Origin of the sequence: Hyphomicrobium sp. (genome assembly GCF_009026145.1) — a bacterium.
Classification (GTDB): Bacteria; Pseudomonadota; Alphaproteobacteria; order Rhizobiales; family Hyphomicrobiaceae; genus Hyphomicrobium_A.
In genome coordinates this window covers 1-55,162 of record NZ_WBUE01000019.1, presented here as the reverse complement: position 1 = coordinate 55,162, position 55,162 = coordinate 1, and the positions used below count along the sequence as shown (strand labels likewise).

The window sequence follows — 55,162 nt, the reverse complement described above, 5'->3', positions numbered from 1 at the left end:
TAATTCGATCACGCTGGCGCGGCGCAAAGCGCAGCACAACAGCATCGATGAGGGAGCAAATTAAGCCCGAAAGCCCTTTGCTTTGAGGTATCTGACGCACCCGGCAAGCGTCTCGAGCTTTGGATAGTCGCGCTCGGGGATTTCGATGCCGGTTACCCTATGCAGTTCGATCACGAAATTCAGCAGATCCATCGAATCCACCTCGAACTGGTCACGCAAGCGCTTCTCGGCGGCAATCTCCTCTCCTTCGAGGTCAGGCGCGACCTTCAAGAGAGCAGACTTCACGAGTTGTGCGAGTTCGGCGTCGGTCACAGCTTTTCCGGGCTATGCAGGAGTTGCTGAAAGTGAGTGAGGAATTGTGCTGCCCGCCGCCCGTCGCTCACCCGATGGTCTCCCGCGACCGAAACGGACAGAGTCCGGCGCACGCTGAGGGTTCCCTTGTCGACCCACGGACGTTCGGCGATCTGGCCACAGCCGATAATCGCTACCTGCGGCGGATAGATCAGCGGCAGGACCGTGTCGGCGGTTTCCTCGCCAAGATTGGAGAAGGTCACCGTGCCTTGCGACAGCTCTGAGCTTCTGAGGCGCCCGCTACGAACCCGCGTTATCAGGTCCCTGAGCTTCTCCATCAAGTCATCCATCGCGAGGGTCTCCACTTCCAGGATCGCTGGCGCGATAAGGCCTCCCCCGCGCATCGCCACGGCAACTCCCATATTGATATGCTCGGCGGGCTGAAATTTTCCTTCTTCATAGTGGCCGTTGAGCTCAGAGTTTCTTTTAAGAGCGAGGGCGGCAGCCCGCATAAGCGGGACGGCGTAAATCAGTCGCGCCGGGATGGAGCGAATTGCATTCTCCTCCTCCAGCCAAGCCATGAGGCGCGAAACGTCGATCATCGACGTGACATAGTAGTGCGGAATTTCCCGGTGCGACCTCGCCATTGCAGCCGCGATGGCACTGCGCATCTCGTCGAACGCGATGCCCGGACGTCCCTTCGTGACGTGCCGTGAAGCCTCGATCTGGTCGATACCGACGACGCCGCCAGGCCCTGGCTTGACCGCCGCGAGGTCAATGCCGAGCTGCTGAGCGCGGCGGCGTGCAGCGGGCGTGATCTGCACCTTTGCAGCACGAGCTTCAGCGGGCTCAGGTTGCCGACCCGCCACGAGAGCAGCTTTTTTCGGTGCTGCCATCTCTCGAGCTGTGTCACGCACCGCCGCACGCGGTGCGAGGCCCGGTGCCTCGTCCTTTGCCCTGATCGTAGCAATCACCCGCCCGACTGGCACCTTCTCGCCGATGTCAGTGAGAGTCTGATCCAGCACACCATCGTTGAAAACCTCGATTTCGATTGCCCCCTTTTGAGTCTCGACAACGGCAATGATGTCGCCGCGATTCAGGACATCGCCAGGCTTCTTCAGCCATTCGACGAGCGTTCCCGCTTCCATATCGGCCCCCAAGGAGGGCATGCGGAACTCGATCATCTCCGCAACACTCCTCTGACCGCCGCGGTGATTGTTTCCACCTGTGGAGTTGCTGCAATTTCGAGATGGCGTGGGTAGGGGATTGGCACCTCGACACTGCATACGCGCGCAACGGGGGCATCGAGGTCGTAGAGCGCCTGCTCCATGATGCGCGCGCTGATCTCTGCCGAGAGACTGCCCGAGCGCCATCCCTCGTCCACGATGACAGCGCGGTGTGTCTTGGCGACCGACGCGATGATCGTCTTGTCGTCAAGCGGCCTCAGGGTTCTCAGGTCTATGACCTCGCAGTCGATACCATCGGCCGCGAGCTGATCGGCGGCACCAAGCGATTTTGTCAGGCTCCCCCCATAGGTGATTACGGTGGCATCGCGGCCCGCCCGCCTTACTACGGCGTGGTCGATGTCGACGGCGAGGTCGCCCTCCGCCCTGACTTCCCCCTCCTCGTTATAGAGCGTCGCGTGCTCGAAGATGATGACCGGGTCTGGATCCATGATTGCGGTCCAGAGCATGCCGCGCGCATCTGCGACGGTCGCCGGCGCCACGACCTTGATCCCGGGGATATGGGCTAACCAGCCTTCAAAGCTGTGTGAATGCTGGGCGGCAAGCTGGCGGCCAGCGCCCGTTGCCATGCGGATCACGATTGGTACGGATAGTTGGCCTCCCGACATGTGTCGAAGCGTGGCGGCATTGTTGACGATCTGATCGAGGGCCAACAGGCTGAAGTTGACCGTCATGATCTCAACGATGGGGAGCATGCCGCCAAGCGCCGCGCCGATACCAGCTCCGACGAAGCCTGACTCGGAGAGCGGTGTGTCACGAATGCGCTGCTCGCCGAACTCCTGCAGAAGCCCCTTTGAGCACGCATATGCACCACCATAGCGGCCCACATCCTCGCCCATCAGGAACACGCGCTCATCGCGCTCAAGTGCCTCCTTGAGCGCCTCACGCACCGCCTCGCGGTAGGTGATCTTGCGCATGCGCGTCATAGATGGGGAACCGTGTTCGTCCGCGGCGCATATACGTCGCGCAGCAGATCCTCGACGGGCTCCCAAGGCGCCGCCTCTGCAAAGGCTACGGCCTCCTCAACCACCCGCGCAACGTCGTTCTCGATCATTTGCACGTCTGCCTCGTGCAAAAGGCAGGCGTCGTGTAGCCAGCGCGAGAACAGCACAATGGGGTCGCGCTTCTTCCACTCTTCCACCTCAGCCTTGCTGCGATAGAGTTCGGGGTCGAACATCGAGTGGGCGCGGAAGCGATAGGTCTTGCTCTCGATGAACCTCGGACCGCCGCCCACACGAACCTCTTGCGCCATCCGTCGCGCAGCCGCCTCCACCGCCACCACATCCATGCCATCAACTGCCCCGGCGGCAATGCCGTAGCTCTGCGCGTGCACGCACATATCGGTTACTGACTCGGAACGCTCAATCGCCGTGCCCATCGCGTAGCGGTTGTTTTCGCATACGAAGAGCACGGGCAGTTTCCACAATGCCGCCAAGTTCAGCGACTCGTGAAACTCTCCCTCGGCTGCTGCCCCTTCTCCGAAGATACAGCAGGTGATCCGCTCGCGCCCTTGCATCTTATCGGCAAGGGCGAGGCCGACCGCTATAGGCAGCTCGCCGCCGACGATGGCAATGCCGCCATAGAACCGGCGGCCCGCGTCAAATATGTGCATGGAGCCGCCGCGCCCGCGACTTGAGCCAGAGGCCTTGCCGTACATCTCGGCCATCACCTCCTTCGCTGGGAGACCACGAGCCAGGGCGTGCCCATGCTCGCGATAGGTCGCGACGACCGCATCATCGGCGGTCAAGGCTTGCATCACGCCGACGGCGTTGGCTTCCTCGCCGATATAGAGATGGAGGAAGCCGCGAATTTTCTCAGCACCGTAGAGCTCGGCGCACTTTTCTTCGAAGCGCCGGATGAGGATCATCTGGCCGAGCAGCGCGAGCCCATGCTCGTGGTCCAAGTGCACTTTGGGCATGTGGGGTTTCGTCATTCGGCGCCCTCCAGGGTGGACGTGTCACCTTCGGGAAGCCCCAGTTCCCGGGCCCTCAGCAGCCGGCGCATGATCTTGCCCGATCGTGTTCTTGGGAGACTGGAGCGAAAATCGATCAGTCGCGGAGCGACGGCTGGGCCCAATCGCTTGCGCGCGTGTGCCAGGAGCTCCTTTCTCAACTCCTCGCTCTCGCCGTAGCTGGCGTTGAGGGCGACGAAGGCCTTGACGACCTCGCCCGCAACAGGATCGGGAACGCCGATGACGCCAGCCTCGGCCACGGCCGGGTGCTCCATCAGCGTACTCTCGACCTCGAAGGGGCCGATGAGGTGTCCGGCCGACTTAATGACATCGTCTGCGCGCCCGACGAACCAGAAATAGCCGTCGGCATCGCGCTTGGCGAGGTCACCAGAAAGGTACCAGCCATCAGCAAAGCATTTGCGGTAGCGTTCTTCCTCCTTGAGGTAGCCGCGGAACATTGATGGCCAGTCCGCTCTTAATGCCAGCTCCCCCTGGTGATCTGGCTCGCTCAATATGCGCAGCCCCGCGTCGGTGCGCTCGACAATGGCAGCCTCGATGCCCGGCACCGGGCGCCCCATCGACCCGGGCTTTATATCCATCGATGCAAAGTTGGAGATCATGATGCCGCCGGTTTCGGTTTGCCACCAGTTGTCATGGATGGGCAGACCGAGCGCCTGCTCTCCCCACACCACGGCTTCAGGGTTCAACGGCTCGCCGACGCTGGCAATGAAGCGGAGCGCAGAGAGGTCAAATCTCTTCGGCAGATCTGCGCCGGCCTTCATCAACATGCGGATAGCCGTCGGGGCCGTGTACCAGACGCTGACCTTCTCCTCTTCCAGCGTGCGGTACCACCGCTCGGCGTCGAACTCTTCCTCATCGGCGATCACCGTGCAGCCAAGGGAAAGCGGGCCGATGATGCCATAGGAGGTTCCCGTGACCCACCCCGGATCGGCTGTGCACCAAAAGATGTCATCTCCTCTGAGATCGAGCGCGAAGCGTGCCGTGGCACGGTGTGCGATGATTGCTCCATGCACGTGCATGGCGCCTTTTGGGCGCCCTGTCGTCCCGCTCGTGAAGTGCAAAATTGCGAGAGCTTCCGGATCGGTTGCTGCGATCGTAAAGCGCGGCGATGCAGCCGCAATCAGGGCATCAAAATCATGGCCGCCTTCGCCGCCGCCCACGAGGATAACATGCTTCAGAAACGGTAGCTCGCCGCGGATAGGCGCGATCTTGCGCTCATAGAGCCGCCTGGTCGTGACCAGCACCTTGGGTTCTGCGATGAGCATGCGCGCCTTCACAGGTGCAGGTCCGAAGGCTGAGAACAGCGGGCAGAAAACGGCGCCGCGCTTCCAGGTGCCAAGCGCCGTGACGTAGAGCTCTGGCACACGGCCGAGGAGGGTAAAGAGGCGCTGTCCAGGGCCTATTCCAAGCGTCTCCAGCGCGCTGGCGAAACGGTTGCTGAGTTCCGCAAGTTCGCTGTAGCGGTAATTCCTAGTGGACCGCTCCTTTGCGATCCACCGCAAGGCGACGCGATCGCCGTGGCCGTCGAGCACGTGGCGGTCCACTGCCTCGTGGGCGATATTGAGCCCGCTTCCGTGCGGTAGACCGGCGAGCTGCCGTCGCGCAGCTTCCCAGGTAAAGCTGCCATAGGCTTCGCCGTAGTCGACAAGGTTTGCAGGGCACCTCGCGGCTGAAGCAGACTTGCTTATGAGCGGCCAATCCATGGGTCTAGGCCTTGAGGCTCTTCAGGGCCGCCGCATGGTTCTTTGCGATGTAGGCGAGCTTGCGATCGGTCATTGCTACCTCGAGCTCTTGAACGGTTCGGCGCCCAGCCGCGTCTCCGCACTTCACGAACGCCGAGCGCCGAGTTGAGTGCTGGCAATGCGGGATGTTTCGATCAACTGCCCTCATACGTTCCGTTTAACGCGCTCCAGAGAGCAGTGACTTCGTTTTGAGCACCCGGCAACTCTACCCACCCAAGTTGGGTGTCACGTGGCGAATGCAATATTGCAGGCTGACCCACTCGCAACTACATGCCTTGACCTGCGTCAACGCTTTCCAGTGCCATCCATCGAGAATGTACTGGCGCATCCAATCGGCGCTGGAGGCTCAAAACAAATACAAAGAATAGCGCTTCGTCGCATGCTGCCACGCACTGGTTCAATGCGCTTGCGATCGGTCTGATGGAAACGGGCTTCGTGCCAGCCTGTGATGAAGGCTTCGATCGGAAATGCAGGGAGACGAAAATGGCTATCTGGCATTTGACCCCGGTCGACTTAGTGGATCCGAGTTGGGAGGCAAGCTCGCACCGCGGTGCAGCCATTATCCGCGCCGACAGCGAAGATGCCGCCCGAGATATTGCGCAGCAGGCCTTTGGCGTTAAGACCAGGTTCCAGCCCCAGCATCGGATCATTGAAGCGCCATGGAAGCGTGCCAAGCTCGTCCGCGCCGAACGCGTGAGCGATCGTCGCTTCGAGGAGGAAGGACCGGCAGAAGTTCTGTCGCCCAGATTCGAGGCGCATCTTAAGGCCTCGCGCCGCGCGCGCTGAACCAGGCGAGGAGCAGCTCGTGGCGTGCATGGAACCAAGCTGAACGTGAGGGTGTATTGCTCCGCGGCCAGGCTCATGGGAGTGCCTCGCACGCGTGGGCGAAGGCCCCGTTCCTGGTGCGGCTGCGGGGTGGCGTCCCAGCAGATCGGCTTTCCAAAGCCTCTTATTGTGTGGAGCGCCGCTCTCCCCAACAGGAGGCAGTCAATGACGGATGCTGATTGCGTAGCCTTCCTACAGTGGGCATTGCCGCGCCTCGACATGCGATGGACCGGCTTTCGAAAGGTGCGTGGCCAAGTCTGCAAGCGCATCAGGCGCCGCATGGCGGAGCTCGGCCTCGAAGGATACGCAGCCTATCGCCAGCTTCTGGAAACGGACCCTGATGAGTGGCGCGTGCTCGATGAATGTTGCCACATCACGATATCCCGCTTCTTTCGCGACCGGGACGTGTTCGAGCGATTGCGGAGAAGCGTTCTGCCTGACATCGCGCGTCGAGCAATCCGCGAAAATCGACCTGCCCGTATCTGGTCGGCAGGATGCGCCTCCGGAGAGGAACCCTATACGTTGAAGATCCTTTGGGATCTCGAGGCCGTGCCGTCTTTACCCGGTGCCGCCATTATGATCGTTGCAACAGACATCGACCGGACCATGCTCGAGCGTGCCCAAATAGGCTGCTATCACGAGCATATCCTGCACGATCTACCACCGCACATCGCTGCTCAGTGCTTCGATAGGTCCGGGGATCATTTCTGCGTGCGACCACAGCATCGCAAGGACATCACGTTTCTCTTGCAGGACTTGCGCGTTGAGATGCCCTCCGGCCTCTTCGACCTCGTGCTCAACCGCTATGTTGCATTCACATACTTCGCGCCGTCGCTCCAGCGATTGGTCTTGGAGAAGACGCTGGAGCACCTGCACCCGCAGGGTTATCTCGTGATCGGTAAGCACGAACGGCTCCCGGAGGAGCGCCCTCAACTGGCGTCGATTGGGAGTACCGGGCAGATCTTTCAATTGAGCCCCGCCACGCAATCTCACTAGCCTGCGCTGGCGGAATGAGGAGTCGAGATGGATATTGCAACCGAGCCCTGCTCACTGAGCACTATCAGCCCAAGGTGATGCAAGCGCATGTGGATCGCGCCGCGGCATGTCTTCGGGGACACGGACATTCTACCGCTCGCTGATTGCGACGCTCAGGGGTCAAGTATGTCGCGCAGCGCGCGAGCAAAATCGGCTTGTTTGTAGGGTTTGCGCAGCACCTTCAAAGCGTCTGCCATCGCGTCCTGTTCGACGGCAAGTTCGGGATCATATCCTGAGGTAAGGAGGATCTTGATTGCTGGATTGCGCTCCCGAACGGCGGCGGCCAGCTCGTAGCCCGTGATCCCGCCCGGCATGATGACATCGGTGAAGATCAGATCAATCGGCTCTCCCGCCTCGACTATCTCCAATGCCGCAGGACCGCCGTCGGCCTCGATGGCGCGATAGCCGAGGGCTTTCAAGCGTTCGAGGGTCAAGGCGCGCAGCTCGGGATTGTCCTCGACAACCAGCACGAGCTCGTTGGCGGCGCGTGGCGTCCCCTCAAAAATATTCGCACGCAGAAGACCTTGCGGCCCGTGTCTCGGCAGATAGAGGTTCACGGTGGTGCCGCGGCCGGCCTCGCTGTGGATCGTGGCGTTGCCGCCTGACTGCTTCACGAACCCGTAGGTGCTGGCAAGTCCGAGCCCAGTGCCGCGGCCGGCCGGCTTTGTCGTGAAGAAAGGCTCGAAGGCGCGCGCTGCGATCTCAGGGGCCATGCCAAAGCCGGTGTCGGAGACCGTCAGCGCCACGTATTCGCCAGTCGCAAGACCGTATCGCTCCGCATCATCGCTGACGACTTTCAGATTGCGCGTTTCGATGCTCAGGTTGCCACCTTGCGGCATGGCATCGCGGCTGTTGAGCGAAAGGTTGAGTACGGCATTCTCGATCTCGCTCGGATCGACGCGCACGCTCCACAAATCGCCGACCAATGACGTCGTAAGGCTGATGGTCTCCCCGAGGGACCGGTGCAGCAGCTCCAGCATGTTAAGGACGTGCTCGTTGAGGTTGATGACGGCCGGCTCCAGCTTACGCTGGCGCGAGAAGCTGAGGAGACGGTTAGTCAGCCTCGCGCCCATGTGGGCCGCTTCATTGGCGCGGCGCATAAGCTCGCGCACCTTATCTGGGTCCGGCGTTTCCTCGGCCAGCTCGTGGCTGCCGATGATAATGGTCAACAGGTTGTTGAAGTCGTGGGCAATCCCTCCGGTGAGCTGGCCGAGCGCATCCATGCGTTGTGACCGGCGCAGCGCCTCTTCTTGCCGTGCCTGGTGCGTTAGATCCCGCACGACGCCAGCAAAATGACGCTTGCCGCCAATCTCATACTCGCTGACCGAGAGGTGCATGGGAAAGGTTGACCCGTCCTTGCGCTGCCCGGTCACCTCCCGGCCGATGCCGATGATCCTGCGCTGCCCGGTGTGGCGGTACTGGCGGATAAAGCTGTCGTGGTCGCTCCGATACGGCTCCGGCATCAGGATCTTGACGTTCTGCCCGATGAGCTCGGCACCCGTGTATCCGAAGATCCTCTCGGTCGCTGGATTAATGCTCTCGATGGTGCCAAGCGCATCAATCGAGATGATGGCGTCAATAGCGGACTTCAGGATCGCTGCAAGCTGATGCAGGGACGCCTCAGGGACAGGTTGGCCAAACCCGTTTTTGGTCATGACGTCACCCGGTCAATGGGATGCCGTTCAACCCCCGTTCTGACCTCTCTTTTGTTCCACAGTCTCGAAACGCTGTCACCTATCGTTTAACGTTCTCTAACGCCTTTGCAGCCGAGACCGCTCCAAAGCGGCGACCACGAAGAGACGCGTCCAACAAGATGGATCAGGAGTGAGCGTCCGGAAGCAAACCTCCTCTCTTGCGCGGCACGTTGCGGGCCTGCGTCCACTGATCTGCATCAAGGGCTGAAGGCAGTTGACGGGCTTGTATTGGCCGCAGCCAATTTGATGGGCGCAAGGCATGCCGATCCAAAACGCCGAGATCGCCGCCATCTTCGATCAGACGGCCGAGCTGCTCGAGATCCAGGGCGGCAACCCGTTTCGCGCCCGTGCCTATCGCCGCGCCGCGCGAACCATCGAGAATTTGCCGCGCAGCGTTGTGAGCCTGCTCGCGGCCGGCGAGGAGCTCTCCGAGCTGCCGGGCATCGGCAAGGACCTTGCGGGAAAAATTGCCAAGATCGTCTCCTCGGGCCGCTTCGATGTTCTGCAAGCGCTGAAGCGCAAGCTGCCCGGCGAGCTCGTCGCCATGGCCGAGTTGCCAGGGCTCGGCCCGAAGCGCGTCAAGCTCCTCTACGACCGCATGCACATCCGCAAGCTGGAGGATCTGCGCCGCGCCGCAGAGGCCGGAAAGTTGAGCGAGTTGCGCGGATTCGGCGAGAAGATGGAGCAGAAGATCCTGGCCGCGCTCAGTAAGGCAACCAGGACGCAGAAGCGTTTCAAGCTATCCGAGGCTGAGGCGGAGGCGACCTCCCTGCTCGATTATCTGCATCTAGCCGCGGGCGACATCGCCGTCGCGGGAAGCTTCCGTCGGCGCCGCGAGACAGTCGGCGATCTCGACATCGTGGCGACTGGCCGCCAGCTAGATGCGCTCGGCGACCGCCTCGTCAAATACGAGAGCGTTGCCGAGGTTGCGGCACACGGGCCAACCCGCACGACCGTCATCCTGCGCTCAGGCCTGCAAGTCGATCTGCGCGTGGTGCCCGCAGAGAGCTTCGGAGCGGCGTTGCTCTACTTTACCGGCTCCAAAGCTCACAACATCGCCTTGCGCGGCCTGGCGAACGACCGAGGTTGGAAACTCAACGAGTATGGGTTGTATGACGGCATGAGACGCCTCGCCGGCAAGACTGAAGCGGAGGTCTATGCCAGGCTCGGCCTCGACTATGTACCTCCCGAGCTGCGCGAGGATCGCGGCGAGGTCGATCTTGCCCGCGAGCATAGGCTTCCCAAGCTCGTAGATACCTCGGACATCCGCGGCGACCTGCACGCCCATACCAATTGGAGCGACGGGGTCGCATCCATTGCCGAGATGGCCGCAGCGGCCAAAGAGCGTGGCTATGAGTATCTTGCGATCACCGATCACAGCCGGCACGTGACCATCGCTCACGGCCTTGATGCCTCACGCCTTGCCCAGCAGATCGACGAGATCGACCGTGTGAATGAGACCCTGGCCGGGATTGCGCTGTTGAAAGGAACAGAGGTCGATATCCTTGCCGATGGCCGGCTCGATCTCTCAAACTCGATCCTGTCGCGCCTCGACATTGTCGTGGCGGCGGTGCACTACAAGTTCGACCTGTCGCGGAAGGCGCAGACGGAGCGCATCATCCGGGCGATGGACAATCCTCACGTCAACATCATTGCGCACCCGACTGGGCGGTTGCTCGGCAAGCGCGAACCCCACAAGGTTGACATGGAACGTCTGATCGCCGCCGCCAAAGAGCGCAATTGCTGCCTGGAAATCAACGCCGAGCCCAGCCGACTCGACCTCAACGACGTGCATGCCCACGCGGCAAAGGCAGCCGGCCTCAAGCTTGCTGTCTCGACCGACGCACACACGACGCACGAGCTTGGCTACATGCGCTATGGCATCGATCAGGCGCGACGTGCCTGGCTCGAAGCAGGCGACGTCGTCAACACGCGCCCGCTCGCCAAGCTCAAGAAGCTCTTGAAGCGATGACTTCCTGAGGTGCGTTCCTTTGATCGAGATGCATACAAATCCGATCAAAGTCTATTCTAAGGCGCTGTCACGCATTCTTACAATTTGGCACGCGGCTGGCAAAGTGCGCGTTATGGCCCTCGCTAACATCTGCGAAGACGTGAATGAGGGAGGAGCCAATGCCTGCTGCGCAGATCAACTACATGCGGAGCGCCGGGCGCGAACCTTCTAGCTTCGTTGCTGGATCATTCGACGAGCGGTTGGCGCAAACCAGCATCCGTCGCCTCGATGCCAAGGAACACGTGTTCTGCGATGGCGACGAGCGGACCGTACCGCCCGCGCCGGTCACAGCGGCTTATGGGCACAATGAATGCGACATGAGGCGCAACAGCAGATGATTCGTTTCTTGCTTATCGGCAGCCTCGCGGTTCCCCTCGTCACCACGAATGCGCTCGACAGCGATAATTCGTTCCCGGTGCTCGCCGGTCAGACCGTGCTGCTGGGCGACGAGGGCGATACATTCACCGTGGAGCACATTACGCAGAACGAAGAACAGATCATCGTGTTGCTCCAACCCAAGGGCGAGGATTGCACCTTCCGATTCCCGTTGAGTGTGGGACGCAGCATCCGGCTACGCACTTCTAATGCCTCAGGACAGCCGCTCTCGTGCGCGGTCACGCTGCAGCCGCTGACTGATGACGCAAGCGCCCGATTCGGTGTCACGTGCGACGAACAGCCGATCGAGAACAAGCGAAAGTGCCCGCCGCAAGCCGGACTTCCAAACGCCGTATCTTCTGCTGAGTAACGGCTGCCTCTTAGCGGCTGGCATTGGTCCTGACCCTGCGCGAGAACGCAACTCCCCGCTGATCTCCTAACCTTGACCTATGTCAGTGCGGGGGTTCCAAGGCATGCTAGCAAAAGGCCGAGCAACGGAGGACAATCATGACCAATGTGAGCAACTTTCTTGATGGCGCCTGATGAGGATGAGCTGCAGATTCATCTTGGCTCAAAGGAAGCGTGAGATGAATAGGCGTCGCTAGAGCACGCTGGCATACGTTCAAGCGCAATGCCGAGGTGAAGAGACTCGGACAGTGTTTTCGAGCGTATCGGCCAGTTCCTAGATTAGGTGACGTTGGCGCTGTTGCCGCGTCAGATTCCGCCAGAGCCGGCCGCGCGCCGCCTTCGCACTCCTTGCACATCACTGTCGCCCCGGTGAGATCAGCGACGTCATTGGGCAAATGCAGCTAAAAGAGTTGTGGCCGGATCATGTCGTGAAGACCAGCACAGCCACTTCGGATTTACGCATGGCAGGTCATCAATAGTTTGGAAACGAGCCCCCACATTCTCTGGTTTGAGGACTTGAAGCGTGGCGATGTGGCGCGCGTCGGTGGCAAGAATGCTTCTCTTGGGGAGATGGTGCGCAATCTCGGCTCGAAGGGGGTACGGGTCCCGGCGGGCTTTGCGACCACGGCTAGGGCCTATTGGGAATTCATCGACGCGAACAACTTGCGGGAGATGATTGCACGCAGGCTGTCCGAACTCGCGGCGGGCAGGACAACTCTCCCGGAGGTGGGTGGGGCGATCCGCAAGGCCATTCTCGGCGCCGCGTGGCCGCCCGACCTGGAGCGGGCGCTCAAGTCGGCCTATGCGACCCTCTGCCGGCGCGCGGAGAGAGACAATGCCGATGTCGCCGTGCGCTCGAGCGCCACGGCAGAAGATCTGCCAGAGGCAAGCTTCGCAGGGCAGCAGGAGAGCTTCCTCAACGTTCGCGGCGAAGCAATGCTGCTCGACGCCTGCCGGCGTTGCTACGCCTCGCTCTTCACCGACCGCGCAATCATCTATCGTCAGACGAAGGGCTTTGACCACATGAAGGTCGCTCTGTCGATCGGGGTGCAACTCATGGTCCGCTCCGATCTCGGCGGCGCCGGAGTAATGTTCTCGATCGACACCGAAACAGGGTTCGACCGCATCGTGCTCATCAATGCCGCTTGGGGATTGGGTGAGAACGTCGTGCAAGGCGCCGTCGACCCCGACGAGTATCAGGTATTCAAACCTCTGCTCTCCACTCCTGGTCTCGTCCCCATCGTCGAGAAGAAGCTCGGAACCAAGAAGCAGAAGATGGTCTATGCCAGCGAAAGTGGCCGGACCACGCAGAACGTTCCGACCTCGGATACCGAGCGCGCCTCATTCGTCCTCACTGATGCCGACATTCTGACCCTCGCACGCTGGGCATGCGCAATTGAAGATCACTATGGCCTGCCCATGGACATCGAATGGGCGAAGGATGGCGAGAGCGGCGACATATTCATCGTCCAGGCGCGACCCGAGACCGTGCAATCGCGTAAAGGGACCGCCGCCTTTCTTTCCTACAAGATCAAGTCGAAAGGGCGCAGTCTCGTCAAAGGCCTCAGCATCGGCAGTGCCATCGTCGCCGGGCGCGTGCAGCGCATTGAAAGCCCGCGCGACATCGCACGTTTTACAGATGGCTCCATCCTGGTGACGGCGACCACCGATCCCGATTGGGTGCCGATCATGAAGCGGGCGGCCGCCATCGTTACCGATCACGGTGGCCGTACATCGCATGCCGCCATCATCAGCCGCGAGCTCGGACTGCCAGCCGTGGTTGGCACGGGCAATGCAACGCAGATCCTCAAGGACGAGCAGGAGATCACCGTTTCCTGTGCCGGCGGAGACGAAGGCTTCGTCTACGAGGGGAAGGCGGATTTCGAAACGGTGACGATAGACCCGAAGCAGATCCCGGCGACGCGTACGCAGATCATGTTCAACCTCGCCAATCCTGCCGCCGCCTTCCGCTGGTGGCGTCTGCCGGCGGACGGAGTCGGGCTCCTGCGCATGGAATTCATCGTCAGCAACCACGTCAGAGTGCATCCCATGGCGCTCGCCCAGTACGACGCACTAAAGGATGCGAAGGCGAAGCAAGCGATCAGCGCTCTCACGAGCGGCTATGCCGACAAGCGCGACTATTTCGTCGACTGCCTGTCGCGCGGGCTGGGACGTATCGCGGCCGCGTTCTTCCCGAAGCCGGTGATCGTCCGCATGAGCGACTTCAAGACTAACGAGTACGCGAATTTGATCGGCGGTGCGCAGTTTGAGCCCAAGGAAGAAAACCCGATGCTCGGGTTCCGCGGCGCCTCACGCTACTACTCCCCGAAGTATCAGCAAGGGTTCGCGCTCGAATGCAGGGCCATCCGCCGCCTGCGGGAGGAGATGGGCTTCTCGAACGTCGTTGTCATGATTCCCTTTTGCCGCTCGACGAAGGAGGCGGACCGCGTCCTCGAGGTCATGGCAGAGCACGGTCTCAAGCGGGGCGAGAACGGCCTTCAGGTCTATGTGATGTGCGAAATCCCCTCCAACGTCATCCTGGCGAAGGCTTTCGCCGAGCGCTTCGACGGCTTCTCAATCGGCAGCAACGACCTCACCCAGCTTACGCTCGGCGTGGATCGCGATTCAGCCGACCTTGCACCCCTGTTCGACGAGCAAGACGAGGCCGTGACGTGGTTGATCCGCACCGTCATTGAGAGGGCGCACGAAAGCGGTGCCAAGGTCGGCCTGTGCGGGCAGGCGCCCAGCAATCATCCGCAGTTTGCCGAGTTCCTCGTCCGTTGCGGCATCGACTCCATCTCTGTCACTCCCGATAGTTTCATTGCGGTGAAGGAGCACGTCGCCGCAGCCGAGGCCAGGCAGTGATCGATTGAAGAACTGAGAAAAAGGGTTGGCTGCGCGAACTGCGCACCGCAGCCCACGCGGCCGCGGTTCCTTACCTGCGAGAGAATGAACACAGGTCGGCTCCGGCACCGCCATCGCCGATGCCCCTGTTGGCCTCATCGGGCCTGGCACCGGACCCGGCGTCAGTGCGCTGGTTCCAACCGCCGCCGGAACCGATCCTGTTGGCAGCGAAGGCGGTCTGGAGCGGATGCGCCGACGCTGCCCACGTTTCCGCCGAGCGGGACATATCCGGTCCAGGCCTGGTCAATCTCTTGGGTTGGTTTGCTCGGTGCCTCCAAGGCCCTCGACCGCGCTTGAATGGTCATCAAGCTTGCTCGACCTCCACCTCCTGGAGAAGCCGCTTAACGTCATGTGCACTGCAAAGGCTCGTTCCCGGCGCAAGCACAGCCGCGGAGCCCGCCGCGATGCCATAGCGCAGAGCATCCGGAAGGCTGTGGCCGGCGCTCAGTGCCCAAACCATCGCACCAAGAAAGCTGTCGCCGGCGCCGACGGAGCTAATGGCTTTGACCGGCAGTCCTTCGGCGAACCATGCTTCCTCGCGGGTGATAAGCAAGGCGCCACGATCGCCCAATGTAAGCGCGACGCGCTCGACGCCGCGCGCGATCAGTCGCCGCGCAGCATCGATCCACTCCCGCCGGCTCATCAAAGGCTCATCCATCAGCTCACGAAATTCGCGCAGGTTGGGCTTGATAAGGTGGATGCCTTCTTCGAGCGCAGCCATCAGAGCGGGCTTTGTACTGTCCAGGACGAGCTTCGTTCCCCTTCCCTTGGCTGTCTTGGCCAGAACGCGGAAGAACTCGGCGGGCACCCCGCGCGGCAGGCTCCCGCTGGCAACGATGAAGTCGGGCCGCTCCCCGGCTCCAACGACGGCTTCAAGGCAAGCGCGCCACTCTCCCTCGCTCAATTGCGGCCCCGGGAGCACGAAGCGATACTCCTGACTGCCCACCCCCTCTACCACGGTGAAGTTCTCGCGCGTCTCCTCTGCGATCGGCACCGTGTGGCTGCGAACGCCCTCCGCATCGGCGAGCTTGTGCAATAGCGCACCGATAAGGCCGCCCGCCGGATAGACGGCAGCGACATCGCCGCCGAGCCGGTGAATGACACGCGCAACGTTGATGCCACCGCCGCCGGGATCGCGTCGCACCGGCCCGCAGCGCAGCTTGTGAACGGGCATCAGACGTTCGACCGAAGTCGAAACGTCGATCGCCGGGCTCAGGGTGAGCGTTAAGATGCGCGCCATAATCTCTGCATTGTGCCGATTGCCGAGACGCACTGAAGCAGGAGGCCGTCCACTACTCCAGAATTTCAGATTCGGCGTCGGGGAGATGCGCCCTCAGGCGCATGAGAAACTCTTCCCAGGTCAGTTGAAAGAGGCTGAGCAACAGGATCAGTCCACCCGCACTCAGAGTTTCCTCGCCGTTCTCGATGCGCGTGACGCCAAGATCGGTCAATTCGAGGACCGACGCGACCTGCTCCCGCATCGCATGACGCTCTTCGCACAATTCACGAAGCAGAAGTCCAATCGCCAGGTCAAGTGTTGCTCGGTTGTGCATACCGACCTCCCATTCTTGGCTGCGCCATCATCTGTTGCCTCTCGCCAGGGCCGGCAAGCGGACACGACCCGGTGGCTCCGCCTTTCGTAGTGAGCCATGATCCTGGGGCACCGATTTGAGGCTACCCTGCCGTGAACGAGCTGACGAGGTACAGAAAATGCCTGCGGCGTTGACAAAAGACAAAGACAATCCGAGCGGCGCGCTCGCACAGTTCCGGTCGCTGCTGCCCTCGCTCGTCGACTCGGCGGAGCGGCGCATGGTTATCTTGCTGTCAATCGGCATCGTCATCGTCATTTGTGCGACTGCCGTCGGGCAGGTCAGGCTCAACGTCTGGCAGGGCAGCTTCTACGACGCGCTGGAGCAAAAGGATCTGCCCGCTTTCGGTTGGCAGCTCCTGGTATTCTTAATCATCGTCAGCGTCCTCCTCGTATTGGTTGTCAGCCAGACCCTGCTGCACGAGTTGCTGAAAGTGAAACTGCGCGAGTGGCTGACCCGCGATCTGCTCGACGAATGGCTGGTGCCGGGTCGCGCGCATCGGCTCCAATTCGCAGGAGAGATCGGCGTCAACCCCGACCAGCGCATGCAGGAGGATGCCCGGCATCTGACCGAGCTCACGGCGGGTCTCAGCGTCGGGTTTCTACAGGCGACGCTGCTGCTGCTGAGCTTTCTGGGCGTACTCTGGGTGCTGTCCGCGCAAGTCGTGTTCGTGGTGGGGGAGCGCGCCTTTTCAATCCCGGGATACATGGTCTGGTGCGCGCTCGCCTTCGCGCTTGCGGGTTCCTGGCTGACCTGGCTCGTCGGCCGCCCGCTCATCCAATTGCACAGCGTGCGCTACGGCCAGGAAGCCGAGCTACGCTTCGCGCTTGTCAGAGATAGCGAGCACGCCGAGGGCATCGCCCTTTACGGTGGCGAGGCCGACGAGCGCCGGCTCATCGAGGGAATATTCCGTCGCTTGATCGACACCATGCGGGGGCTTGCCTACCGCCTGACGAAGCTCACCTGGATCACATCCGGGCACGGCTGGCTTGCGCTCGTGGTGCCGATCGTCGTTGCGGCACCCGGCTACTTCGGCGGCAGTTTGTCGTTCGGCGGGCTGATGATGGTGGTGGGCGCGTTCTACCAGGTGCAGCAGTCACTCCGATGGTTTGTCGACAATTTTGCCGGGATCGCAGACTGGCGCGCCACGCTTTCCCGAGTCGTGACCTTCCGCGACGCTCTCCTCACGCTCGAGCAACTCCACCGCGACGTGCCAAACATTGAGATCGTCAATCATCCTGCGGGCAATCTCGCCTTGGAAAACGTCACGCTGTCGCTTCCCGAGGGGGCTGCCGCGCTCGATGACACACACATCGAAGTGCTGCCGGGTGAGCGCATTCTGATCGTCGGCGAGCCGCACTCGGGCAAGACCGCGTTGGTGCTCGCCTTGGCTGGCCTCTGGCCGTGGGGCACGGGAAAAATCCTCGTTCCGCCGCGGGACAGCATGCATTTCATTTACGAGCGGCCCTATCTGCCGCTCGGGACGCTGCGCACCGCCGTCGCCTACCCCCTTCAACCCGGCGGCTTCGACGACGCCGCTATCCGCTCGGCTCTGCAGCAGGTGGACCTCGACTATCTTGCATCGTCGCTTGATCGCGACGAGCGGTGGGACCGGATGCTCTCGCTTGACGAGCAGCAGCGCCTCGCCTTCGCGCGCCTGCTGCTGCAGAGGCCGAAATGGGCCTTTCTCGACGACGCCTTGAGCGCCCTGGAACCGCGGCACCGTCAGCAATTGATGGATTTCTTCAATGGGCCGCTGGCGGGAACCTCCGTCATCTGCACGTGCCGTACGCCCGCGCACGACGGCTTCTACAATCGGACTTTCAATCTGCACCGCGTTCCAAAAGGACCGCGTCTGTCCCTTCGCCCACGAGAGAGCTCAAAGCATGGCCGTTAGGCACAGCTCACGTCAACGACATGGTCGCGGCCCCTCGCGCAGACCAACGGAGGGATGCGGCGGCCGATGAAATACAAAGACGATCTGGACGATGCCGCGCTGCTCGAGCTGATCCAGCGGCAAACCTTTCGCTACTTCTGGGACTTTGCTCACCCGATCAGCAAGCTCGCGCGCGACCGCAGCGACCCAAGACCGAGCTTTGATCCCGAGGTCGTCGCAACCGGGGCGTCCGGGTTTGGCATCATGGCGATCATCGTCGCCGTCGAAAGGGGTTGGATCAGCAGAACAGCTGCCACCGATCGACTGCTGGGAATCGTCCACTTTCTGGAAAAGGCCCAGCGCCACCACGGTGTCTTTCCGCATTTCATGCACGGTACGACTGGCGCAACGATCCCCTTCAGCGGCAAGGACGACGGCGGCGACATTGTCGAGACCTCGTATCTCTGCATGGGCCTGCTGAGCGCAAGGCAATACTTCGCTCGCGACACGGCGAAGGAAAACAAGCTGCGCGCCAAGATCAATGCGCTGTGGCAGGACGTCGAATGGAGCTGGCATACGCGCGGCGGTGCCAAAGCTCTCTACTGGCACTGGAGCCCGCGCTACGCGTGGGACATCGGCCTCGAGATCCGCGGATGGAACGAATGCTTGATCACCTACGTGCTGGCGGCGTCCTCACCTTCTCACGCCATTGCGGCCGATGCGTACCATCGCGGATGGGCGGAGGGCGCTCAGTTCAGGAACGGCAAGGAGTTCTACGGCGTTTGCCTGCCGCTCGGACCCGACTATGGCGGCCCGTTGTGCTTTGCCCACTACTCGTTCCTGGGTCTTGATCCACGCGGGCTGAAGGATCGCTATGCTGACTATTGGGAGCAGAACGTCAATCACACGCTCATCAATCGCGAGCACTGCATTCGCAATCCCGGCCAATTCAAAGGCTACGGGCGCGACTGCTGGGGCCTCACTGCCAGCGACGACCATTTGGGCTACCACGCGCACGATCCAGCCCACGACCTGGGCGTAATCTCGCCTACCGCGGCACTGTCGTCCTTCCCGTATACTCCCGAGCATTCCATGCGCGCCTTGCGGCACTTCTATTATGGCCTCGGCAGCAAGATCTGGAGTGAATATGGATTTGTCGATGCCTTCAGCGAGACCTTGGATTGGTGCGCACCATCGCATATCGGGATCGACCAGGGCCCCATCATCGTAATGATCGAGAACTATCGCTCCGGCCTGCTCTGGAAACTCTTCATGAGTTGCCCCGAGGTGCAGCGCAGCTTGCGATCGCTGGACTTCGAATCGCCAGCGATCGGCTGAGTAGCAGGCGTTGGCGGAAACCGGTGCGGGCGCGCATCAATGGGAGGCAAACCGGTGAGCGAGCGACCCTGGTGGCAGCACGCGGTCATCTACGAAATCTATCCGCGCTCGTTCCAGGACACCGATGGCGATGGCGTCGGCGATCTCAGCGGCATTCTCGAGCGTGTCGACTACCTCGCATGGCTCGGCGTCGACGCAGTCTGGATCTGTCCCTTCTATCCCTCGCCGATGGCCGACTTCGGCTATGATGTCGCCGACTATGTCGGCATAGATCCGCTGTTCGGCACGCTTAGCGACTTCGATCGGCTCGTAGAGGCGCTTCACCGCCGCGGCATCCGCATCATCCTCGATTTCGTCCCCAATCACACTTCCGACAAGCACCCATGGTTCGAGGAATCGCGCTCCTCGCGCGATAGCCCAAAGCGCGACTGGTACATCTGGCGCGATGCGCACCCTGACGGCGGCCCGCCCAACAACTGGCAGAGCCTTCCTGCCGGGAGCGCTTGGGAGTTCGATGAGCCTACCGGGCAGTACTATTGCCACTCGTTTCTCGCCAGCCAGCCAGATCTCAACTGGCGAAATGCGAGTGTGCGCGCGGCAATGTATGACGTGTTGCGCTTCTGGCTTTACCGCGGCGTCGACGGCTTTCGGGTCGATGTGCTCTGGCACCTCATCGAAGACGCACAGTTCCGCGACGATCCGCTCAACCCCCGCTTTCGCGATGGAGACCCACCGCATCAACGCCTGTTGCCCATCCGCAGCGCGGACCAGCCGGAAGTTCTGCCGATCATCGCGGAGATGCGGCAAGCGCTCAACGAGTGCCCCGGCGAGCGCCTGTTGATCGGCGAGATCTATCTGCCGCTGCAACGTCTCGTCGCGTACTACGGCCCGAACCTTACGGGAGTGCACCTGCCCTTCAACTTCAGCTTGATGTGGGTGGACTGGAGGCCGGCGCAAGTTCTCCGGCTGATCCGCGACTATGAGGCGGCGTTGCCGCCGGGCGCATGGCCGAGTTGGGTGCTGGGCAATCATGATCAGAAGCGCGTCGCTAGCCGCCTGGGCGCGGACCAGGCACGTGTCGCGATGATGCTGCTGATGACGCTGCGCGGCACCCCGACGCTCTACTATGGGGACGAGCTCGGACTGGAGGATGTGACGATCCCGCACGAAGAGGTGCGCGACCCCTTCGGCCTTGTCGTCCCCGGCCAGGGAAGGGATCCGGAACGCACGCCGATGCCGTGGGACGCGTCTCACAACGGCGGGTTCACGACCGGCCGTCCCTGGCTGCCGCTAGGCAAGGCTCACCCTGCGATGAGCGTCGATGTGCAGAAGCGCAACCCGGAGTCCATGCTCAACCTGACACGCGCGCTGCTCGCGTTGCGGCGTCGGGAGCCTGCGCTCTCGCTGGGGGGCTGGGAACCGCTGGCGGTCGAAGGTGATGTTCTTGCCTATTCGCGCACCTCGGGCGGCAGGCGCTTCATTGTCGTGCTCAACCTGGGCTCCGCACCCAAAGCTGTCGGTTTTGACCGGGACTTGGCGGGAGCGATTGAGCTCTCGACGCATCCAGGCCGCGCCGGCGAGCGCATTTCCACGCGCATTAACCTGCGTGGCGACGAAGGGATCATCATCAAACCCACCTGAGCACGCCTTTGGCCTCAACTTGTCTGCGCCACGTTGGCAGAGACCGATGGCTGGGCGAGACAGCCACCTTTGCTGGCGATCACCCGCAAGTAGAAGTCTGCGCTGGCCTTCACGGCGGCCGTTCGGCCGCGTCATGACGTGAGGTGCATCCGATGTCACTTCATATGCGCGGCTCGGGTCGCGGCATCCCTCGCGCTCACGCTGCATGCGCCACCCTGCAGGCGCGCGGCGGCATCGTCGAGGGCGAGCGAAGCCCTTGCCTCGACCATCATCGGTCCGGCGGCGGGTTCCATCTGCTCCTCCTCGATCAGCTCGTGCAGGTACACGCCCTCGATGGGGTCGAATGTGCCCGTCCACGGCGCCCCCTCGATCACCCGCATCGTCTTCTCGTAGCCCGCAGCCCAGCGCTTGCGGATGCCCGACGGGCTGAAGTCGACGTCCTTGGTGTGGTCCTCGGTATCGTGACCGGGCCAGAGCAGTCTGACGATATGCATGCGGGTGAGGCAGCCGTAAGTCGTCAGCTCCTTGACCGCCGTGCTGCGACGCGCTTCGTCCGGCAGCAGCGCCGCCAGCTCGCGGATGATGTGGCGTAGGCGATGGATCTGCGCCTGGCGCGCGATATGCGTGGCGACGCGGCTCGAGTACTGGATGTCCTTCTGCCGGTGCAGCACCTCCCAAATCGTCTCCGGCTCCGGACCCTGCGGGTTCCACATGTGCACGGCGAAGACGAGCGAGTTGACGCGCGGGTTGTCGTCGAAGATCGCCTCCGCCGGCGTATTGGAGAGTATGCCGCCGTCCCAGTACAGCTCGCCGTCGATGCGCACCGCAGGGAACGCCGGCGGCAGGGCACCCGACGCCAGGATGTGTTTGACGGAAAGCTCCTCGTTGCGGCTGTCGAAGTAGCGCATGCGGCTGGTGCGCACGTGCGCGGCGCCGACGGTCAGCCGCGGCTTATTGCGGGAGATGAGCGAGAAGTCGAGCAGCTCGCTTAGCGTCTTTTCCAACGGCGCTGTCGAATAGAACCCGGCGTTGTCAGAGCCGAGGCGCACGTGCGGCCCGAGAAAGGCGAGCGGGTTGGGCACGAAGAAGCCCGGCAACCCTGCTGTGAGGGTCGTCAGGTAGGATGCCGACTGCACGAAGCGCGGCCACGCCGCCCACTCGTGCCATATCGACTTGTGCGCCATGCGGCGCCAGAACTCGCGCAGCGCCGGCACGCGGTTGTCGCGCTCGTTGCCGGCGATGAGCGCGGCGTTGATGGCGCCGATCGATGTGCCGATCATCCAATCGGGCTCGATGCCCGCCTCGTGCAGCGCCTCATAGACTCCAGCCTGGTAGGCGCCGAGCGCGCCCCCACCCTGCAACACCACAACGATGCGCCCGTGCTCGTCGGTAGCGTGCGTCTGTTTCGTGCCGTTGCCGGCTTTCGGGCGGTTGAGGCTTGCTTCGTGACGCATGACATCCTCCCGTTGGCTTTGACGCCGCGCCTCAGTGCTTCGGCGCGACGCTGGAGGTGATCGAGGCGATGACCTCGGACGCCATTTTGAATTGCGCCTCGCGGTCGGTGATGCCGTGACGGCGGGCGATCCAGCCGAAGTCCGAGTATACGGCCCACACTCGCCCGGCGTCATCTTGCGTGACGAGCAGGCGCACGGGCCAATCGAGCCCCGCGTTCGGATTGGCGGTCAGGAACTGGATGCCGAGCGGCGGATTGCCGAAGATGAGCAGCTTCGACGGATTGAGCTTTATACCAGCATCGGCACCGAGCTGCGTCTGATCGACGATCATGAAGAACTTTATGCCCTTTTGCGCAATGTCCGCCTGCAGGCGCCGCACCGTCTCGTCGACGTCGTAGGCGCTCGCGACGCGCACGATGCCGTCGTCGGCCGTGGCGGCGGTTGCCATCTCGCCCGGAAGCGCGCGCACGACGAACGCAGCGGCAAGGGCGATGAACCAGGTGAAGATTTGGTTGCGGGCGCGCATGGCGATCTCCTCGGGGCATGCAGGTGGATTTGCGAAATCCTGCACCCAGCATGCGGAAGCGGTCGCCATTGCTGAAATAGCGATTGGCTCAGATGTCGATAGACACCGACTATCGATGCCTCCCCGCTTCGTTTCATGCCCTGCAGCTATGGAAACCAAACCCAATCGATATTTCAGCGCTCGCCCGCTCGTCCGTAGCCTCCCCGTCAGCCGCCCACCCCTGGAGCGGTTGCAAAAATCAAAGGAGATCTACGATGACCAAGTTGTTTGCTGCGCTCGCCGCTGCATTGCTGGCGACGGCTGCCCCCGCGCTCGCCAAGACCGACTGCGACGGCGGCTTCAAGAACCACATGGGCAAGATGTCGATCTACGTCGACAAGATGAGCGGCTACGAGCTCGCCGACGCCGTCCGCAAGTCGCTCGACGCCTACAATTCGTGCAAGGCCGGCGACAGCTTCTCGCCGCACGGCGTGTGGGATCAGATCATCGCCGACATGGAGGCGAAGTCCAGCAAGTAACTCGCCACCTTCCCAAGCTGGGGGTCTCGGTCAGCCGGGGCCCCTTTTTCTATCTCATGATCGCGAGGACACCATGCCAGCTGTCTCCAACAAACGCGCGCTGCGCGCCGCCCTGTTTGCGGCGGCCCTGATCGGCGTGCCGCTCGCCTTCGCCGTCGACGGCATGCGCTCGCATGAGATGCACGGCTACATCCTTTCGCATCTGCCCGCGCCGGGAAGCGCCGCCTACGAAGCTGTCAAGCGCGCGGCGGGCGCGCCTTCCGGCGAGCCTCTCGAGATGACCGACGCCGAGATGTGGTTGGTTCCGTCTGAGCGCGTCGATGCGCTCAAGGCAGCCGCGGCGTCGCACGGCATCGAGGTCATGGCCCTCGACGATGCCTCCAGCCGCGCTCTGATGCCTATGGATCCCACCTCCCCCATGACCGAAAAGCAAAGCGCCATGATGCATGATGCCATGAGCTCGCCAGCCGCCATGGGCATTTCGATGATGCAGCTCCCCGACCCCAAGGTCATGGAGTACGAGCTGACCAAGGGCATGCGCGCGCCCTCCGCTGCGCAGCCCGCGCCCGAATTGACGATCGCGCTCGACGCCACGACGATGATCAAGGCGCGGCGCACGCACATTGAGAAGACCCCCGAGGGCTACGTCTGGCATGGCACCGTCGTCGGCACCGACGATCCGGTGACGCTGCTGTGGTGGCCCAGCGGCCGCCTGTCCGGCCAGATCACGCACCGCGGGCACCACTACGTGGTGAAGAACCTGGGCGACAACCTGCACGGCGTCGTTGAGATGTCGCCGCGCAAGCTGCCACCCGAGCACGCCCCGATGGGCAAGCCGCTGATGGACAAGATGCACATGCGCGAAGACCCGCTCGTCACCAAGGGCGATGCCGGCATGCTGCGCAAGCCGCCGGCCGGCAAAACCGAGCGCCCGCAGGAGCCGATCCGCAATCTGCAGGACGCGGCGCCGAAAGCGCGGGCCAAGGATACGGAGGTCGCTCTCATGGTTCCTCCCGCGCCCTCAACTCAGCAGGGGCGCCAGCCGGTCACCATCGATCTCATCGTCGCCTACACGCCGCAGGCAGCAAAGCACTACACCGACATCAAGCGCGATCTGATCGAGGTCGCCGTCGAGGAGGCCAACCAGTCGTTCCGCAACAGCGGCATCGACAACGTGCGCCTGCGCCTCGCCCATGCCTATGAGACCGACTACGCCGAGACCGGCTCCCACTTCGAGCACGTGTTCCGCTTCGCCGACAAGGGCGACGGCTACATGGAGGAGGTGCACGCCTTGCGCGATCAGCACAAGGCCGACATCGCCGCGCTCATCGTGCACGACCCCAACGGCTGTGGTCTTTCGGCCGCGGTGGCACCGCCCGCCGATCGCGCCTTCACCGTCGTGCATCACGAATGCGCCGCGCTCAGCTACTCGCTGGCGCACGAGATCGGCCACATCATCGGGGCGCGGCACGACCTGGCGCTCGACGACGGCAAGCAGCCGTTCCCGTTCGGGCATGGTTTCGTGTCGGGCAAGGACTGGCGCACCATGATGAGCTATGAGGAGAGCTGCGACGGTTGCCCGCGCCTCGCCGTGTGGTCCAATCCGCGTATCAAAGTGCGTGGCGTAGCCGCCGGCGATGCGATGGCCGACAATGCGCGGGCGATCCTAGAGGGTGCCGCGCGCGTCGCCGCCTTCCGCTAGCGCCCGGCCGCGCCGGCACCACCGGCGCGCCAGCTCAGAACGGCGGCGACCGCCAGCGCCAGGCCGATGCCCGTCACGGTCGCCGGCCACCCCAGACGATCGAAGATCTGGCCGAGCACGGCGGTGCCGATGAGGCCGCCGACGAAGTAGCTGGCGAGATACATGCCGCTGGCGGCGCTGCGGTCATGGCTTGCGGTGCGGCTGACGAAGCCCGTGGCCAACGCCTGGGCAAAGAACGTTCCCGCCGCCACCAGCACCATACCCGAGAGCACCATCGACAGCCGCGTCGAAAGCAGCAGCGGCAGACCCAGGGCCGCCGCCGCCAGCGAAGCGAGCAGCGCATTGCGCGTACCGATCTTGCCCGCGACCGTGCCAGCGAGCGGCGTCGTCAGGATCGAAGGCAGGAAGACGAAATAGATGACGCCGAGCTCCATCATGCCGACCGACAATGGCGGCGCCACGAGAACGAAATTGACGAACGTGAAGGTGCCGATGAAGGCGAAGAGAATGCAGAAGCCGATGCCGAACCCAGCGCGTAGGGATGGGTGGCGCCAATGGGTCAGCCAGCCTTGCATCTCCTCCATCATCGGCATGCCGGCGCTCACCGTGCATCGCCGTACGGGAATCGCGACGTAAGCGAGCGCGGCTCCGAGCAGGTTGAGCCCGGCGAAGGCATAGAACGCGCTCGCCAAGCCGAAGTGGTCGGCGACGCCGGCAGCGACGAGACGTCCGATGAGGTTGCTCGCCACGTTGCCGGTGATGTAGGCGGCGAATGCCCCCGCCGCCTCTCCCGCCGTGTAGCGCTCGCCGAGGTGGGCGAGGGTGAGGCTGAAGGCCGTCGCCATGCACAGGCCCTGCACGACGCGCAAGGCAGCGAACACGGCAAGATTGGGCGCTTGCGCCAGCAGCGCGGTGGGCACCGCCAGCAAGACTAGGCTGAGAATGATCCCACGGCGCCGGTCGATGTGGCGGCTGAACAGCGCCACCGCCAGACCCGCCGCCGCCATGCCGAAGGTACAGGCATTGACCGCAAGGCCCATGGCCGCCGGCGAGACCCCGTAGCGTTCAACCAGCGACGGCAGCAGCGCCTGCGCCGCGAACAGATCGACGACGGTCAAGAAGGCCATGGTGGCGATCACCACGAAGCGCAGCGTGCCGTCGATGACGCCGTTATGGTTCGCCGCCTGCGGCAGAGCGGTCGGGCTGGCGATCTCGGTCATGCGGGCTCCGGCTTTAGGCGTTCGGATCTTGTACGGAGGTGGGACGCCGTTCCTGCCGAAGAGAGACGGCAAGGAAGCGGCGCCCCGCTGCCCGGTGCGGCGGCTTACATGCCGCTCTGCTCGGGATCCTGCGCGATGTCGGCCGAGATCAGCACCACCGGCTTCTTGCTCGTGTTCTTCCACCAATGCGACAAGCCGCCCTGCTCGATCGACAGCTCGCCGGTCTTGTGCACGATCGGCACCTCGCAGTGGCTCGAGTATTCAGTGATGGTGCCGGACACGACGTAGACGAGCGCCGGGCGGTCGCCGTGGCTGTGCCAGGCAACCTCGCCGCCCGGCTTGATGTCGAGGCGGCGCATGCGCAGGTGATGGCCGGCGGCGGCGATCTTCTCCTTGGCGAGATCGATCTGGCCGAGCAGCTTTTCGGCCACGCCCTGATGCGCGGTGGCACCGGCCTTCTGGCCGTCGGTCGTTGTCTTGCCGGCCGGGCAGGTGCCGGCGAAGGCCGGTGCGGAGAGCGCGAGCGTGCCGACCGCGAGCGCGGCGAGGGCGAGGTTGAGCTTGGTCGAGGTCATGGGGAGCATCCTTAGCAAAGGGGTTGAGAGAGCGCGCAACGCGGTGCGCCCATGGCCCAAGGATGCCCGTGCTCAGCCGTTGATTTGAAATGCCGATTGGCGACCGTATCGATAGCCCGCGGCTATCGCTCTCGCCCCGGTGCGCAGGCGAGCGCGCCCTCCGGGCAAGCAGCCGGGAAGGCGCACATCGCGATGGGCGGGTCCCGCCTATTGGGCGGTCCAACCGCCTTCGATGGGAATAGCGGCGCCGGTAATCGAGCGCGCCGCGCGCGAGCACAGGAACACCGCCAGCGCGCCGATCTCCTCGGTGGTGACGAACTGGCGCGTCGGCTGCGCGTGCAGGAGCACGTCGCGAATCACCTGCTCCTCGGTCAGCCCGCGCGCCTTAGCCGTCTCGGGGATCTGCTTCTCAACCAGCGGCGTCAGAACATATCCGGGGCAGATGGCGTTGGCGGTGATGCCGTGCTCGGCGGTCTCCAACGCCACCGTCTTGGTCAGGCCGACGATGCCGTGCTTGGCCGACACGTAGGCCGACTTGAAGGGCGAGGCGACAAGCGCGTGCGCGGAGGCGACGTTGATGATGCGCCCGTAGCCGCGCGCCTTCATGCCGGGGATGACGGCGCGCGTGGCGTGGAAAGCTGCCGACAGATTGATGCTAAGGATCGCATTCCATTTTTCGATGGGGAAAGTCTCCACCGCTTCAACGTGCTGGATACCGGCGTTGTTAACCAGTACATCGACGGCGCCGAACTTTTCCTGCGCCAATTGCACCATGCCGGCGATGTCGTCCGGCTTCGACATGTCGGCGCCGGAGTAGCCGACGGCGACGCCGTATATTTCCGCCAGCTCGGCGACGGTGCGGTCGATCTCGCTGCGCTCACCGAAGCCGTTGAGCAGGACCTTCATGCCGCTCGCGGCAAGGGCGTGCGCGATGCCGAGACCGATACCGCTGGTCGAGCCGGTGATGACCGCCGCTTTGCCGACCAGATCGGCACCCAGTGCGGAAGCGTGGTCCGACCTGTCGTTCGCGAGCTTGTCCAGCATCTTGCTCTCCATCGATCCACCGTAAAGGAAGACCCGGGGCAGGCTCGGGAGGGAAACGAGGGCCCCGGGTCCAGGGCTGACGGCGGGGGAGACCGTCAGGGGGAGGTGGTTCGACAGCGACGCTAGCCGTAAGAAGTTGTAAGTTGAAATGCCGTATGGGTCCGAAATCGATAGCAAGCAGCTATGGCTTGACGACCAGCCCCGCCCGCAGGAATTTCGCCACCGCTCTCGATGGCGTTTGGTGTCCCGCATGGAAATGCACCAGGTCCGATACTTCCTGGCCGTTGCGCGATTGTTGAACTTCACCCGCGCCGCCGAGGAGTGTCACGTCGCGCAGCCGTCGCTGACGCGCGCCATCAAGCAGCTGGAGGAGGAGCTGGGCGGCGAGCTGTTTCGTCGCGAGCGCAACCTCACGCACCTGTCCGAGCTCGGACACCGCATGCTGCCGCTGATGCAGCAGTGCTACGAAAGCGCCCAGGCCGCAAAGCAGGTCGCCACCTCGATCAAGAAGGGCGCCCTGGCGCCGCTGTCGATCGCGCTGCCCATCACGGTGAACATCGAGATCGTGCTCCCCTTCCTGAAGGAATTGGTGCGCGCCATGCCGGGTCTCAATCTGAAGTTCGTGCGCGGCACCAGCGCCGAGGTTAGCGAGCACCTCAAGAAGGGCAGCGTGGATCTCGCCGTCGCCGGGAAGCTGCCGGAGGCCTGGGACAGGCTGGAGTCGTGGCCGTTGTTTACCGAATCCTACCGACTGGTGGCGGCCAAGACGCATCGCTTTGCCGGGCAGGCGTCGGTGCCGGCCGACGAATTGCGCAAGGAAAAGCTGATCTTTCGCCCCTATTGCGAGGACTTCGGGCAAGGTGCCACGTTCCTCACGGTGTCGGGCGTCGAGGTGCCGACGGCCCACAACGCCGGCTCGGACGCCGACTTCGTGGCGCTGCTTACGGCAGACCTCGGCGTCGGTTTCGCGCCTGAAAGCAGCGTCGCCTCCCCTGACCTCGCGCTGCTCGGGGTCGAGGGGTTCGACATGGAGAGGACGGTGTACGCCTACGCCGTTGCCGGGCGTCAGCGGTCCATGGCCGCCAGCACGCTGATCAAGATGCTGCGCGCCGCCGACTGGTCGCGGCTCGAAGGTAACGCCCAAGCTGCGTGAGCTCAGTCGCGCGCGGCCGCGACCGCCTCGAGGATCGCCTCGACGTCCATTCGCTTGCGGTAGTCCGGATCGATATGGCGCGCCTTGACGAGCCCATCGCTGCCGACGACGAACGTCGCCGGAATGGGTAGCGTCCAGTTGTCGTTGGCGTTGTAGGGGGGGATGTTCCAGCCGGCGAACTTCATCAGCTTCTTCTTCTCGTCGCCGACGTAGAACGCCAGGTTGAGCATCAGCGCGTAGCCGTTGTCCATGTCCGACAGCACTGGGTAGCGTGCGCCCACCGCCGACCGCAGCTCCTCGTTGAAGCGCTCGATCTCGGGCGTGATGACGACGAGTTCGGCCCCGCGCTCCTGCACGGCACCATGAATGCGCGTCAGCGCGTCGGCGGTGATGCGGCAGTATGGGCACCAGTGGCCGCGATGGAAGGCGACGACCACGGGGCCGTTGGCGATGAGCTCGGCAAGGCTGACCAGCCGGCCGGATTGATCGGGCAGCATGAATTCCGGCATCGGCTCGCCGGGGGCGGGAGCCTTCTCGCCGGCCCCGGACGCCTTGAGGCGGTCGATCATGCGCTCGACCGTATCGGCGAACTCGGCATTGAGGGCGCGCACCTCGTCGGCAAAGGCCTGCAGCCGCCCGGCGAGCGGCGCATCGAGGTTGCGGCACCTCTCGGTCGTCTCCTCGAGTATTTCGGCTATCGATGGTTCTGCCATCTTCATCTCCGAAATCGCGACGCCCGCTCATTTTTGTCCAGGCGGGTTGAAACCGCCAGAGGAATTGCGCCTGCCTCGACAGAACGCACTTCTCAGCGTTGCGGTTCGCCTTCTGCCACTTCGAGCGTGTCTAGAATCTCTTCGATGTCCATGCGGCTGCGAAAGTCCGGGTCGACCTTGCGGGCGAGAATGCGCCCCTGGCGATCCAGGACGAAGGTCGCCGGTATGGGCACGAACCACGCCCCGTTGCCCTGGTAGCGCTCGATGTCGATGCCGAACTTACGATACAGCGCCTGCACATTCTCGCCGAGCCACATCACGATCCCCACCGCCAGTGCGTATCCATTGTCGATGTCGGACAGCACCGTCACGGTGTCGTGCGTCAGCGCGCGCACTTTGCGCGTGTATTCCCCCCGCTCCGGCATGATCGAGACGACCTGCACGCCGCGAGCAGCCAGATCGGCGTGGGCTTGCGCAAAGGCGCGCAGCTCGAGCTCGCAATACTCGCACCAGTGGCCGCGGTTGAAGCTGACCACCAGCGGCCCCTTGGCGAGCAGCTCGTCGAGGCCGACGAGATGCCCGGTGTGGTCGGGGAGCAGGAAGGGCGGCAGCTGCTCCCCTACGGCCGGGGCTGTTCCCCCCGCGGCCGCACCCTTGAGCTGGTCGATGAGGGTCTGGTAGGCAACAGCAAACGGCTGCCCATGCCTCTCGACCGCCGCGGTGAGCAGTGCCAGCCGCTCGCTCAAGGGCGCCTCGGTGGCGCAGATCTTCCTGAAAGCCTCCTCGAGCGGGCTTGGATCGGTCATCGTGCAAGCGTCTTCGACAAAGTCACCCATGCCTTTGCGTACTATGGGCCCCAGCGCGGTGCAACGCGTCGATAATCTCGTCGATTTCCATTCGTAAACGGAAGTCGGGATCGACGTGGCGCGCGACGACGGTGCCGTCGGCGGCGACGACGAAGGTTGCCGGTAGCGGCACGAACCAGCCGTCGTTGCCATGGATCTGGTCGAGATGCACGCCGCGGCCCCGCATCAGCTCCTTGAGGCGGTCCCCCAGCCACAAGACGAGGCCAAGCGACAGCGCATAGCCGTTGTCGACGTCGGTGAGAATCATCAGCTTACCTTGCGTGTCGGCGTCGAGCCGCCCGAGGAAGCCCTGGCGATCGGGCAGGATCGACACCACCCGGCCGCCGCGCTCGGCGATCGCCGCGTGGTAGGCGGCAACGGTGCGCAGCTCGATCTTGCAGAACGGGCACCAGTGGCCGCGGTTGAAGCTGATCACCACCGGCCCGTCAGCCAGCAACTCATCGAGCCGCACTAGCTCGCCCGTGCGGGAGGGCAGTACAAACAGCGGCATTGCCTCGCCCACCCTGGGCGCACCGGTGCCGATGCCGCCGTCGATAAGGCGCGCGACCAGCGTGTCGTAGGCTTCGGCGAAGGGAAAGTTGAGCTCTTGTAGCTTTTGCGAATAGGCGGCCAGCTTGCGGCTCAGCGGACCGTCCATCACGCAGATGTCTGCAAAGGCTTGCTCGAGCGTGTTGGGAGTGGTCACCGGGCCTTGCCTTGTTCTCTTGCTTGCTAGCTCTAACCGAGCGCGACGAGGATCTTAGCTCGTGGCGCCCGTTGCTGCGATCCGACCTATCTCCACATCGTGAACGCGAGGCGATCTGGAAGCCGGGCGCGAGGCTCCGGCTTCCAGTCCTTCCGCGGCTTCAGACGTCGCCGTGATGAACAATCGCGGCATCTTCGCCTGGCGAGGTTGAAGTTCCGTTGGCGTGTCTGCGCGGGTTGCTTCCTGTATTCGCATCTCCCATCAGCGCCGGTCGGCCACAGCGGTGACGGCTGAGCCGGTGCGCGCACCAATAGAGGCGGTCGTCGCCAGCACGGCGCCGAGCAGCGAGGTGAGGATGATCGTCGTCTGCATGGTCTGTCTCCATCGCGGGAGCCTGTGAAACGCGGAGCGGGGGGTGGCTCATCTGCGAGCCTTCCCGCCATGTCCGGATCATGCGGAAGCGCCGCTGATTTCGGAAATATTGCCTTTCTCTCAAATCCATAGCCCCTCGCTATCGGCCGCCGCCAGCCGCCGCCCGGCATCGAATCCATAGCCAGCCGGCATTTCACGGCGCGCGGGCGCGGCGGCACCCTTCTACCCGTCGGCGCCCTAAGCGCCGTATTCCCTCAAACGAACGGAGATCATCAATGGCGAATACCAGGACCGCACTTCTGTCGGCCGTGGCCGCGATTGCCGGCGTGACCGCGCTGTCGCAGGCGACGCTGGCCGAGGATGCCGCGAAGGAAAAGTGCTACGGCATCAGCGCCGCCGGCAAGAACGACTGCGCCTCCACCGGCAACAACTCGTGCGCCGGCACCTCCAAGTCAGATTACGACAAGGGCGCATGGAAGTACGTCCCCGCCGGCACCTGCCTGACGACCACCGTCACGCTGCCCGACGGCTCGACGCGCGCCGGCGCTCTGCAACCCTCCAAGTCGTGAGCGCGCCATGTCTGCAGCCCACGCGCTCGGACAATTCGGCCCCACCCCGATCCCGGCGCGCGCCGGGGTCGGGCTCAAGCCCGAGCACTACCGCGACGTGCTCGATGCCTTCCCCGATATCGGCTGGTTCGAGGTGCACCCGGAAAACTACATGGGCGCCGGCGGCTGGCCGCATCACGTGCTGGAGCGCGTGCGCGCGCGCTATCCGTTGTCCCTGCACGGCGTCGGCTTGTCGATCGGCGGCGCCGAGCCGCTCAACCGCGAGCACGTCGCGAAGCTAGCCGCGCTGGTGAAGCGCTACGAGCCGGGGCTGGTCTCCGAGCATCTCGCCTGGTCGACACACGAGGGCAACTTCCTCAACGACCTGCTGCCGCTGCCCTACAACCAAGCGACGCTGACGCATGTCGCACGCCACGTCGACGAGTTGCAGGAGGCGTTGGGGCGCCGCGTTCTCATTGAGAACCCGTCGACCTACATCACCTTCGCAGATACCGACATGTCAGAGGTCGCGTTCCTCGGCGAGCTCGTGCGCCGCACTGGCTGCGGTCTCTTGCTCGACTGCAACAACGTCTTCGTCTGCGCGACCAACCACCGCTTCGACCCCGTCGCCTACATCGACGCGTTCCCCGTCGAGCACGTGGGTGAGATTCACCTCGCCGGCTACGCCGAGATTGCCGACGACGATGGCCGCCCGCTGCTCATCGATGTCCACGACCGCACCGTACGCGAGGCGGTGTGGGGCCTTTATGCGCGCGCCATTGACCGCGCCGGCGCGGTGCCGACGCTCATCGAATGGGACAACGACATTCCCGCATGGAGCACGCTCTATGCCGAGGCCATGAAGGCCGAACGCATTCTGCTACCTCGTGAGGGGGCATCCCGTGCGGCGTGATCTGCATCCCCTTTCCATTGCCGCCCAGCAGGACGACTTCGCCCGCGCCCTCTTATGGCGCACCGGCGGCCTGCCCGCCGGCATCGAGAAGCCTGGCAGCGCGCCCCCCGCCAAGCGCTTCGGCATCTATCGCAACAACGTGTTCGCCAGTCTCACCGCGTGCCTTGCGGCGCGCTTCCCCGTCGTCGCCCGGCTCGTCGGCGACGAGTTCTTTTCCGCCATGGCGCGCGTGTTCATCGAGCGCTCACCGCCCACCTCGCCGGTGCTTATCGAGTACGGCGAGGAGTTCGCTGCGTTCCTCGCCACGTTCGCGCCCGCGCAGTCGCTGCCGTATCTGCCCGACGTCGCGCGCCTCGAATGGCGCATCTGCGCCGTCTATCACTCCGCCGACGCCCGGCCCGTCGATGCGGCGGCATTGGCTCGGCTCGGCGAGCAAGCCCTCGACGCCGCGCTCGATCTGCATCCCTCGTGCGCGCTGCTCGCGTCGCACCACGCGGTGTTCAGCATCTGGCGGACGAACACGCACGATGCCAGCGTGCGCCCCGTCGATGCCTCGCAGGCCGAGGCGGTGCTGATCGTACGCCCGCTCTACGAGGTGAGCGTCTTCAGCATCGGCATGGGCACCTACGCCTTCGTTGCCGGCCTCGCCGCCGGGCATTCGCTCCAGCTGGCGGCCGAGCTGGCGGCGCAGATCGATGCCAGGTTCGATCTCACCGCCGCGCTGGCGACACTGTTCCGCGCCGGTGCCATCGTCGGGGTCCGCCCGTCGGCTGACCGACCCTGCAACCCCCGTTTCGATGCAACGCCTCAGGGAGCACTATTATGCGCGACCTAGCCAACACGACCATCGCCGCCTTCAAGGCCATCCCCGACGATCTCATCGCCTATATCGCGCGCATATCGGTGGGGACTGTCTTCTTCCGCTCCGGGCTCCTGAAGCTCGAAGGCTGGGCCGACGGCAACACGCTCACCCTGTTCCGCGAGGAGTACCGGCTGCCGCTCATCCCGCCCGAGATCGCTGCCTACATGGCGACCGCCGCCGAGCTGACGCTGCCGCTGCTGCTGTTCGCCGGTCTGCTGACGCGCTTTGCGGCCGCCGCCCTGCTCGTCATGACGCTGGTTATCGAGATCTTCGTCTACCCCAATGCCTTCGACACGCACGGCGTGTGGGCGGTGTGCCTGCTGTTCCTGATGAAGTACGGGGCCGGCGCCTTGTCGCTCGACAACGCGCTCGGCCGCTACTGGAGCAGCCCCGGCGAGCACCGCATGAGCTGAGCCGCGGCTACTTTGCGCCGTCGTTGAGCCGAGCCGGGCCGCTCACCCAGCGGTTGCCGTGGATGAAGAAGCGCCACGGCTTGTCGGCATTGCGCGTGATGCCGATGCGCACCGAGCGGCCGACTTTCGTGACGCCAAACCCGTCGTCCGCCAGCCATAAGGAATTCGCCGCATCGTACGCAACACCATCGAGGCCGAGATCGACGGCGAACGCCTGCGCGAGACACCCTGGACCTTTCGTCAGCCGGTAGACATCGTCGATCCCGCGCCGCCGCCGCATCACCTCGATACCGGTGAGCGGCTCGGCGGCGCGGATCAGCACCCCGGCGCCCACGCCTTCGGCCTCGCTGGAAACGTTGAGCATCATGGCTGTACCGTAGGCGCGATAGACGTAGATGTGGCCGTGACGCAGGAACAGTGAGGCGTTGCGCGCCGTGCGGCCGCTGCGTGCGTGGCAGGCCGGGTCGCCGGGCGGATAGGCTTCCGTCTCCACGATGCGGCCGCTGACGCGACCCTCCTTGCTATCTCGCACCAAGACCTTGCCCAGCAGAAACTTGGCGAGCGCCACGGTCGCGTGCGGCAGCTCGTCCAGACGCAGCGCGCGCAGCTCGCGCGGCGGCACCGTTTCGATCGCGGCAATGCGCTTGGCCATCCCTACAACAGCTCCACCATCTGGCAGCGCACGATCAGCTCGTCCTGCCGGAACTTGGCCTTGAGCTCGTCCTTCAGCGCCATCCACCATTCGCGATCGAAGCTGCGCGCCATCACCTCCATCACCGCGATGTCCTCCGTCTGCGTCGCCCCGCCGCCATGCCAGCGCCCTTCCGCCGGCGCACGCAGGAAGCTCGTCACCCCGCCGAAGGCGTTGGTGAGGCGGTCGGCCAGCTCGTCGTAGTAGGCGGCGGGGAACGGCTCACCGTTCGCATCGCGCAGCGGCAGCAGAATCTCGATCAGGTGCATGGTCCGCCATCCTAAGCTTGGTGCCGGCACCATGCATCTTGGCACGGAACCGCAGCCGCAGCTCGGCGTCCAGGCGACAACCCAAAGCTATTCTACAGATGCAAGGTCGGTCCGCACGTGCGCGCGCACTAGGCGCTCGACCGCCTTGTGCAGCGGCCGCTCGGCCTCGCCGTAGTCCTCCCACGCCTTGCTCTTGGCGATGAGCTTGGCCGCGGTGCGGATGTTGAAGCGCGCTGGATCGAGCCCGGCGCGCACCTGCACCCAGGTGAGCGGCATCGACACCGGCGCGCCGGGTCGCGCGCGCGGCGACAGCGGCGCCACCGCGGTGGAGAAGCGGTCGTTGCGCAGGTAGTCGAGGAAGATGCGCCCCTCCCGCAGCTTCTTCGTCATCTTGATCAGGTAGCGGTCGGGGCTGTCCTCGGCCATCTGCGCGCACACCGTGTGTGCAAACGTCTTAGCCTCGTCCCAGCCGAGGCGGCTCGCCTTGCCGGCCTTCAAGGGCGTGACAACGTGCAGACCCTTGCCGCCCGTCGTCTTGCAGAAGGCAACGAGGCCCAGCGCCTCCAGCCGTTCGCGCATCTCCTTTGCCGCCTCGACGACCTCGTCGAAGTCGACGTCCGGTGCCGGGTCGAGATCGAAGATCAGCCGTCCCGGTATGTCCGGCGCAAACGGTGCGCAGTTCCATGGGTGATATTCGACCGCCGCCACCTGCGCCATGGCGATCAGCCCTTCGGCGCTGTCGATCTCGATGTACGGCTCACGGTCACCGGAGACGCTGACGAGGTCGATTTCATCCGACATGCCGCGCATGCCATGGCGCTGAAAGAAGCGCTCGCCGTCGATGCCGTCGGGGGCGCGGATGACCGAGCACGGACGCCCTTCGATGTGCTCCAGCATCCAGTCGCCGACCTCGTCGAGATAGCGCGCGAGCTCGAGCTTGGTTACCGGCGCCTCGCCGTCATCGGCCGGCCACAGCGGCTTATCGGGCTTGGAGATGGTGATGCCGAGCAGCGTATCGCCCCCGGCATCCTCCTTGGCGGCTTTGCGCGCCGCCTTCTCGCGCGGCGCCCGACGTTTGCGCGCCGGCGGCGGGTCGGGTGGCTCGCCCTTGCTCGTGTTCCATACCGCGTCCGGGTTGAATGCGTGCTTGCGGCCCAGCATGAACGGCGTCGGCGCCTTGCCTTTGCCGCCGGCGATCTGCTGCATCGTCCGACCGGAGGCGACCGACTTGTCCTTGCGCAGCGCCGCGTCCCCGTCGCTCGATGCCCACTGGTCCTTGTGCTTGATCAAAAGCCAGTTGTTGCGCTTGCCGCCGTCGCGGTCGCCCTTCATGCGCACCAGCACCCAGCCACCCTGCAGCTTGTCGCCGGCGAGCACGAATTTCAGCTCGCCCTTGCGTAGCGCCTCGTCGACGTTTTCGTTGCCCTCGGGGAGCCAGTAGCCGCGGTCCCACAGCATCACCGTGCCGCCGCCGTACTCGCCTTTGGGGATCGTGCCCTCGAAGTCGCCGTAGTCGAGCGGGTGGTCCTCGACCTCGACGGCGAGCCGCTTGTCCTTGGGATTGAGCGAAGGCCCCTTGGTCACCGCCCACGACTTGAACACGCCGTCGTGCTCGAGCCGCAGGTCGTAGTGGAGCCGCGAGGCGTCGTGTTTCTGGATGACGAAGCGCGGGTACTCGGTCTTGCGGACCTTGGCGCTTCCGCTCGGCTCCTGCGTCTTCTCGAAGTCGCGTTTCGACCGGTACTTGGCGAGCTTGCTTGGCATGCGGTCACCCGTCGCTGCTGCGGATGCGAAGTTAGAGCACTGCGGAGATGCCGGGTTTACTTTGCCCGCTACAGTTTAATCATTCGCGCGCCGGCGCGCTGCTTCGGGTTGGCGCTTCAATCAGGCGGCAGCTTGGTGGTCTTCTCTTCGATCTTGTCCTTGAGATCGGGAGTGGCCTTGTGGCGCGGATCGTCGGTGGGCGCCGGCCCGACCTGTTTTTTGGGCTTTTCCTTGCGCCGCTCGGGGTTGAAGCCGCCGACTTCCTTGGACTGATCGGTTTTCGTCCCTGCCATCGAAGATCTCCTAGTGCCAGGTAGAACGGCACGCGCGCGGCACCGTTCCGCTCCTCAGCAATCGATGCGGAAGAGCGCGTCCGCGTTTGTGAACAAAACGAGAATCGGCTTCAGTGTGCCGATGACTCTCGCCCATCTCGAAAAGCTCAATCCGCAGCAGCGGCGCGCCGTCGAGCATGGCATCGGGGCGCGCGACACGGCGCCCGCCGCACCGTTGCTCGTCATAGCCGGCGCCGGCTCGGGCAAGACCAATACGCTGGCGCACCGCGTCGCCCACCTCATCGTCAATGGCGCCGACCCGCGCCGCATCCTGTTGATGACGTTTTCACGCCGCGCCGCGGTGGAGATGGCACGCCGGGTCGAGCGCATCACGCGCACCGTCCTCGGCACCAGCGGCGGGGCGACGACGGACGCGCTCGCCTGGGCCGGAACCTTCCACGGCATCGGCGCGCGTCTCTTGCGCGAGTACGCCGAACAGGTCGGCCTCGATCCCGCCTTCACGATTCACGACCGCGAGGACAGCGCCGACCTGATGAACCTGGTGCGGCACGGGCTCGGCTACTCCAAGACCGAGAGCCGCTTTCCCACCAAGGGCACTTGCCTTTCCATCTACTCGCGCTGCGTCAATGCCGAGCAGCCGCTCGATGATGTGCTGAACGCTTCGTTCAAGTGGTGCGCGGCTTGGTCGAAGGAGCTGAAGGAGCTGTTCGCCGCCTACGTCGAGGCCAAGCAGCGCCAGAACGTGCTCGATTACGACGACCTGTTACTCTACTGGGCACAGGCGATGAGCGATGCGTCGTTCGCCGCGGACGTCGGGGACCGTTTCGATCACGTGCTGGTCGACGAATACCAGGACACCAACCGCCTGCAGGCATCCATCCTTCTGGCGCTGAAACGCCACGGCCGCGGCCTCACCGTGGTCGGCGACGACGCGCAGGCGATCTACTCGTTCCGCGCCGCAACGGTGCGCAACATCCTCGACTTCCCCAGGCACTTCGATCCACCGGCAGAGGTCGTCACCCTCGACCGCAACTATCGCTCGACGCAAGCGATCCTCGCCGCCGCCAACGGCGTCATCGACCTTGCCGCCGAGCGCTTCACCAAGAACCTGTGGAGCGACCGCGACGGCGCCGAGCGGCCGCGCCTCGTTGCCGTGCGCGACGAAACCGACCAGGCGCGCTACATCGTCGAGCGCGTCTTGGAGAACCGCGAGGCGGGTGCGCTTTTAAAGCAGCAGGCGGTGCTGTTCCGCACCTCGCACCATTCGGGACCCCTGGAGATCGAGCTCGCCCAGCGCAACATCCCGTTCGTCAAGTTCGGCGGCCTGAAGTTCCTCGACGCCGCCCACGTCAAGGACGTGCTGGCCCTGTTGCGCTTCGCCGAGAACCCGCGCGACCGCGTCGCCGGCTTCCGTCTGTTGCAGCTCCTGCCCGGCGTCGGACCGACGACCGCGCAGCGCGCGCTCGATGGCATGCTGGCGGCCTCCGCTCCCATCGAGGCGCTGGCGCAGATGCCGGTCCCCGCCCGTGTTGCCGATACCGAGTGGCGCGGCTTCGTCGCCACCATCGTCGCGTTGCACGGCGACGGCGACGGCGCCGGATGGCCGGCCGACATCGCCCAGGCGCGCGCTTGGTACGACCCGCACCTCGAACGCATGCACGAGGATGCCGCGACCCGGCGCGCCGACTTGTTGCAGCTGGAGCAGATCGCGGCCGGCTATGCCTCGCGCCAGCGCTTCCTCACCGAGCTCACGCTCGACCCGCCCGATGCGACCAGCGACGAGGCCGGCCCACCGCTCAAGGACGAAGATTACCTCATCCTGTCGACCATCCACTCCGCCAAGGGGCAGGAGTGGAAATCGGTCTTCGTCTTGAACGTCGTCGACGGCTGCATCCCTTCCGACCTCGGCACCGGCACCAGCGCCGAGATCGAGGAGGAGCGGCGGCTGCTCTATGTCGCCATGACGCGCGCCAAGGACGATCTGCATCTCCTCGTCCCGCAGCGCTTCTACACCCACGCACAGAACGCCCGCGGCGACCGCCACGTCTACGCCGCGCGCACGCGCTTCATCCCGAGCTCGCTCGTGCAGCTTTTCGAAGCCACCGCTTGGCCTCCGGCCATGAGCAATGTCAATGCGCCCGGCCGCCCCTCCGGCATACGCATCAACGTCGGCGCCAAGATGCGTGCGATGTGGCGCTAAGCCGCGCTTGATGCCATATAAGAGACTCCTAAATTAGCTTTCGTGAATATACGAAGCGCGAGCGGCGGCCTTCCAAGAGCCGGCGCTGAACGACTGCATCTGAGACGGAGGACAGTATGTCGAAGGACTGGATCGAGACGACGCGCACGTTGAGCGCCGGCCTGCGCCAGCTGCGCGGCGGCGCCCCCGAGGTGATGAAGGCGTTTTCCAGCATTGCGCAGGCAGCCCTCAAGACCGGCGCCCTCGACACCAAGACCAAGGAGCTCATCGCGCTGGCCATCGGCGTCGCCACGCGCTGCGACGACTGCATTGCCTTGCACGCCAAGGCAGCGTCCGAGCGCGGGGCCACGAGCGAGGAGATCTTGGAGACGCTCGGCATGGCCATCTACATGGGCGCCGGGCCGTCGGTGATGTACGCGGCGCACGCGCTCGAAGCCTATAACCAGTTCGCCCAGGGCCGCGCAGAGCCGCCGGCCGCTCCCGCGCGCGCTGCGGCGGCCCCCTAAGACCTGGGACCGAAAAATCGACGTCTTGGGAAATGGCGCCCTAATCTTGTCCACAACTCCTGGTTGTATTATGCTGAATACAGAGTAAAAGGAGTTGTGCATGCCGGAGAGCAACGTCGTCTTTAGGTCCCAGAGCTTCTTCTCCAAGGCGGCCGTGGACGCGGAAAAGCCAAACCGAGGCTGGTTCCGTATTGGCCGTGAGACGCCCGTCGTATCCGACGAGGAAGCATTTCTCACGATCCTGATAGGGGCCGCGCGCGCTGACGACGTCGTCAGCCCCGAAGAAGCGCAAGAGTTGTCCGCACTCGCCTTGCGTACGCGCACCCTCTCGAAGCTTACGCTCGCCAGGATCGCCGAGCTTCAGAAGCACATCGACGACAAGATCAACCGCGACGGTCTCGAAACCATCCTTGGAGCGGCCTGCTCGTCGATTCTCGGCAGCTCGGAACAGGGAGAACTCGTCAGGGTCAGGGCCGAGTCCGTCTTCGCTCACGCCGTCGACCTTGTCTTCGCCGACCGTGCCATCACACTGAGCGAGCAGGCCTACATCGAGCAGCTTGCGCGCAGCCTCAGGCTCGATCCCGACCGCGCCCGGTCGATTGTCGCGCTGATCGAGATCAAGAACGCGTACTAGCGCCGCGACCACCGATCCGCCGCCTTGGTTTCGGCTCCCGTGCCGCCCCTCTTGGGGATGGGCGGGAGCCTCTTCGCTCGGGGGAATCATGCTCCAGCATGCACGCGCTGCGCTCTCTTGGACCGTTCGGCCGTTGGTGAGGTTTCTGGATTGGATGCTTGGCGCGCACGAGCGCGACGGCAGACTCTCACGCGCGAGCCATGCCCTGCTCATCGGGTTCAACGCGGCCATCTTTGCCTGTTTGTTCTACTTTGTCGATCGACCCTGGGTCCTGCACGCGACTTTCGCTGTTCTCCTCTTGCAGATCGCGATCATCGTCTCGGCGCTGCTGATCATCTCCGAGGAGACACGATACTGGGACGGCCTGATCTTGGAGGATCAGAAGATCCTGCCGGCGATCAGTTGCGTGCGCAGGGCCGGCCTGCTGACCATCGCATCGCTCGCGCTCGTCTTTCTGGCGGGGCTCCTCTGCCAGCATCTCGACCTGCACGGAGCGCCCATCATCAAGGCCCACACGCAATTTTCTTGCGCCAGCACGACCTGCGAATACCTGGAATACGTGCTGGTCTGCCTGCATCAGATGCCGCTGATCGGCGGGATCGTGCAATTCGCGCTCGAGCAGCTCGACCACGACTTTCAGCTCGCCTTCGCCTCCACGCCCGAAGCCATCGGCTTCCGCCTCGGGCTCTATTTCGCGACCGGTACATGGATCTTCGGCGTGTTTCGGCTGCTGATGCAGCAATGGGTGGACGTCGATGCGCTTTGCCAGGCGCTGGAATCGCAGGACAGTCAAGCCATGCCGGACGGCAAGGCCTTAACGTACCTGCAGATGCGTGCTGCCCGCGCTCCCGGCTTCATGAAGCGACGCATGATCCGCGGCGCCATTTCTCATCCGGTCGCAATCGCCCGGCGCCGCTACCTCACCACCTGCTATTACGCGCGCATTCTAACGTTTCCGCAGACCTTCATCTTCCACCTTGCCGACCAGAGCGAGGCGAACAAGAGCTGGGGGCTAAACCGGGTGAAGCTGCTGCTCGAAGAGACGCACGCTTCGCTCAAACCAGAGCTGCGCAACGGCATCATCAGCGGCGCCTGCCATCAAATCAAGCAAGGCGACCACAAACCGGCGATCGTTGCCGATCTATGGAACATCGCGCTCCTGCTCATCGGCGACCTGGCCGGAGGCGAACTCTCCGCCGCGAGGGCCAAGATGCTGGCGGTCGCCGTCGAGCCGATCTCCGCACCCAACAACTACGCTGCCGCTCAAAAGCGCCTGCTCGATCTCTGCAGCGAAGCCCAAATCAGGGCGCTTCCGCAGTCGTTCTTGTTCAATATCGAGAACCACTCTGACGAGGTGAAGATCCACGGGCTGCAACTCGTGAACCGGCAGATTGCGCAAGGTGCGGCGGTTGATGTCGAGGCCATCCACAAGTCGCTGACGTATGCGCTGCGCGATCCCGAGAACGAGGCCGTGAAGCAAGAATTGCAGGCTTTGCGGCGATTGGTCCGGCGCAAGGAAGAGCTCGACGCGCGCCTTCCTGCCTAAGCGAGGCCCCAGCCGGTCACGTCCAGCACCTGCCCGGTGATGCCGAGCGAGGCGGGCGAGGCGAGAAACACCACGGTATCGGCGATCTCGCCGCGCTGCGCCCACTTCGAGGTGTCCTTCGGCTTCATCATGGCGACGTTGGAGGCGGTGTCGACGAGCCCCGGCGCTACCGCATTGACCCGGATATGAGCGTCCTTGCCCTCGAGTGCGAACGTGCGCGTCAGCGCCACGACGCCGGCCTTGGCGACGTTGTAGGGCAGCATGTTGGCCTGCGCGTTGCCGGCGCGCGCGAAGTTGATCACCGATCCGCCGCCCGCCTTGGCGAGGTGTGGAAAGGCTTCGCGCGTCAGAAGGAAGGCACTCAGCACGTTGTTGCCCACCTCGCGCATCCATTCCTCGACGCTCACCTCGGTCGAGGGCTTGTAGATGGTGAGGCCGCCGGCGAGATTGACGACGATGTCGATGCGCCCAAAGGCGCCGAGCGTCTCGCTCACCAGACCTTTGACTTGCGCCTCGTCCGTCAGCGATGCCGCAACGGGTATCACCTTGGCGCCAGCAGACTTCAGCTCGGCGGCGCGCGCTTCGACGTTGTCCTTGGTGCGTGCGCAGACGGCGAGCGAAGCGCCTTGCGCGGCCAGCGCCTGGGCCACCGCTTGCCCAACTTGTCCGTCGTGGCTGACGCCCGTGACGATGGCGACCTTGCCTTCGAGACTGCCCGGCATTTCACACCTCTCGTTTCTGCGCGATTGTTGCGGGCCGCGACATATACAATATGCATCGGCATAGGAGCGGAAAAGATGAGCTGGCTGCCAACCGACGATCCACGGCCCGGCGATAAGCGCGCCTGCGACGCGCTCGAGCAGGTCATCGTGCCGCGCGCCCGCGATCTCGGCGGCTTTTCGGTGCGCCGCGCGCTCCCCGCCGCCGGCCGGCAGATGGTCGGGCCTTTCATCTTTTTCGACCAGATGGGACCCGCCGAGTTTCTCGTCGGCAGCGGCATCGACGTACGCCCGCATCCGCACATCGGGCTCGCCACCGTCACCTACCTGTTCGAAGGCGAGATCATGCACCGCGACAGCCTTGGCAGCGCCGTGGCCATCAGGCCGGGCGAGCTCAACCTCATGTCGGCCGGCGCGGGGGTGGTGCACTCGGAGCGCACCTCCCCGGAGCAGCGCGCTTTAGGCCCGCGCCTGTTCGGCATCCAGGCGTGGGCGGCGCTGCCCGCCGCGCACGAAGAAGGCGCACCGACCTTTGCCCACTACGACGCCGCGCAGCTGCCGCGCATCGCAGGCGAGGGCAAGACCGTGCGCGTCGTCATGGGCCAGCTGTTCGGGCACACTTCGCCGGCCGAGTTTCCGCACCCCAGCTTCTACGCCGAGGCGGTGCTGGCGCCCGGCGCCGTGCTGCCGCTCGATGCCGACTACGACGAGCGCGCGATCTATATCGTCTCGGGAGAGATCGACATTGCCGGCGAGAGCTTCGGCGGCGCCCGGCTGCTCGTCTTCCGGCCCGGAGACCGCATCTCCATCCTCGCCACCGCGCAGACGCGCCTCATTTTGCTCGGAGGCGAGCCGATGGACGGCCCGCGACACATCTGGTGGAATTTCGTTTCCTCCTCCAAGGACCGCATCGACGCGGCCAAGGCGGACTGGAAGGCAAAACGCTTTGCGCCCGTGCCCGGTGATGCCGACGAGTTCATCCCCCTCCCCGCCGACCGCAGTTAGACTCCACAACTGTCATCCTCGGGCTTGTCCCGAGGACCCAGTGCGCCGCGAGCTTCAACAATCGAAATTCATCGGCGAGCGTGCGGAGCGAAGGGAAGGCTGGATCCTCGGCATAAAGCCGAGGATGACGGTTGGAACGAGGAATCATCCCATCTTCTGCTTGGCCTTCTCCTGCGCCTTCTGGAACCAAGTGCTCGCCTTCTCGATGATCGAGTTCACCGCCGATGTGTCGGCGCGGCTCATGGCATCGACCATGCGCTCGAACGCCGGCGTGATGGGAGCCGCGGCCGAGTTCGCCGCGCGCGACACCGAGCGCTGAATGGTGTCGGCGAGGTCGTAGAGGTCGGCGCGGGTGAGGTTCGGCGCCCAGCGATCCCAGCGCGGCGCCGGCGACGAACGATGCGACCGCGGCGCGATCAGCAGCGCGAGCGCGGCGCCGGCGGCAGCGGCCACGGCCATCGCTAGCACCGGCTGGCGGCGGATGGCACGGCGCAACTCGACGGCGCCCACCTCGGCCGTCTCGGCGGCGCTCTGGCGCGCGGCGCGCGTGCGCCGTTCGGCGATATCCGCAACTTCCTTAGCGATGGCGGAGACGGCATCGCGCAACTCGGTCAGCGTTGCCTCGGCCGAATTTTGGGCGGAGCGCGCTGCCGAACCAACTTCCTTCGCCGGGCTGACCATCACCCTCTCCTCCTCTGTTCTTTTTGGCTGGCTGGCGCTGCTATCTGTGCGCATTTGAACGATTTGATTGAATGATCGGTTCCTCGACTAAGTAGTATACTAGGCCAGCGCAATGGCGCGGAACACGTTTATCCGCGCTGACGTTTTGCGTAGGTCATTGATTTCCGATTTCGGAAGGCCCGGGACCCCACCCGGCAAGAGGAGGACGTCCATGCAATTCTCGTCGACCAACCGCGCTCCCGATACCGGCACACCCGGTTCCCGCTCGGCCGCCGCCGACGTTGGAGACAACATTCAGGCGCTGCGCGAGGACATTGCCAGCCTGGCCGAGTCCGTGAAGCGCCTTGCCGCCGAGCAGCTCGGCTCCAGCGTCGAGGACGTGCAGGACAAGGCGAAGGAAAAGGTCAGCGATATCGAGGCCGCCATCCGGCGCAATCCAACCCAGGCCGCGCTCATCGCCGCCGGCATCGGCTTCGTCTTCGGCCTCATCCTGTCGCGCTAGCAAGAAGGGCCAGCCATGAACACCCAATACAGCCCGAGCACCCCGACGCCAGGCAGTGCGCGCCCGACGCGCGATCTCGCCCATGCGGCACAGGACAAGTTCGACGAGAGCGTCGAGCAGGCTCAGGCCTTCGCCCAGGAGCAGTACGACAAGCTCGCCGCCAGCATCCGCCGCAATCCGCTGCAAGCGGCCGGCATCGCCGCCGGCATCGGCTTCGTGCTCGCCCTGCTCGCCAGACGCTAAGCGCCGGAGGGGAGCATGATCGGGGAAGCCGTGCTTTATGCAGCGAGCCGCGCCACGCACAGCGCCATCGAGAACGTCTCGCGACGCTTGACGTGGGGTGCGATCGGCGCGGCATTTCTCCTCGCTGCGATGGTCCTCGCCCTCATCGCGGCGTACATGGTCGCCGAACCGAAGCTGGGCGCGCTGCGCGCCGTGGCGCTGTTGGCGGGCGCCTGCGCGGCGGTCGGGATCGTCAGCCTCTCCGTCCCCTGGATGATCGAGAAGGTCGAGGAGCGGCGGCGGGCGCAAGCCTCGCCCGCGTCAACCGCCGTCACTGCCGTCGATCAGGAAACCAAGGAAGCCGTCGACCATTTCGGCGCGCTGCAGCTGGTGGGTACGGCCTTCCTGTTCGGGCTCGGAGCCGCGCGGCGCTTGCGCCGCTGAACGCCGGCGGCACACCCCTGATCAGTTCTTGAAGATGGTCGGCGTCATCGAGCGCGCCGCCGACCACGCGGCATTGCCCGCCTGGCCGAGCAGCCGGCGCACGCTCCACCGCGGGGCCGCGTCCTCCATCAGCCGCAGAAGCTGCGCTTGGCGCGCCTCGGGCACGCGCGCCGCGATGCGCATGGACAGCTGCTCGATGTTGAACGGCGCGCGCCCCGGCGCCAGGCTCACCGGCACCACGTCGTTCTTGGGCACCCCCAGGCCTTCGGCGACGATACGCACCATCTCGACGACCATGGGATCGCCGGCATCGATCTCCCCGTGTTCACCCGGAACCCGGCGCAACAACTTGTCGATGTGCGTCAGTGCGACGACGATCGGCGGCTGACGCCGGTGCGGGCGCTTGGCGAAGTGATTGCGGATGCCCGAGACCGCGATGAGATCGATGCGCGCGTCCGCCTTGTCGGCCGCGAGCGCCCACACGATGAGGTCGCTGTCGCCCGCCTTCGCCGCAAACGTGCGCTGCTCCTTGGGCGTGGCGCCGAGGCGCGGGCTGTCGATCACCATCGAGCCCGCAAGGCCCTCGAGCTCGACCTCGTAGGCCTGGAAGTCGCGCGTGCCCCCGGGGACGTCGACCACCGCGCGCACTTCCCTCGACAGCGCGTTGACGAGGCTCGATTTGCCGGCCCCCGCCTGACCGGCGATGAGGATGCGCAGCGGCTCCGCCCGCCCCAACGCTTGGCTGCGGTCGCGCCGCGTCGAGGCGCTGACGTGGCCGGCCAGCTCCGCCTCCGACACGCGCAGCCGCCCACCATAGAGATCGATCGCCGCGCGGCCGACCTCGCGCACGTAGGCGCGGGCGAGCTGGCGCGCGAGCTGGTCGCGCACGTTGGCATAGAGGTGCTTGGTGATCTGCTCGCGCGCTTCCTGCGCGGCCGCGGTGACGGGGTTGACGAGGCGGATCAGCCGCCAGATATCGTAGGCCTTTTCGGCGATGCCGATGGCCGAGCGCCAGCCGTAGATCTTCAAGACTTGCCCGACGGTCAGCTGATCGCCGAGCGGGATATTGTCGATGACGAACGGGCGCAGATCGGCGCTGACGCGCTCGATGAGCGCTAAGGCCTCCGGGATGGTGAACTTCCACAGCGGGTTGCGATCCTCAGGGTGGATCTGTCGCGCGACGGCCTCGATGGTGCGCACGCCGAGGTTCAAAACGCGATCGCGGTCGGTGAGCTCGGAAGGCCGCACGCCGGCGGCGATCGATTCCACCGCCGTCCACGCCGCCTGCTCGCGCGCCGTCCACGATGGGTCGGGGGCCACCGTTTCGGTGCCTTCGTCGGGCGCCTCGACCGGTGTCTGGCGCAGCATGCGGCGAAGGGTGAAGAGCTGCGCCCCATAGCCGATAACCGCCAACATGAACGCCGCTGCCAGCCAGTAGAGCGCGTAGCCGCGCTCCCACAGCCACAGCCAACCCAGCGGCAGCAGGGAGAGCATCGGCAGCAGCAGCGCCAGAAAGATCATGGCGCCGCGCAGATAGAGGAATGCCTTGCCCTTTACGGCCACGTCGCTCTCAGCCTTTACCGCGCGCCCAGCGCAAACCGCCACCGCCGTCCAATATAGTGGACAGTTATCGAATGCGCTCGCCGGGAGGTTAGGCGGAAATCGCTACAACCGGAACGCCCCCGCGGCGCGGGGCCGTTAGTGCAGCGCAGAGTGCTCGCAAGGGTGATCGGACGCCAGCTTCCGGCCCGGAACGATTTCACCTTGCCGCCGTTGGCCCAGCAAGCAAGTGCACAAAGCGAACGCATACGGAGTGCGTGCCATGCCGGCAACGGATAGTTCCGTAGAGTTGCAGGGGTGGAAGGTGTTGGTGGTCGAAGACGAGCCGCTCGAGGCGCTGGACTATTGCGACCGTCTGTCGGAGGCCGGCGCCGAGATCGTCGGCCCGTTCGACTCGGCCTCGGAGGCGCTCGAGGTCGTGGCGCGCGAGCCAGTCGACGTGGCGCTGCTCGATTACGCCCTCGCCGACAAGACCAGCGAGGAGTTGCAGACGGCACTCGAGACGCGCCACATCCCCTTCGTAGTCCTCACCGGCTACCCGCGCGTACTGGTCCGCCGCGACAACCAGCAGATGGTCCTGTCGAAGCCGATCTCCCCGCATCTGCTCTGCAAGACAATTAAGGCGGCAGCAATGGGCGCCGTGCGCTGATTTCAGCTGGCCGCGAGCGTCGCAATTCCCTGTTAATTCTCCGCCTTCCGTGCCAACCACGGTCGCCGGTCATGACGCGCTAAGCCCACCCCCCTATAGTCACGATCGGTTGTAACTCGCGGCCCGCAAAAAGCCGGGCGGCGGCGCTACGGTGAGGCTATGAAACTCGAGACTGCCCGGCCGGTCCACCTCAAGGACTACCGCCCCCCGGCCTACTTGATCGATCACGTTCACCTCGACATCTCGCTCGAGCCGACCCGCACGCGCATTAGCGCCAGGCTGTCGGTCAGGGCCAACCCCAAGGCGGTCGGCCGGCGCGAGCAGCTGCGGCTCGACGGCGAGCAGCTCGAGCTCGGCGAGATCGCCCTCAACGGCGACCCGCTCGGCAAGAAGGACTACAAGCTCACCGACCGGGCGCTGACGCTGAGCAAGACGCCGACCGAGCCGTTCACGCTCGACATCACAACTTACGTCAATCCCGAGGCCAACAAGGCGCTGCAGGGGATCTACCGCAGCAACGGCGTCTATTGCAGCCAGTGCGAGGCCGAGGGCTTCCGCCGCATCACCTACTTCCTCGACCGGCCGGACGTGCTCGCCACCTACACGGTGCGCCTGGAAGCCGATCCCAATGCCGCGCCCGTCCTGCTCGCCAACGGCAACCTCGTCGAGCGCGGCATCCTCGATAGCGGCCGCCGCCACTACGCCGTGTGGCACGACCCGCACCCCAAGCCCTGCTACCTGTTCGCCATCGTCGGCGGCGATCTGGCGCCCATCAGCTCCAGCTTCCGCACCATGTCGGGCCGCAACGTGGACCTCGCCATCTACGTCGAGCACGGCAAGGAGGCGCGCGCCGTCTGGGCGATGGACTCACTCAAGCGCGCCATGCGGTGGGACGAGGAGCGCTTCGGACGCGAGTACGACCTCGACGTGTTCAACATCGTCGCCGTCTCCGACTTCAACATGGGGGCGATGGAGAACAAGGGTCTCAACATCTTCAACGACCGCCTCATCCTCGCCTCCCCCGAGACGGCCACCGACACTATCTTCGAGGCCATCGAGAGCGTCGTCGCGCACGAGTACTTCCACAATTGGACCGGCAACCGCATCACCTGCCGCGACTGGTTCCAGCTGTGTCTGAAGGAAGGTCTCACCGTCTACCGCGACCAAGAGTTCTCGGCCGACGAGCGCTCGGCCACGGTGCAGCGCATCATCGACGTGCGCCAGTTGAAGACGCACCAGTTCGCCGAGGACGCTGGGCCCTTGGCGCATCCCGTTCGCCCCGAGAGCTATATCGAGATCAACAACTTCTATACGGCGACGGTCTACGAGAAGGGCGCCGAGGTGGTGCGCATGATCGCCACCGTTCTCGGCCGCGACGGCTTCCGCAACGGCATGGACCTCTATTTCGAGCGCCACGACGGTGAGGCGGCGACGGTCGATGAGTTCGTCACCTGCTTTGCGGATGCGAACGGCGTCGATCTTTCCCAGTTCAAGCTGTGGTACTCGCAGGCCGGCACCCCGGAGCTCATCGCCAACCTGCGTTACGACAAAGACAAGAAGACCGCCGACCTCGATATCGAGCAGGTCCTGCCGGCGACGCCCGGACAACCCAACAAAAAGCCGATGCACATCCCGGTGCGACTGGGGCTGCTCGGTGCCAACGGTCACGACCTCGACCTGAAGCTCGACGGCGGGGTGGCGATCGAGGATGGCGTTGTATCGCTCACCAAGCGCAAGCAGAGCTTCCGTTTCATCGACGTGCCATCGCGACCCGTCCCATCGCTGCTGCGCGGCTTCTCCGCCCCCGTCAACGTGACGCTCGACCTGCCCGACGAGGATGTCGAGTTGCTGATGGCGAGCGACAGCGATCTGTTCAACCGCTGGCAAGCGGCCAACGCCTATGCCGCTCGCACGCTGGTGGAGAGCGTCGCCAACCTATCGACCGGCAGGCGGTCGAGCCGCGGGGCGCGCTATGCGCGCGCGCTCGGCTCTGCCCTGGCAGGCGATGGCCTGGAGCCCGCGTACCGCGCCGAGCTGCTGAAGCTGCCGACGCAGGCCGACGTCGCCCGCATTATCGCCAAGAACGTCGACCCGGCGCTCATCCACCGCGCCCACCGCCAGCTCATGAAGCTGATCGGTAAGTCGCTCGGGCCCCAGCTCGAGGATCTCTACCGGCAGATGGAAGACCGCGGCCCCTACTCGCCGGATGCGCAAAGCGCCGGCCGCCGCGCCCTGCGCAACGCCGCGCTGACGCTGCTGACGGCGCGCGGCACCCCCGCCGACGTCGCCCGTCTTGCACGGCACTATGCCAAGGCGAGCAACATGACCGACCGCGCCCACGCGCTGTTCCTCCTCGCCGCGCGCGGCGGGCCGGAGGCCAAGGTGGCGCTCGATGATTTCTACGCCACCTGGCAGGGCGACCACGTCGTGATCGATACCTGGTTCGCCGCCCAGGCGCATTCGCCCCTCGCCGGCACTCTTCCCCGCGTCAAGGCGCTCACCCGCCATCCGCTGTTCTCGCTCACCGCCCCCAACAAGGTGCGCGCCCTCATTGGGCAGTTCGGCTCCACCAATCCGGTGCAGTTCAACCGCCCCGATGGCGCCGGCTATGCCTTCCTCGCCGATCAGGTGCTGGCGCTCGATCGCCTCAACCCGCAGATCGCCGCACGCATGCTCGGCGCCTTGCGCTCTTGGCGCGCGCTGGAAAGCGGCCGCCGGGCCAAGGCACGCAAGGCCCTGCAGCGCATCGCACGCGCCAAAACGCTGTCGCCGGACGTGCAGGAAATTGTGCTGCGTGTGCTCGAAGCGTAGGCGCGGAAAATTTATGGCGCCGAAGGGCTTATTCACTCTCGACAGCCGATTCGCGATGGTGTGAACTGAAGCTGGTGATTCGGGGTGGCGGATTCGCTCGGGTCCGCAAGGCATTCAAGAACAATTCGGGGGAAAAGGATGGCGTGGACTACGTCCGCCTGCCTGCGCGCGCGCCCGTCTTTCGCGGACGCCGTCTTTGCGCGGCTGAAACCGGCAAGATACCTGCTCGCCTCCCTGCGCCGCGCCGTGCTGCGCACCCAGCCGGGGGTCTTTCTCGCCCTCTCCGCCGTCAGCCTCGGCGCCCTTACCCCGTTCCTGCCGACGAGCTTCACCGCCGCCGTCCTGCTGCTGACCGGCATCACCCTCGCCGTGCTCGGCGCCGGTGCCAACCTCGCCGGCACTGTCTCGGCGGCGCGCAAACCAAGGGTGCCGCCCAGCTTCGCCGTCCCCCACCCCGCCGCACCACCTCACCACTCCCAGATCGCCTATCAAGCAGCGTCATCGGCCCACCCCCGGCCGCTGCGTAGCTGCCGCCCGCAGCCGGCGCTCATTTCCAAACATGAATGGGCGGAGCTGATGGCCCGCATCAATCACGAGTTGCGCACCCCCCTCAATGCCGTCATCGGCTTTTCCGAGGTCATGGCCCTGGAGATGTTCGGCCCCCTCGGCAACGAGCGCTACCAGGACTACGTGCGCTACATCCGCGACAGTGCCGGCGAGCTTCTGAAGTCGGCCGAAGATACGCTGGCGCTTACCGCCCTCCTCACCAATCCGCGTCCTCCCGAGCCGCCACGCGCCTGCGTGCTCGGTCACGCCATTGCCGATGCCTGGGCGTTCATCGAGCGCAAGGCCGCCCTGCGCGACGTTGCGCTCGAGTTGGCGATGCCCGAGGACATCGAGGTGCTGGGCGAGCCGCGTGCGCTGCGCCAGATCCTGGTCAACGTGTTGTCGGAGGCGGTGGCGCGGGCGGTGCCCGGCGGGCGCGTGTCGCTGCTGGCGGTCGCCGACGGCGAGCTCATCGAGGTCGTGGTCTCGGTGAGCGGCGAGCAACCCAACGTGGTTCCGCGCGCCGGCTCCCTGGCCATCTGTCTGGCGCGCACGCTGCTCGAGATGCAGGGGACGTCCTTATTGGAGATCGAAACCTCGGCCGGAGGCTGGCGCGCCGTCACCGTGCTCGATCGCGCGGTGCAGCCCGACTTCTTCGCCGGCCGCACGCTGCCGCACGCGTACCCTCGCCCGGCAGCGCTGGTTGTCTAGGCAAATACGGAATTAGTGCAGCGGACGGCGCTTCTCCAGCCAGTCGTGCAGCTGGCGCCGCTCCTCCGGCGTCAGTTGGCTGACGGTCTGCCCGAACAGGGTGACCCTGGCGCGCGTGACGTTGGTTTCCGCCTGCACGATACCGTCGAGCGCCGCATCGAGCTTTGCCTGGTCGAACGTCTCGGCCATGAGCGCTTCGCGTATGGCAGCGCGCGCATCGCGCACGCCTTTGCGCATTGCCTCCATGTTCGGCTGCGCGTCGGCGAACTTTTGACGGATAAAGTCGGAGCGCTCGCGCGGCAGCGTGCGCGCAAAGCCCATCAGCGGCGAGCCCTTGAAGCCCCGCCCATGCGGACCAGGCCCGAAGCACAACGTTCCCACCACCGCGCCGATGATCAGCACGTTGAGCGCCAGCGACGCCACCAATGCCCAGCGCAGGGTGCGCGGCGAGAACCGCGAGGGCTGAGTTGCATCGGTCATAGCAGGTCCTCGTCCGTCTGGCCGTAGGCCTCGTCACCCAGCGCGAGTTGCGAGCCGTCGGAAGTGCTGCCGAAGCCGGCAACCTGAGCCACCTCCTGCACCGTCGCATCGAACGTGCCGGCCGAGCCCAGCATCACGCCCAGCACCAGCGACGCAGCCAGCACCGCCGCCGCCGGCAACTCTGCAAACCTCGCCGCCAACGCCGGGCGGCGCCATTGCGCCGGCCACGTCCTTACGGACGCCGGCTTGCTGCCCGTGATCACGGTCAGCTGCGGCTCGCGCGTGCGCAGCGCCGCCGCCATGATGCGCTCCTTGAGGGCGTCGATGCCGGCTTCGCTCGGGCGCGGGGCCTTATCGAGCAGCCGGTCGAGCGCCTGCGCCTCTGCCAACAGCCGCGCCGCCGCCTTGTCCTCGCTGATGACGCTCGCAAACTGCAACCGCTCGCGGGCAGGCCAGCGCGTGCGATCGGCGCCATGGACCTCCAGCAGGCGCGCCAGCGCCTCCCTATCCTCTGCCTGTCTGTACTTCTTCGTCATCGCTTTCGTCTCGTCTCTAATTTCTCAAGTTCACTCGTACTGGCCGTCGGCGAGCAGCTCGCGCAATTCATCGCGCAACGTCGCCTTCAAGGTTCTTCGCGCCCGGGCGAGGAGCGATTCCACCGCCTCGTCCGATATCCCCATGATCTGCCCGACCTCGATCTGGCTCAGCCCCTCGTAGTGGAAGAGCGTCAGCGCCGTCCGCTGCCGGTCGGGGAGCGCTTTCAAGGCGGCATCGACGCGCTGGCTCGTATCCTGCGCCTCGAGTTGTGAGTGTTGGGTTGCCGGCTCGGCGCGCTCCGGCACTTCCTCCACCACCGTCAGCCGCTTGCCCGAGCGCATGCGGTCGACGCACAAGTTCGATACCACGCGCCGCAACCACGGGCGCACCCCGAGGGCGCCGACCTCCAAACCGTCGGCTGAGCGCCACAGCCGCAGCATTGCTTCCTGTGCCACGTCCTCCGCCTCCGCGTCGTCGCGCAGCATGCGGCGGGCGACCGCCAGAACACCGGAGAGATGGCGATCGACAAGGGTGCGAAACGCGGCGGCGTCACCCTCCGCGGCGGCAGCCACCAGCGCGGCGTCCTCGCTCGCCTCCACCCCCATTACGCGATCTCCGTGCGCGTCGGGCCCCGTTGTCTTCGTCGCCACCGCTAGCCTCGACATGGCCACCGAACGTTCCGCTCCAGTCTAGCGCCTGTTGGGCCGGTTCTGTGACCTCGCCGGCGGGCCCAATTTGACCGCTTCCGCGGCCCCTTCGACGCAATCAACGGGGCAGCGGGCCAAAATCCGTCGGCCAGCCGAGGATATCCGGGCGCCCCCTTGCCTCAGACGATAAGCAGGCGGAATAGCTCGGAAACGCGGCCCTGAGCCTCCTTTAGCCGAGCCTCCAGCTGCGCGAAGCTCGCCGCGTCGCCGGCCTGCGCCAGCAACTCCTTGAGGCCCGAGGGCGCCGTCGCCGGGTCGAACCCGCCTTCCAGGCACAGGCGCAGGATCTGCGTCAGATCGTGCAACAGGCGTGTCGCCGGGATCAGCACCTCGGCATGGTCCTGGGCCAAGAGGCCGGCGTCGCGCAGCTTGCGGTAGGCTTCGAGGGTGTTCTGGTCGAGCACCTCGGGATGCGCCGCGGCATGAACGAGTTGCAGGTACTGGGCGATGAACTCGACATCGACGAGGCCGCCGCGCACCTGCTTCAGCTCCCAGATGTCGTCGGTGCCCTTTTCCTTGAAGATGCGCTCGCGCATGTCGCGCACGTCGGCGGCGATCTTGGTACGCTCGCGTGGCAGCACCAGCGCGGCACGCACCGCCGCCTCGACGCTCGCCCGCAACTGCGGCGGCCCGGCGATGACGCGTGCGCGGGTCAGCGCCATGTGCTCCCAGGTCCACGCCGCACTCTTCTGGTAGTCGATGAAGGTCTTGAGCTGGGTGGCGAGCGGCCCCTGCTGGCCGGAGGGGCGCAGCCGCATGTCGACCTCATACAGCGTACCTTCGGCCGTCGCCGCCGTCAGGGCGCTGATCAGCCGTTGCGTCAGGCGGGCGTAATACTGCGTCGGCGCCAACGGCCGCGAGCCGGCCGAATGCAGGGCCGTGTCGTCGAAGTCATAAATTACGATGAGATCCAGGTCGGAGGCGGCGGTCATCTCGCGGCCGCCAAGCTTGCCCATGGCGATGACGGCGGCGCCGCCGCCCGGCACCTTGCCGTGCGCACGCGCCAGCTCGCGCTCGACGGCGCGCAGCACGGCATCGATCAGCCGCTCGGCGAGCAACGCATAGGCGCCCCCCGCCTGGTTCGCCTTGATGGCGCCCGAGAGCACGCGCACGCCGACGAGGAACTGCTGCTCGCTGCCGACCACGCGGGCGCGGTCGAGCACGTACTGCATGTCG

At 64.8% G+C, this 55,162-nt stretch carries 54 protein-coding genes; 27 read left to right on the top strand and 27 right to left on the bottom strand.

The window, feature by feature from the left end:
* Window positions 1-60: 60 nt before the first annotated feature.
* The 5 genes from F9K20_RS14460 to acsA are packed head-to-tail and all read right to left on the bottom strand — an operon-like array spanning window position 61 to window position 5,210.
* Window positions 61-312, bottom strand: coding sequence for an acyl carrier protein (locus tag F9K20_RS14460; protein WP_291003134.1), 252 nt, complete (start codon window positions 310-312; stop codon window positions 61-63).
* On the bottom strand, window positions 309-1,475 hold the full coding sequence (locus F9K20_RS14455) for a dihydrolipoamide acetyltransferase family protein (protein ID WP_291003131.1): 1,167 nt from the start codon (window positions 1,473-1,475) through the stop codon (window positions 309-311). Before F9K20_RS14455 ends, F9K20_RS14460 begins: the two co-directional genes overlap by 4 nt.
* Complete coding sequence (locus tag F9K20_RS14450; protein ID WP_291003127.1) at window positions 1,472-2,452, bottom strand: alpha-ketoacid dehydrogenase subunit beta; 981 nt, start codon at window positions 2,450-2,452, stop codon at window positions 1,472-1,474. The genes F9K20_RS14455 and F9K20_RS14450 overlap by 4 nt, the downstream gene beginning before the upstream one ends.
* Before the next feature lie 5 nt (window positions 2,453-2,457).
* On the bottom strand, window positions 2,458-3,468 hold the full coding sequence (gene pdhA, locus F9K20_RS14445) for a pyruvate dehydrogenase (acetyl-transferring) E1 component subunit alpha (protein ID WP_291003125.1): 1,011 nt from the start codon (window positions 3,466-3,468) through the stop codon (window positions 2,458-2,460).
* Window positions 3,465-5,210: an acetate--CoA ligase gene (acsA, locus tag F9K20_RS14440; protein WP_291003123.1), complete on the bottom strand. Its 1,746-nt coding sequence runs from the start codon at window positions 5,208-5,210 to the stop codon at window positions 3,465-3,467. The genes pdhA and acsA overlap by 4 nt, the downstream gene beginning before the upstream one ends.
* A gap of 459 nt (window positions 5,211-5,669) precedes the next feature.
* On the opposite strand from acsA, the gene F9K20_RS14435 reads away from it, so the two are divergent.
* Complete coding sequence (locus F9K20_RS14435; RefSeq protein WP_291003120.1) at window positions 5,670-6,035, top strand: hypothetical protein; 366 nt, start codon at window positions 5,670-5,672, stop codon at window positions 6,033-6,035.
* A 318-nt stretch (window positions 6,036-6,353) separates the two neighbouring features.
* Window positions 6,354-7,070 (top strand): CheR family methyltransferase, encoded by a 717-nt coding sequence (locus tag F9K20_RS14430; protein ID WP_291003118.1) that lies wholly within the window; start codon window positions 6,354-6,356, stop codon window positions 7,068-7,070.
* Between the two features lie 152 nt (window positions 7,071-7,222).
* On the opposite strand, the gene F9K20_RS14425 is transcribed toward F9K20_RS14430, so the two are convergent.
* Entirely contained in the window at window positions 7,223-8,764 is a 1,542-nt protein-coding gene (locus F9K20_RS14425; protein ID WP_291003116.1) for a PAS domain S-box protein, read from the bottom strand.
* 298 nt (window positions 8,765-9,062) lie between these two features.
* On the opposite strand from F9K20_RS14425, the gene polX reads away from it, so the two are divergent.
* The 4 genes from polX (at window position 9,063) to ppsA (ending at window position 14,462) form a co-directional block, all read left to right on the top strand.
* Window positions 9,063-10,775 carry a DNA polymerase/3'-5' exonuclease PolX gene (polX, locus tag F9K20_RS14420; protein ID WP_291003114.1) on the top strand — a complete coding sequence of 571 codons (1,713 nt, stop codon included), beginning with the start codon at window positions 9,063-9,065 and terminating at the stop codon, window positions 10,773-10,775.
* Window positions 10,776-10,933: 158 nt separating this feature from the next.
* Window positions 10,934-11,152, top strand: coding sequence for a hypothetical protein (locus F9K20_RS14415; RefSeq protein WP_291003113.1), 219 nt, complete (start codon window positions 10,934-10,936; stop codon window positions 11,150-11,152).
* A complete protein-coding gene (locus tag F9K20_RS14410; protein WP_291003111.1) occupies window positions 11,149-11,559 on the top strand; it encodes a hypothetical protein in 411 nt (136 codons plus the stop codon). The genes F9K20_RS14415 and F9K20_RS14410 overlap by 4 nt, the downstream gene beginning before the upstream one ends.
* Before the next feature lie 518 nt (window positions 11,560-12,077).
* On the top strand, window positions 12,078-14,462 hold the full coding sequence (gene ppsA, locus F9K20_RS14405) for a phosphoenolpyruvate synthase (RefSeq protein ID WP_291003109.1): 2,385 nt from the start codon (window positions 12,078-12,080) through the stop codon (window positions 14,460-14,462).
* Window positions 14,463-14,805: 343 nt separating this feature from the next.
* Here the strand turns inward: ppsA and F9K20_RS14400 are convergent, their stop codons facing one another.
* Together F9K20_RS14400 and F9K20_RS14395 are read right to left on the bottom strand one after the other, a co-directional pair.
* On the bottom strand, window positions 14,806-15,741 hold the full coding sequence (locus F9K20_RS14400; protein ID WP_291003106.1) for a 1-phosphofructokinase family hexose kinase: 936 nt from the start codon (window positions 15,739-15,741) through the stop codon (window positions 14,806-14,808).
* Between the two features lie 52 nt (window positions 15,742-15,793).
* Complete coding sequence (locus F9K20_RS14395; RefSeq protein ID WP_291003104.1) at window positions 15,794-16,054, bottom strand: hypothetical protein; 261 nt, start codon at window positions 16,052-16,054, stop codon at window positions 15,794-15,796.
* A 157-nt stretch (window positions 16,055-16,211) separates the two neighbouring features.
* Here F9K20_RS14395 and F9K20_RS14390 point away from each other — a divergent pair, with 157 nt between their 5' ends.
* From F9K20_RS14390 to F9K20_RS14380, 3 genes are all read left to right on the top strand, one after another.
* Window positions 16,212-17,987 carry an ABC transporter ATP-binding protein/permease gene (locus F9K20_RS14390; RefSeq protein WP_291003102.1) on the top strand — a complete coding sequence of 592 codons (1,776 nt, stop codon included), beginning with the start codon at window positions 16,212-16,214 and terminating at the stop codon, window positions 17,985-17,987.
* A 66-nt stretch (window positions 17,988-18,053) separates the two neighbouring features.
* Window positions 18,054-19,304, top strand: a complete 1,251-nt coding sequence (locus F9K20_RS14385) for a glucoamylase family protein (RefSeq protein WP_291003099.1) — start codon at window positions 18,054-18,056, stop codon at window positions 19,302-19,304.
* 39 nt (window positions 19,305-19,343) lie between these two features.
* Window positions 19,344-20,945 carry an alpha-amylase family glycosyl hydrolase gene (locus tag F9K20_RS14380; protein WP_291003097.1) on the top strand — a complete coding sequence of 534 codons (1,602 nt, stop codon included), beginning with the start codon at window positions 19,344-19,346 and terminating at the stop codon, window positions 20,943-20,945.
* Between the two features lie 155 nt (window positions 20,946-21,100).
* Here the strand turns inward: F9K20_RS14380 and F9K20_RS14375 are convergent, their stop codons facing one another.
* Together F9K20_RS14375 and F9K20_RS14370 are read right to left on the bottom strand one after the other, a co-directional pair.
* A complete protein-coding gene (locus tag F9K20_RS14375) occupies window positions 21,101-22,399 on the bottom strand; it encodes a patatin-like phospholipase family protein (RefSeq protein WP_291003095.1) in 1,299 nt (432 codons plus the stop codon).
* A gap of 31 nt (window positions 22,400-22,430) precedes the next feature.
* The gene (locus F9K20_RS14370; protein WP_291003091.1) at window positions 22,431-22,925 is read right to left on the bottom strand and encodes a DUF302 domain-containing protein; all 495 of its coding nucleotides are present in this window, start codon (window positions 22,923-22,925) and stop codon (window positions 22,431-22,433) included.
* 254 nt (window positions 22,926-23,179) lie between these two features.
* Here F9K20_RS14370 and F9K20_RS14365 point away from each other — a divergent pair, with 254 nt between their 5' ends.
* On the top strand, window positions 23,180-23,443 hold the full coding sequence (locus F9K20_RS14365; protein ID WP_291003088.1) for a hypothetical protein: 264 nt from the start codon (window positions 23,180-23,182) through the stop codon (window positions 23,441-23,443).
* Between the two features lie 73 nt (window positions 23,444-23,516).
* Complete coding sequence (locus F9K20_RS14360; protein ID WP_291003086.1) at window positions 23,517-25,145, top strand: M12 family metallo-peptidase; 1,629 nt, start codon at window positions 23,517-23,519, stop codon at window positions 25,143-25,145.
* On the opposite strand, the gene F9K20_RS14355 is transcribed toward F9K20_RS14360, so the two are convergent.
* The 3 genes from F9K20_RS14355 to F9K20_RS14345 form a co-directional block, all read right to left on the bottom strand.
* Window positions 25,142-26,365 carry an MFS transporter gene (locus tag F9K20_RS14355; protein WP_291003083.1) on the bottom strand — a complete coding sequence of 408 codons (1,224 nt, stop codon included), beginning with the start codon at window positions 26,363-26,365 and terminating at the stop codon, window positions 25,142-25,144. The two genes, F9K20_RS14360 and F9K20_RS14355, sit on opposite strands and share 4 nt — an antisense overlap.
* Window positions 26,366-26,469: 104 nt before the next feature.
* Window positions 26,470-26,940, bottom strand: coding sequence for a cupin domain-containing protein (locus F9K20_RS14350; RefSeq protein WP_291003080.1), 471 nt, complete (start codon window positions 26,938-26,940; stop codon window positions 26,470-26,472).
* Between the two features lie 207 nt (window positions 26,941-27,147).
* Entirely contained in the window at window positions 27,148-27,984 is an 837-nt protein-coding gene (locus tag F9K20_RS14345) for a 3-hydroxybutyrate dehydrogenase (RefSeq protein WP_291003077.1), read from the bottom strand.
* Between the two features lie 250 nt (window positions 27,985-28,234).
* Here F9K20_RS14345 and F9K20_RS14340 point away from each other — a divergent pair, with 250 nt between their 5' ends.
* The gene (locus F9K20_RS14340) at window positions 28,235-29,137 is read left to right on the top strand and encodes a LysR family transcriptional regulator (protein ID WP_291003074.1); all 903 of its coding nucleotides are present in this window, start codon (window positions 28,235-28,237) and stop codon (window positions 29,135-29,137) included.
* A gap of 2 nt (window positions 29,138-29,139) precedes the next feature.
* Here the strand turns inward: F9K20_RS14340 and F9K20_RS14335 are convergent, their stop codons facing one another.
* The 3 genes from F9K20_RS14335 to F9K20_RS14325 all read right to left on the bottom strand — a co-directional run bounded on the left by F9K20_RS14335 (window position 29,140) and on the right by F9K20_RS14325 (window position 31,401).
* Entirely contained in the window at window positions 29,140-29,850 is a 711-nt protein-coding gene (locus F9K20_RS14335) for a peroxiredoxin-like family protein (RefSeq protein ID WP_291003071.1), read from the bottom strand.
* A gap of 92 nt (window positions 29,851-29,942) precedes the next feature.
* Entirely contained in the window at window positions 29,943-30,656 is a 714-nt protein-coding gene (locus F9K20_RS14330; protein WP_291003068.1) for a peroxiredoxin-like family protein, read from the bottom strand.
* A 22-nt stretch (window positions 30,657-30,678) separates the two neighbouring features.
* A complete protein-coding gene (locus tag F9K20_RS14325) occupies window positions 30,679-31,401 on the bottom strand; it encodes a peroxiredoxin-like family protein (RefSeq protein ID WP_291003065.1) in 723 nt (240 codons plus the stop codon).
* Between the two features lie 647 nt (window positions 31,402-32,048).
* On the opposite strand from F9K20_RS14325, the gene F9K20_RS14320 reads away from it, so the two are divergent.
* Genes F9K20_RS14320 through F9K20_RS14305 form a run of 4 tightly spaced genes read left to right on the top strand, consistent with a single transcriptional unit; the run spans window position 32,049 to window position 34,509 of the window.
* The gene (locus tag F9K20_RS14320; RefSeq protein WP_291003062.1) at window positions 32,049-32,342 is read left to right on the top strand and encodes a DUF2282 domain-containing protein; all 294 of its coding nucleotides are present in this window, start codon (window positions 32,049-32,051) and stop codon (window positions 32,340-32,342) included.
* Window positions 32,343-32,349: 7 nt separating this feature from the next.
* Entirely contained in the window at window positions 32,350-33,234 is an 885-nt protein-coding gene (locus F9K20_RS14315) for a DUF692 domain-containing protein (protein WP_291003059.1), read from the top strand.
* Entirely contained in the window at window positions 33,224-34,069 is an 846-nt protein-coding gene (locus F9K20_RS14310; RefSeq protein ID WP_291003056.1) for a DNA-binding domain-containing protein, read from the top strand. Before F9K20_RS14315 ends, F9K20_RS14310 begins: the two co-directional genes overlap by 11 nt.
* Window positions 34,057-34,509, top strand: a complete 453-nt coding sequence (locus F9K20_RS14305; RefSeq protein ID WP_291003053.1) for a DoxX family protein — start codon at window positions 34,057-34,059, stop codon at window positions 34,507-34,509. Before F9K20_RS14310 ends, F9K20_RS14305 begins: the two co-directional genes overlap by 13 nt.
* A gap of 7 nt (window positions 34,510-34,516) precedes the next feature.
* Here F9K20_RS14305 and F9K20_RS14300 read toward each other — a convergent pair whose 3' ends face one another.
* The 4 genes from F9K20_RS14300 to F9K20_RS14285 all read right to left on the bottom strand — a co-directional run bounded on the left by F9K20_RS14300 (window position 34,517) and on the right by F9K20_RS14285 (window position 37,526).
* Window positions 34,517-35,161, bottom strand: coding sequence for a DNA-3-methyladenine glycosylase (locus tag F9K20_RS14300; protein WP_291003050.1), 645 nt, complete (start codon window positions 35,159-35,161; stop codon window positions 34,517-34,519).
* A gap of 2 nt (window positions 35,162-35,163) precedes the next feature.
* On the bottom strand, window positions 35,164-35,469 hold the full coding sequence (locus tag F9K20_RS14295) for a hypothetical protein (protein WP_291003047.1): 306 nt from the start codon (window positions 35,467-35,469) through the stop codon (window positions 35,164-35,166).
* 87 nt (window positions 35,470-35,556) lie between these two features.
* Complete coding sequence (gene ligD / locus F9K20_RS14290; protein WP_291003044.1) at window positions 35,557-37,233, bottom strand: non-homologous end-joining DNA ligase; 1,677 nt, start codon at window positions 37,231-37,233, stop codon at window positions 35,557-35,559.
* Window positions 37,234-37,349: 116 nt separating this feature from the next.
* A complete protein-coding gene (locus F9K20_RS14285; protein WP_291003041.1) occupies window positions 37,350-37,526 on the bottom strand; it encodes a hypothetical protein in 177 nt (58 codons plus the stop codon).
* Between the two features lie 121 nt (window positions 37,527-37,647).
* Here F9K20_RS14285 and F9K20_RS14280 point away from each other — a divergent pair, with 121 nt between their 5' ends.
* The 4 genes from F9K20_RS14280 (at window position 37,648) to F9K20_RS14265 (ending at window position 42,412) form a co-directional block, all read left to right on the top strand.
* The gene (locus F9K20_RS14280; RefSeq protein WP_291003192.1) at window positions 37,648-39,726 is read left to right on the top strand and encodes an ATP-dependent helicase; all 2,079 of its coding nucleotides are present in this window, start codon (window positions 37,648-37,650) and stop codon (window positions 39,724-39,726) included.
* Window positions 39,727-39,842: 116 nt separating this feature from the next.
* Complete coding sequence (locus tag F9K20_RS14275; protein WP_291003037.1) at window positions 39,843-40,232, top strand: carboxymuconolactone decarboxylase family protein; 390 nt, start codon at window positions 39,843-39,845, stop codon at window positions 40,230-40,232.
* Window positions 40,233-40,332: 100 nt separating this feature from the next.
* On the top strand, window positions 40,333-40,866 hold the full coding sequence (locus F9K20_RS14270) for a hypothetical protein (protein WP_291003034.1): 534 nt from the start codon (window positions 40,333-40,335) through the stop codon (window positions 40,864-40,866).
* Window positions 40,867-41,020: 154 nt separating this feature from the next.
* A complete protein-coding gene (locus F9K20_RS14265) occupies window positions 41,021-42,412 on the top strand; it encodes a hypothetical protein (RefSeq protein WP_291003031.1) in 1,392 nt (463 codons plus the stop codon).
* On the opposite strand, the gene F9K20_RS14260 is transcribed toward F9K20_RS14265, so the two are convergent.
* Window positions 42,409-43,134: an SDR family oxidoreductase gene (locus F9K20_RS14260; protein ID WP_291003028.1), complete on the bottom strand. Its 726-nt coding sequence runs from the start codon at window positions 43,132-43,134 to the stop codon at window positions 42,409-42,411. The genes F9K20_RS14265 and F9K20_RS14260 overlap by 4 nt on opposite strands.
* A 75-nt stretch (window positions 43,135-43,209) precedes the next feature.
* Here F9K20_RS14260 and F9K20_RS14255 point away from each other — a divergent pair, with 75 nt between their 5' ends.
* Entirely contained in the window at window positions 43,210-44,136 is a 927-nt protein-coding gene (locus F9K20_RS14255) for a pirin family protein (RefSeq protein WP_291003025.1), read from the top strand.
* Between the two features lie 144 nt (window positions 44,137-44,280).
* Here F9K20_RS14255 and F9K20_RS14250 read toward each other — a convergent pair whose 3' ends face one another.
* Window positions 44,281-44,817 (bottom strand): hypothetical protein, encoded by a 537-nt coding sequence (locus tag F9K20_RS14250; RefSeq protein ID WP_291003022.1) that lies wholly within the window; start codon window positions 44,815-44,817, stop codon window positions 44,281-44,283.
* A 211-nt stretch (window positions 44,818-45,028) separates the two neighbouring features.
* On the opposite strand from F9K20_RS14250, the gene F9K20_RS14245 reads away from it, so the two are divergent.
* From F9K20_RS14245 to F9K20_RS14235, 3 genes are read left to right on the top strand one after another with little or no spacing between them, the layout of a single operon-like run.
* Window positions 45,029-45,319 carry a hypothetical protein gene (locus tag F9K20_RS14245; protein WP_291003019.1) on the top strand — a complete coding sequence of 97 codons (291 nt, stop codon included), beginning with the start codon at window positions 45,029-45,031 and terminating at the stop codon, window positions 45,317-45,319.
* A 15-nt stretch (window positions 45,320-45,334) separates the two neighbouring features.
* The gene (locus F9K20_RS14240; RefSeq protein WP_291003016.1) at window positions 45,335-45,562 is read left to right on the top strand and encodes a YqjD family protein; all 228 of its coding nucleotides are present in this window, start codon (window positions 45,335-45,337) and stop codon (window positions 45,560-45,562) included.
* Window positions 45,563-45,577: 15 nt separating this feature from the next.
* Window positions 45,578-45,985 carry a hypothetical protein gene (locus F9K20_RS14235; RefSeq protein ID WP_291003013.1) on the top strand — a complete coding sequence of 136 codons (408 nt, stop codon included), beginning with the start codon at window positions 45,578-45,580 and terminating at the stop codon, window positions 45,983-45,985.
* Window positions 45,986-46,006: 21 nt separating this feature from the next.
* On the opposite strand, the gene F9K20_RS14230 is transcribed toward F9K20_RS14235, so the two are convergent.
* Window positions 46,007-47,548: a GTPase gene (locus F9K20_RS14230; RefSeq protein WP_291003011.1), complete on the bottom strand. Its 1,542-nt coding sequence runs from the start codon at window positions 47,546-47,548 to the stop codon at window positions 46,007-46,009.
* 259 nt (window positions 47,549-47,807) lie between these two features.
* Between F9K20_RS14230 and F9K20_RS14225 the strand changes: the two genes are divergently transcribed.
* The 3 genes from F9K20_RS14225 to F9K20_RS14215 all read left to right on the top strand — a co-directional run bounded on the left by F9K20_RS14225 (window position 47,808) and on the right by F9K20_RS14215 (window position 52,262).
* Entirely contained in the window at window positions 47,808-48,194 is a 387-nt protein-coding gene (locus F9K20_RS14225; RefSeq protein WP_291003008.1) for a response regulator, read from the top strand.
* A 159-nt stretch (window positions 48,195-48,353) separates the two neighbouring features.
* Window positions 48,354-51,005, top strand: coding sequence for an aminopeptidase N (gene pepN / locus F9K20_RS14220; RefSeq protein WP_291003004.1), 2,652 nt, complete (start codon window positions 48,354-48,356; stop codon window positions 51,003-51,005).
* A gap of 138 nt (window positions 51,006-51,143) precedes the next feature.
* The gene (locus F9K20_RS14215; RefSeq protein WP_291003001.1) at window positions 51,144-52,262 is read left to right on the top strand and encodes a sensor histidine kinase KdpD; all 1,119 of its coding nucleotides are present in this window, start codon (window positions 51,144-51,146) and stop codon (window positions 52,260-52,262) included.
* 12 nt (window positions 52,263-52,274) lie between these two features.
* On the opposite strand, the gene F9K20_RS14210 is transcribed toward F9K20_RS14215, so the two are convergent.
* The 4 genes from F9K20_RS14210 to F9K20_RS14195 form a co-directional block, all read right to left on the bottom strand.
* A complete protein-coding gene (locus tag F9K20_RS14210) occupies window positions 52,275-52,742 on the bottom strand; it encodes a periplasmic heavy metal sensor (protein WP_291002998.1) in 468 nt (155 codons plus the stop codon).
* A complete protein-coding gene (locus tag F9K20_RS14205) occupies window positions 52,739-53,278 on the bottom strand; it encodes a hypothetical protein (protein ID WP_291002995.1) in 540 nt (179 codons plus the stop codon). The genes F9K20_RS14210 and F9K20_RS14205 overlap by 4 nt, the downstream gene beginning before the upstream one ends.
* 30 nt (window positions 53,279-53,308) lie before the next feature.
* Window positions 53,309-53,929 carry a sigma-70 family RNA polymerase sigma factor gene (locus F9K20_RS14200; RefSeq protein WP_291002993.1) on the bottom strand — a complete coding sequence of 207 codons (621 nt, stop codon included), beginning with the start codon at window positions 53,927-53,929 and terminating at the stop codon, window positions 53,309-53,311.
* Between the two features lie 176 nt (window positions 53,930-54,105).
* Window positions 54,106-55,162, bottom strand: a 1,057-nt coding sequence (locus F9K20_RS14195; RefSeq protein ID WP_291002990.1) for a DUF294 nucleotidyltransferase-like domain-containing protein, incomplete at its 5' end; no start/stop codon positions are given.

What these genes read in the sequence shown, in the direction of transcription:
- F9K20_RS14365 (WP_291003088.1), top strand. Translation starts at nt 23,180, where the DNA reads ATGACCAAGTTGTTTGCTGCGCTCGCCGCTGCATTGCTGGCGACGGCT.
- F9K20_RS14350 (WP_291003080.1), bottom strand. Translation starts at nt 26,940, where the DNA reads ATGACCTCGACCAAGCTCAACCTCGCCCTCGCCGCGCTCGCGGTCGGC.
- F9K20_RS14240 (WP_291003016.1), top strand. Translation starts at nt 45,335, where the DNA reads ATGAACACCCAATACAGCCCGAGCACCCCGACGCCAGGCAGTGCGCGC.
- F9K20_RS14245 (WP_291003019.1), top strand. Translation starts at nt 45,029, where the DNA reads ATGCAATTCTCGTCGACCAACCGCGCTCCCGATACCGGCACACCCGGT.
- F9K20_RS14390 (WP_291003102.1), top strand. Translation starts at nt 16,212, where the DNA reads ATGCCTGCGGCGTTGACAAAAGACAAAGACAATCCGAGCGGCGCGCTC.
- F9K20_RS14260 (WP_291003028.1), bottom strand. Translation starts at nt 43,134, where the DNA reads ATGCCGGGCAGTCTCGAAGGCAAGGTCGCCATCGTCACGGGCGTCAGC.
- F9K20_RS14370 (WP_291003091.1), bottom strand. Translation starts at nt 22,925, where the DNA reads ATGCGCGCCCGCAACCAAATCTTCACCTGGTTCATCGCCCTTGCCGCT.
- F9K20_RS14400 (WP_291003106.1), bottom strand. Translation starts at nt 15,741, where the DNA reads ATGGCGCGCATCTTAACGCTCACCCTGAGCCCGGCGATCGACGTTTCG.
- F9K20_RS14215 (WP_291003001.1), top strand. Translation starts at nt 51,144, where the DNA reads ATGGCGTGGACTACGTCCGCCTGCCTGCGCGCGCGCCCGTCTTTCGCG.
- F9K20_RS14360 (WP_291003086.1), top strand. Translation starts at nt 23,517, where the DNA reads ATGCCAGCTGTCTCCAACAAACGCGCGCTGCGCGCCGCCCTGTTTGCG.
- F9K20_RS14340 (WP_291003074.1), top strand. Translation starts at nt 28,235, where the DNA reads ATGGAAATGCACCAGGTCCGATACTTCCTGGCCGTTGCGCGATTGTTG.
- acsA (WP_291003123.1), bottom strand. Translation starts at nt 5,210, where the DNA reads ATGGATTGGCCGCTCATAAGCAAGTCTGCTTCAGCCGCGAGGTGCCCT.
- F9K20_RS14380 (WP_291003097.1), top strand. Translation starts at nt 19,344, where the DNA reads ATGGGAGGCAAACCGGTGAGCGAGCGACCCTGGTGGCAGCACGCGGTC.
- F9K20_RS14315 (WP_291003059.1), top strand. Translation starts at nt 32,350, where the DNA reads ATGTCTGCAGCCCACGCGCTCGGACAATTCGGCCCCACCCCGATCCCG.
- ligD (WP_291003044.1), bottom strand. Translation starts at nt 37,233, where the DNA reads ATGCCAAGCAAGCTCGCCAAGTACCGGTCGAAACGCGACTTCGAGAAG.
- F9K20_RS14280 (WP_291003192.1), top strand. Translation starts at nt 37,648, where the DNA reads ATGACTCTCGCCCATCTCGAAAAGCTCAATCCGCAGCAGCGGCGCGCC.
- F9K20_RS14450 (WP_291003127.1), bottom strand. Translation starts at nt 2,452, where the DNA reads ATGCGCAAGATCACCTACCGCGAGGCGGTGCGTGAGGCGCTCAAGGAG.
- F9K20_RS14295 (WP_291003047.1), bottom strand. Translation starts at nt 35,469, where the DNA reads ATGCACCTGATCGAGATTCTGCTGCCGCTGCGCGATGCGAACGGTGAG.
- pepN (WP_291003004.1), top strand. Translation starts at nt 48,354, where the DNA reads ATGAAACTCGAGACTGCCCGGCCGGTCCACCTCAAGGACTACCGCCCC.
- polX (WP_291003114.1), top strand. Translation starts at nt 9,063, where the DNA reads ATGCCGATCCAAAACGCCGAGATCGCCGCCATCTTCGATCAGACGGCC.
- F9K20_RS14225 (WP_291003008.1), top strand. Translation starts at nt 47,808, where the DNA reads ATGCCGGCAACGGATAGTTCCGTAGAGTTGCAGGGGTGGAAGGTGTTG.
- F9K20_RS14270 (WP_291003034.1), top strand. Translation starts at nt 40,333, where the DNA reads ATGCCGGAGAGCAACGTCGTCTTTAGGTCCCAGAGCTTCTTCTCCAAG.
- F9K20_RS14210 (WP_291002998.1), bottom strand. Translation starts at nt 52,742, where the DNA reads ATGACCGATGCAACTCAGCCCTCGCGGTTCTCGCCGCGCACCCTGCGC.
- F9K20_RS14205 (WP_291002995.1), bottom strand. Translation starts at nt 53,278, where the DNA reads ATGACGAAGAAGTACAGACAGGCAGAGGATAGGGAGGCGCTGGCGCGC.
- F9K20_RS14375 (WP_291003095.1), bottom strand. Translation starts at nt 22,399, where the DNA reads ATGCGTCACGAAGCAAGCCTCAACCGCCCGAAAGCCGGCAACGGCACG.
- F9K20_RS14305 (WP_291003053.1), top strand. Translation starts at nt 34,057, where the DNA reads ATGCGCGACCTAGCCAACACGACCATCGCCGCCTTCAAGGCCATCCCC.
- F9K20_RS14275 (WP_291003037.1), top strand. Translation starts at nt 39,843, where the DNA reads ATGTCGAAGGACTGGATCGAGACGACGCGCACGTTGAGCGCCGGCCTG.
- F9K20_RS14410 (WP_291003111.1), top strand. Translation starts at nt 11,149, where the DNA reads ATGATTCGTTTCTTGCTTATCGGCAGCCTCGCGGTTCCCCTCGTCACC.
- F9K20_RS14235 (WP_291003013.1), top strand. Translation starts at nt 45,578, where the DNA reads ATGATCGGGGAAGCCGTGCTTTATGCAGCGAGCCGCGCCACGCACAGC.
- F9K20_RS14320 (WP_291003062.1), top strand. Translation starts at nt 32,049, where the DNA reads ATGGCGAATACCAGGACCGCACTTCTGTCGGCCGTGGCCGCGATTGCC.
- F9K20_RS14265 (WP_291003031.1), top strand. Translation starts at nt 41,021, where the DNA reads ATGCTTGGCGCGCACGAGCGCGACGGCAGACTCTCACGCGCGAGCCAT.
- F9K20_RS14435 (WP_291003120.1), top strand. Translation starts at nt 5,670, where the DNA reads ATGGAAACGGGCTTCGTGCCAGCCTGTGATGAAGGCTTCGATCGGAAA.
- F9K20_RS14345 (WP_291003077.1), bottom strand. Translation starts at nt 27,984, where the DNA reads ATGCTGGACAAGCTCGCGAACGACAGGTCGGACCACGCTTCCGCACTG.
- F9K20_RS14430 (WP_291003118.1), top strand. Translation starts at nt 6,354, where the DNA reads ATGGCGGAGCTCGGCCTCGAAGGATACGCAGCCTATCGCCAGCTTCTG.
- F9K20_RS14455 (WP_291003131.1), bottom strand. Translation starts at nt 1,475, where the DNA reads ATGATCGAGTTCCGCATGCCCTCCTTGGGGGCCGATATGGAAGCGGGA.
- F9K20_RS14285 (WP_291003041.1), bottom strand. Translation starts at nt 37,526, where the DNA reads ATGGCAGGGACGAAAACCGATCAGTCCAAGGAAGTCGGCGGCTTCAAC.
- F9K20_RS14330 (WP_291003068.1), bottom strand. Translation starts at nt 30,656, where the DNA reads ATGACCGATCCAAGCCCGCTCGAGGAGGCTTTCAGGAAGATCTGCGCC.
- F9K20_RS14355 (WP_291003083.1), bottom strand. Translation starts at nt 26,365, where the DNA reads ATGACCGAGATCGCCAGCCCGACCGCTCTGCCGCAGGCGGCGAACCAT.
- F9K20_RS14385 (WP_291003099.1), top strand. Translation starts at nt 18,054, where the DNA reads ATGAAATACAAAGACGATCTGGACGATGCCGCGCTGCTCGAGCTGATC.
- F9K20_RS14300 (WP_291003050.1), bottom strand. Translation starts at nt 35,161, where the DNA reads ATGGCCAAGCGCATTGCCGCGATCGAAACGGTGCCGCCGCGCGAGCTG.
- F9K20_RS14250 (WP_291003022.1), bottom strand. Translation starts at nt 44,817, where the DNA reads ATGGTCAGCCCGGCGAAGGAAGTTGGTTCGGCAGCGCGCTCCGCCCAA.
- F9K20_RS14425 (WP_291003116.1), bottom strand. Translation starts at nt 8,764, where the DNA reads ATGACCAAAAACGGGTTTGGCCAACCTGTCCCTGAGGCGTCCCTGCAT.
- F9K20_RS14415 (WP_291003113.1), top strand. Translation starts at nt 10,934, where the DNA reads ATGCCTGCTGCGCAGATCAACTACATGCGGAGCGCCGGGCGCGAACCT.
- F9K20_RS14395 (WP_291003104.1), bottom strand. Translation starts at nt 16,054, where the DNA reads ATGCACAACCGAGCAACACTTGACCTGGCGATTGGACTTCTGCTTCGT.
- F9K20_RS14255 (WP_291003025.1), top strand. Translation starts at nt 43,210, where the DNA reads ATGAGCTGGCTGCCAACCGACGATCCACGGCCCGGCGATAAGCGCGCC.
- pdhA (WP_291003125.1), bottom strand. Translation starts at nt 3,468, where the DNA reads ATGACGAAACCCCACATGCCCAAAGTGCACTTGGACCACGAGCATGGG.
- F9K20_RS14335 (WP_291003071.1), bottom strand. Translation starts at nt 29,850, where the DNA reads ATGGCAGAACCATCGATAGCCGAAATACTCGAGGAGACGACCGAGAGG.